At 41.6% G+C, this 57,671-nt stretch carries 50 protein-coding genes (2 of these 50 cut by a window edge); 29 read left to right on the forward strand and 21 right to left on the reverse strand.

All coding sequences use genetic code 11. From position 1 onward, the window contains the following. From CRO16_RS09820 to CRO16_RS16425, 3 genes are all read left to right on the forward strand, one after another. Positions 1-95, forward strand: partial view of a SusE domain-containing protein gene (locus CRO16_RS09820; protein WP_097056203.1) — the 3' portion only. It extends 1,045 nt beyond the left edge of the window; the window shows 95 of its 1,140 coding nt (coding positions 1,046-1,140); the start codon falls outside the window, past its left edge; its stop codon occupies positions 93-95. 116 nt (positions 96-211) lie between these two features. Further along, positions 212-1,654, forward strand: coding sequence for an alpha-amylase (locus CRO16_RS09825; protein WP_394341398.1), 1,443 nt, complete (start codon positions 212-214; stop codon positions 1,652-1,654). 205 nt (positions 1,655-1,859) lie between these two features. Then, entirely contained in the window at positions 1,860-1,964 is a 105-nt protein-coding gene (locus CRO16_RS16425) for a hypothetical protein (protein ID WP_317042526.1), read from the forward strand. A gap of 93 nt (positions 1,965-2,057) precedes the next feature. Here the strand turns inward: CRO16_RS16425 and CRO16_RS09835 are convergent, their stop codons facing one another. The 8 genes from CRO16_RS09835 to CRO16_RS09870 form a co-directional block, all read right to left on the reverse strand. Continuing rightward, positions 2,058-3,734, reverse strand: coding sequence for a sodium/sugar symporter (locus CRO16_RS09835; RefSeq protein WP_097056205.1), 1,677 nt, complete (start codon positions 3,732-3,734; stop codon positions 2,058-2,060). 117 nt (positions 3,735-3,851) lie between these two features. After that, on the reverse strand, positions 3,852-4,832 hold the full coding sequence (locus CRO16_RS09840) for an aldose epimerase family protein (RefSeq protein WP_245858984.1): 981 nt from the start codon (positions 4,830-4,832) through the stop codon (positions 3,852-3,854). Then, positions 4,829-6,661, reverse strand: coding sequence for a DUF885 domain-containing protein (locus tag CRO16_RS09845; protein WP_097056207.1), 1,833 nt, complete (start codon positions 6,659-6,661; stop codon positions 4,829-4,831). The genes CRO16_RS09840 and CRO16_RS09845 overlap by 4 nt, the downstream gene beginning before the upstream one ends. Before the next feature lie 118 nt (positions 6,662-6,779). Then, positions 6,780-8,648: a CocE/NonD family hydrolase gene (locus CRO16_RS09850; RefSeq protein WP_097056208.1), complete on the reverse strand. Its 1,869-nt coding sequence runs from the start codon at positions 8,646-8,648 to the stop codon at positions 6,780-6,782. A 64-nt stretch (positions 8,649-8,712) separates the two neighbouring features. Next, positions 8,713-10,719, reverse strand: coding sequence for a protein-disulfide reductase DsbD family protein (locus CRO16_RS09855; protein WP_097056209.1), 2,007 nt, complete (start codon positions 10,717-10,719; stop codon positions 8,713-8,715). After that, positions 10,716-12,026, reverse strand: a complete 1,311-nt coding sequence (tilS, locus tag CRO16_RS09860) for a tRNA lysidine(34) synthetase TilS (RefSeq protein WP_097056210.1) — start codon at positions 12,024-12,026, stop codon at positions 10,716-10,718. Before tilS ends, CRO16_RS09855 begins: the two co-directional genes overlap by 4 nt. 39 nt (positions 12,027-12,065) lie before the next feature. Then, entirely contained in the window at positions 12,066-13,373 is a 1,308-nt protein-coding gene (locus CRO16_RS09865) for an anthranilate synthase component I family protein (protein WP_097056211.1), read from the reverse strand. After that, positions 13,374-13,913, reverse strand: a complete 540-nt coding sequence (locus CRO16_RS09870; RefSeq protein WP_097056212.1) for an NADPH-dependent FMN reductase — start codon at positions 13,911-13,913, stop codon at positions 13,374-13,376. A 125-nt stretch (positions 13,914-14,038) separates the two neighbouring features. Between CRO16_RS09870 and CRO16_RS09875 the strand changes: the two genes are divergently transcribed. The 3 genes from CRO16_RS09875 (at position 14,039) to CRO16_RS09885 (ending at position 19,800) form a co-directional block, all read left to right on the forward strand. Further along, on the forward strand, positions 14,039-15,388 hold the full coding sequence (locus CRO16_RS09875) for a DEAD/DEAH box helicase (RefSeq protein ID WP_097056213.1): 1,350 nt from the start codon (positions 14,039-14,041) through the stop codon (positions 15,386-15,388). Between the two features lie 399 nt (positions 15,389-15,787). Then, positions 15,788-18,145, forward strand: a complete 2,358-nt coding sequence (locus tag CRO16_RS09880; protein WP_097056214.1) for an ATP-binding protein — start codon at positions 15,788-15,790, stop codon at positions 18,143-18,145. Positions 18,146-18,267: 122 nt separating this feature from the next. Next, complete coding sequence (locus tag CRO16_RS09885) at positions 18,268-19,800, forward strand: GH3 auxin-responsive promoter family protein (RefSeq protein ID WP_097056215.1); 1,533 nt, start codon at positions 18,268-18,270, stop codon at positions 19,798-19,800. On the opposite strand, the gene CRO16_RS09890 is transcribed toward CRO16_RS09885, so the two are convergent. Further along, a complete protein-coding gene (locus CRO16_RS09890) occupies positions 19,797-20,363 on the reverse strand; it encodes a TlpA family protein disulfide reductase (RefSeq protein ID WP_097056216.1) in 567 nt (188 codons plus the stop codon). The two genes, CRO16_RS09885 and CRO16_RS09890, sit on opposite strands and share 4 nt — an antisense overlap. 122 nt (positions 20,364-20,485) lie before the next feature. Between CRO16_RS09890 and CRO16_RS09895 the strand changes: the two genes are divergently transcribed. Then, on the forward strand, positions 20,486-22,681 hold the full coding sequence (locus CRO16_RS09895; RefSeq protein WP_097056217.1) for a M3 family metallopeptidase: 2,196 nt from the start codon (positions 20,486-20,488) through the stop codon (positions 22,679-22,681). 50 nt (positions 22,682-22,731) lie between these two features. Here CRO16_RS09895 and CRO16_RS09900 read toward each other — a convergent pair whose 3' ends face one another. From CRO16_RS09900 to CRO16_RS16180, 4 genes are all read right to left on the reverse strand, one after another. Next, the gene (locus tag CRO16_RS09900) at positions 22,732-24,165 is read right to left on the reverse strand and encodes a phytoene desaturase family protein (RefSeq protein WP_097056218.1); all 1,434 of its coding nucleotides are present in this window, start codon (positions 24,163-24,165) and stop codon (positions 22,732-22,734) included. Then, positions 24,166-25,035, reverse strand: a complete 870-nt coding sequence (locus CRO16_RS09905; protein WP_097056219.1) for an SDR family oxidoreductase — start codon at positions 25,033-25,035, stop codon at positions 24,166-24,168. A gap of 73 nt (positions 25,036-25,108) precedes the next feature. Then, positions 25,109-25,327, reverse strand: a complete 219-nt coding sequence (locus CRO16_RS09910; protein WP_097056220.1) for a hypothetical protein — start codon at positions 25,325-25,327, stop codon at positions 25,109-25,111. A gap of 193 nt (positions 25,328-25,520) precedes the next feature. Then, a complete protein-coding gene (locus CRO16_RS16180) occupies positions 25,521-25,664 on the reverse strand; it encodes a hypothetical protein (RefSeq protein ID WP_179670523.1) in 144 nt (47 codons plus the stop codon). Positions 25,665-25,937: 273 nt separating this feature from the next. Between CRO16_RS16180 and CRO16_RS09915 the strand changes: the two genes are divergently transcribed. Together CRO16_RS09915 and CRO16_RS09920 are read left to right on the forward strand one after the other, a co-directional pair. Further along, positions 25,938-27,302: an MATE family efflux transporter gene (locus CRO16_RS09915; protein WP_097056221.1), complete on the forward strand. Its 1,365-nt coding sequence runs from the start codon at positions 25,938-25,940 to the stop codon at positions 27,300-27,302. A gap of 103 nt (positions 27,303-27,405) precedes the next feature. Next, positions 27,406-27,690: a hypothetical protein gene (locus CRO16_RS09920; protein WP_097056454.1), complete on the forward strand. Its 285-nt coding sequence runs from the start codon at positions 27,406-27,408 to the stop codon at positions 27,688-27,690. Between the two features lie 326 nt (positions 27,691-28,016). Here CRO16_RS09920 and lpdA read toward each other — a convergent pair whose 3' ends face one another. Next, complete coding sequence (lpdA, locus tag CRO16_RS09925; RefSeq protein WP_097056222.1) at positions 28,017-29,423, reverse strand: dihydrolipoyl dehydrogenase; 1,407 nt, start codon at positions 29,421-29,423, stop codon at positions 28,017-28,019. A 198-nt stretch (positions 29,424-29,621) separates the two neighbouring features. Beyond that, positions 29,622-30,080, reverse strand: a complete 459-nt coding sequence (locus CRO16_RS09930) for an Lrp/AsnC family transcriptional regulator (protein ID WP_097056223.1) — start codon at positions 30,078-30,080, stop codon at positions 29,622-29,624. Between the two features lie 156 nt (positions 30,081-30,236). Here CRO16_RS09930 and CRO16_RS09935 point away from each other — a divergent pair, with 156 nt between their 5' ends. The 13 genes from CRO16_RS09935 (at position 30,237) to ribB (ending at position 42,902) form a co-directional block, all read left to right on the forward strand. After that, the gene (locus CRO16_RS09935) at positions 30,237-31,457 is read left to right on the forward strand and encodes an aminotransferase class I/II-fold pyridoxal phosphate-dependent enzyme (RefSeq protein WP_097056224.1); all 1,221 of its coding nucleotides are present in this window, start codon (positions 30,237-30,239) and stop codon (positions 31,455-31,457) included. 241 nt (positions 31,458-31,698) lie between these two features. Continuing rightward, positions 31,699-32,349, forward strand: a complete 651-nt coding sequence (deoC, locus tag CRO16_RS09940; RefSeq protein ID WP_097056455.1) for a deoxyribose-phosphate aldolase — start codon at positions 31,699-31,701, stop codon at positions 32,347-32,349. Next, positions 32,346-33,044, forward strand: coding sequence for a purine-nucleoside phosphorylase (gene deoD, locus CRO16_RS09945; protein WP_097056225.1), 699 nt, complete (start codon positions 32,346-32,348; stop codon positions 33,042-33,044). Before deoC ends, deoD begins: the two co-directional genes overlap by 4 nt. 201 nt (positions 33,045-33,245) lie before the next feature. Then, on the forward strand, positions 33,246-34,724 hold the full coding sequence (gene nhaC / locus CRO16_RS09950) for a Na+/H+ antiporter NhaC (RefSeq protein ID WP_097056226.1): 1,479 nt from the start codon (positions 33,246-33,248) through the stop codon (positions 34,722-34,724). Positions 34,725-34,870: 146 nt separating this feature from the next. Further along, positions 34,871-35,509 carry a peroxiredoxin gene (locus tag CRO16_RS09955; protein WP_097056227.1) on the forward strand — a complete coding sequence of 213 codons (639 nt, stop codon included), beginning with the start codon at positions 34,871-34,873 and terminating at the stop codon, positions 35,507-35,509. A gap of 15 nt (positions 35,510-35,524) precedes the next feature. Then, the gene (locus CRO16_RS09960; RefSeq protein WP_097056228.1) at positions 35,525-35,836 is read left to right on the forward strand and encodes a thioredoxin family protein; all 312 of its coding nucleotides are present in this window, start codon (positions 35,525-35,527) and stop codon (positions 35,834-35,836) included. Then, entirely contained in the window at positions 35,817-36,065 is a 249-nt protein-coding gene (locus CRO16_RS09965) for a DUF6952 family protein (protein ID WP_097056229.1), read from the forward strand. Before CRO16_RS09960 ends, CRO16_RS09965 begins: the two co-directional genes overlap by 20 nt. 132 nt (positions 36,066-36,197) lie before the next feature. Beyond that, entirely contained in the window at positions 36,198-36,698 is a 501-nt protein-coding gene (tpx, locus tag CRO16_RS09970; protein ID WP_097056230.1) for a thiol peroxidase, read from the forward strand. Continuing rightward, a complete protein-coding gene (locus tag CRO16_RS09975; RefSeq protein WP_097056231.1) occupies positions 36,698-37,066 on the forward strand; it encodes a diacylglycerol kinase family protein in 369 nt (122 codons plus the stop codon). The genes tpx and CRO16_RS09975 overlap by 1 nt, the downstream gene beginning before the upstream one ends. 184 nt (positions 37,067-37,250) lie before the next feature. Then, the gene (locus CRO16_RS09980; RefSeq protein ID WP_097056232.1) at positions 37,251-39,620 is read left to right on the forward strand and encodes a DNA translocase FtsK; all 2,370 of its coding nucleotides are present in this window, start codon (positions 37,251-37,253) and stop codon (positions 39,618-39,620) included. Between the two features lie 19 nt (positions 39,621-39,639). Continuing rightward, positions 39,640-40,284: a LolA family protein gene (locus tag CRO16_RS09985; protein WP_097056233.1), complete on the forward strand. Its 645-nt coding sequence runs from the start codon at positions 39,640-39,642 to the stop codon at positions 40,282-40,284. After that, positions 40,285-41,733: an LptF/LptG family permease gene (locus CRO16_RS09990; RefSeq protein WP_097056234.1), complete on the forward strand. Its 1,449-nt coding sequence runs from the start codon at positions 40,285-40,287 to the stop codon at positions 41,731-41,733. A gap of 32 nt (positions 41,734-41,765) precedes the next feature. Next, entirely contained in the window at positions 41,766-42,902 is a 1,137-nt protein-coding gene (gene ribB / locus CRO16_RS09995) for a 3,4-dihydroxy-2-butanone-4-phosphate synthase (RefSeq protein WP_097056235.1), read from the forward strand. Here the strand turns inward: ribB and CRO16_RS10000 are convergent. Further along, positions 42,899-43,528: an NAD(P)H-dependent oxidoreductase gene (locus tag CRO16_RS10000; protein ID WP_097056236.1), complete on the reverse strand. Its 630-nt coding sequence runs from the start codon at positions 43,526-43,528 to the stop codon at positions 42,899-42,901. The two genes, ribB and CRO16_RS10000, sit on opposite strands and share 4 nt — an antisense overlap. A gap of 438 nt (positions 43,529-43,966) precedes the next feature. On the opposite strand from CRO16_RS10000, the gene CRO16_RS10005 reads away from it, so the two are divergent. Beyond that, positions 43,967-45,010, forward strand: a complete 1,044-nt coding sequence (locus CRO16_RS10005) for a helix-turn-helix domain-containing protein (protein WP_097056237.1) — start codon at positions 43,967-43,969, stop codon at positions 45,008-45,010. A 7-nt stretch (positions 45,011-45,017) separates the two neighbouring features. On the opposite strand, the gene ligD is transcribed toward CRO16_RS10005, so the two are convergent. After that, entirely contained in the window at positions 45,018-47,441 is a 2,424-nt protein-coding gene (gene ligD, locus CRO16_RS10010) for a DNA ligase D (protein WP_097056238.1), read from the reverse strand. Next, the gene (gene ku / locus CRO16_RS10015; protein ID WP_097056239.1) at positions 47,442-48,221 is read right to left on the reverse strand and encodes a non-homologous end joining protein Ku; all 780 of its coding nucleotides are present in this window, start codon (positions 48,219-48,221) and stop codon (positions 47,442-47,444) included. A gap of 197 nt (positions 48,222-48,418) precedes the next feature. On the opposite strand from ku, the gene CRO16_RS10020 reads away from it, so the two are divergent. From CRO16_RS10020 to CRO16_RS10030, 3 genes are read left to right on the forward strand one after another with little or no spacing between them, the layout of a single operon-like run. Next, positions 48,419-49,276: an SDR family NAD(P)-dependent oxidoreductase gene (locus CRO16_RS10020; protein ID WP_218839730.1), complete on the forward strand. Its 858-nt coding sequence runs from the start codon at positions 48,419-48,421 to the stop codon at positions 49,274-49,276. 2 nt (positions 49,277-49,278) lie between these two features. Continuing rightward, entirely contained in the window at positions 49,279-49,938 is a 660-nt protein-coding gene (locus CRO16_RS10025; protein WP_097056241.1) for a flavodoxin family protein, read from the forward strand. A 20-nt stretch (positions 49,939-49,958) separates the two neighbouring features. Beyond that, entirely contained in the window at positions 49,959-50,315 is a 357-nt protein-coding gene (locus tag CRO16_RS10030) for a phage holin family protein (RefSeq protein ID WP_097056242.1), read from the forward strand. 556 nt (positions 50,316-50,871) lie between these two features. On the opposite strand, the gene namA is transcribed toward CRO16_RS10030, so the two are convergent. The 3 genes from namA to CRO16_RS10045 all read right to left on the reverse strand — a co-directional run bounded on the left by namA (position 50,872) and on the right by CRO16_RS10045 (position 54,967). Next, a complete protein-coding gene (namA, locus tag CRO16_RS10035) occupies positions 50,872-51,951 on the reverse strand; it encodes an NADPH dehydrogenase NamA (protein WP_097056456.1) in 1,080 nt (359 codons plus the stop codon). A gap of 87 nt (positions 51,952-52,038) precedes the next feature. Next, positions 52,039-53,298 (reverse strand): radical SAM/SPASM domain-containing protein, encoded by a 1,260-nt coding sequence (locus CRO16_RS10040; RefSeq protein ID WP_097056243.1) that lies wholly within the window; start codon positions 53,296-53,298, stop codon positions 52,039-52,041. Next, a complete protein-coding gene (locus CRO16_RS10045) occupies positions 53,288-54,967 on the reverse strand; it encodes a hypothetical protein (protein ID WP_097056244.1) in 1,680 nt (559 codons plus the stop codon). Before CRO16_RS10045 ends, CRO16_RS10040 begins: the two co-directional genes overlap by 11 nt. Before the next feature lie 226 nt (positions 54,968-55,193). Here CRO16_RS10045 and xseA point away from each other — a divergent pair, with 226 nt between their 5' ends. The 3 genes from xseA to CRO16_RS10060 form a co-directional block, all read left to right on the forward strand. Then, complete coding sequence (xseA, locus tag CRO16_RS10050; protein WP_097056245.1) at positions 55,194-56,441, forward strand: exodeoxyribonuclease VII large subunit; 1,248 nt, start codon at positions 55,194-55,196, stop codon at positions 56,439-56,441. Between the two features lie 2 nt (positions 56,442-56,443). Continuing rightward, the gene (gene xseB / locus CRO16_RS10055; RefSeq protein ID WP_097056246.1) at positions 56,444-56,644 is read left to right on the forward strand and encodes an exodeoxyribonuclease VII small subunit; all 201 of its coding nucleotides are present in this window, start codon (positions 56,444-56,446) and stop codon (positions 56,642-56,644) included. 94 nt (positions 56,645-56,738) lie between these two features. Then, a protein-coding gene (locus CRO16_RS10060) for a GAF domain-containing sensor histidine kinase (protein WP_218839731.1) crosses the window boundary here: on the forward strand, positions 56,739-57,671 show its 5' portion. Its footprint extends 255 nt past the window's final position; 933 of the gene's 1,188 nt are visible here — the first part of the coding sequence; its start codon is at positions 56,739-56,741; the stop codon falls past the right edge of the window.

Genomic DNA, 57,671 nt, shown 5'->3' on the forward strand with positions numbered 1-57,671 from the left:
GAGACAACATTGGTGTTCCCGAAAGTGGAAACTATACTGTAACTATGGATTTAAGCAATCCAAGAGATTATACTTATACGTTAGTTAAAAATTAAGTTTACTTAAAAGGCTGTCCCAAAGGTCTAAAGACGTCGTTTTTAATGATTTGGCGCTCATTTGACTTTTAAGACAGCCTTTTTTATTTCCTTTTGAAAACCTTTTAAACATGAAAATTAAACAATATATATACCCCTTCCTATTCGTCTTGCTCACTTTGGGAGCCTGTTCTTCAGACGACGAAGGAACAGACCCCGACCCAGGCACGGGCGGTGGAACAGTAGATCCGCCTCCTGCAGCAGCACAGCCCATAAACCTGACAGATTATGACAACGGAACAGGAGTAATGATGCAGGCCTTTTATTGGGATGTGGAACCAAGGCATGAATGGTGGGATGTCTTATCTGAACAGGTAGATGAATGGGCAGAAGCAGGAATTGATCGTATATGGTTACCCCCTGCAACTAAAGGTCAGTCTGGAGGGTATTCTATGGGATATGATGTTTCTGATTATTTTGATTTCGGAGATTATTTTCAACACGGAACTACTGAAACCCGGTTTGGTTCCAGAGCTGAATTAGAAGACCTAATCAGTGCTGCTCATTCCAATGGAATTGAAGTAATTGCAGATATTGTAATCAATCACAACTCAGGTGGAGGAGAACAATTCAACCCTTACAGAGGTTACAATACCTATACACTTTTTGACCAGGAACATGGAAATGCTTCAGGAATGTTCAACAGGAACTTTGAGTACTTTTACCCTAATAGTGTAAGCCAGTATGATCCGGGAAGCCTTTTTTATGCTGAAACAAATCTGGATCACCACCGTGAATATGTACAGGACTGGCTTTGGAAAAAAGAAAATTCAGTAGCAAAATACTATCAGAATGTGATGGGATTTGATGGCTGGAGGTTTGACTATGTTCTCGGTTTTGAACCCTGGGTAGTCAAAGACTGGCTAGACGAAGTTGGTGGTTTTTCAGTGGTGGAAATGTGGGATGGAAATGCGGGCAACCTTAGAAATTATGTTGAAGAGACAGGTAGCGGAGCTTTTGATTTCTCCACTTTCTACAAATTGGATGAAGCTTTTGACCGTTTTGATGATCTTACCTATCTTCAAAAAGACATGCTATGGAAAACCCATCCCACAAAAGCTGTAACCTTTACCGCCAATCATGATACCGAGAAGGATACCAATCAGGATAATTATATTGCGGCAGCCAATAAAATGAAGGCCTATGCTTTTATTTTAACTCATCCGGGTTATCCCACAATTTTTTATTCAGATTATGAGAACCCTTCGTTCCAGGAAGAGCTGAATCAACTTATCCTCATTAACAATACAATTGCTACCGGTGATTTTGAAGTATTGTATGTAGACGCTGATGAGTACGTAATGCAAAGAAAAGGAACAGCTACGAACCCCGGTTTAATTCTTTACATCAACATTTCAAATAACATTAAAGCAAGAGGTGACATCCAAACAAAATGGAATTCTACTCCTGTTATGGATTATAGCGGTAATATCAATTTTAGCACCTCTACCGCGGCTGATGGAAAAGTACAGCTTCGGGCTCCAGCAAATGGATATGCAATTTATTCGATAATGGAATAAGTACTTTTTAAAAGAGAATAAGGAAAGCCCGCTCAATTGATCGGGCTCTCTTTTTTCCTTCTGATTCTCCTTTACCCTATTTAAGAGTTAATAACCCTACACGATGCCGAATCTACCCGCAACCCACCGACAAAAAAAATGATGATCACTGGCATTTCCTGTCCTTTTAGCCGCCGCTGTTGCCTTCCAAAACCCTGAAAAATTTATGGTAGGTTACGAGCTTTTCGCCAGGCCTCAACGGGATATTACTGCAGAACAGGCTGCCGAAACTCTCAGGGAATTACCCGAGGTTCATTATACCCGGCTATAAGGTCTTGAAAATGTCATTTTTGATACCTGTAGAAAAGAAAAGACCGGGAAATTTACCGGTCTTTGATATTAAATATTATGGCTGATCCCTCCTCTACCAGAAAATTGCATAGAGCATGGTCACTATGAGAAGGATGATAAAGGCTCCGATATTAAATGCCGGCCCGGTGTTAAACAGCTTCTTAGTGATAATAATCGCCTTAGGATGATCTGCTCCCCTGGTCTCAATATAACTAATCACCACCATGATCAACATGGTCAGGATCCAGGTAATGAACATTTGATGCATAAATGGAAGTTCTAAAAAGAAAGAACCATCCATCCACCCATTGGTTCCTATCTTAAAGTACAAAGCAATAGGAATGGATGCCAGTACTCCCCAAATTGCTGCATTGTTGGTAGTTTTTTTCCAGAACAATCCCAGCATGAATACTGCAAGAATCCCCGGGCTAACCACCCCTGTATATTCCTGAATATATTGGAAAACCTGTCCAAGATTTCTCAATTGAGGAGCAAGAAAAACAGCAATGACTAGGGCTAAGGACGCCGAAATTCGTCCTACTTTTACCAATTTGTTTTCAGAAGCACCTTTTTCAATATAGGGTTTGTAAATATCCATGGTGAAAATAGTCGCCGTGGAGTTCAACATTGAAGCTATTGAAGAAACAATAGCTGCAGCCAGGGCAGCCAGGACAAGTCCTTTAAGTCCAATTGGCACGAACTCCTTGATCAACCATGGAAAGGCGTTATCGTTGATGATCCTTCCGCCTTCAGCTATAAAGGAAGGATCGGTAAACTCATCAGAAAAAGCGCCTCCGGGGCCGGTGTTCATCACATAAGCAATGATTCCGGGGACTACCACGATCAAAGGAATAAGCAGCTTTAAAAATCCGGCCAGGATTATCCCTTTTTGTGACTCCCTTAGGCTTTTTGCTGCCAGGGTCCTTTGAATGATATACTGGTTGAAGCCCCAGTAGTAGAGGTTCGCTACCCACATTCCGCCCAGAAGCACTGCCAATCCGGGAAGATCCCACCAGGCATCTTTTCCTCCCGGGGTTATAATTTCTCCTTTTTCGAGGATCATTGAAAATTTCTCGGGCACCTGCTCATAAACGGTAACCAGACCATCTATGACATTTCCGCTTTCAGAAACATGGGTAAGGCCGATGTAGGTGGTTATCAGTCCTCCGGCGATAAGCAGCACTACCTGCACCACATCGGTCCACGCAACCGCGGCGAGTCCGCCATAGAGGGAGTAGGCAGCCGCAAAAAGAGCCAGTCCTACAATTGCGTAAAGGAATACTGAACCGTCCCCTGTTCCCACAATAGTATCTATGGCCGTGGCACCCAGATACAGTACCGAGGTGAGGTTCACGAAAATGAAAAGCGCGATCCAGAAGATCGCGAGTATGGTCTTCAGGTTGGTTCCATAGCGCACCTCGATAAATTCAGGAATGGTGTAAAGCCCTTTTTCAATAAAAATGGGTAAAAAATATTTACCCACGATGATAAGTGTAATTGCTGCCATCCACTCGTAAGAGGCGATAGCCAAACCTATAGCAAAACCGGAACCCGACATTCCTATAAACTGCTCGGCAGAGATATTGGCAGCGATTAGGGAGGTTCCTATCGCCCACCACGGCAGAGATTTACTGGCAAGAAAATAGTCTTCGGATGATTTTCCCTTTCCGCGGGACACCCACAGCCCAATCCCAATGATCATCAATGCATAAGACGCAAAAATAATCTGGTCGAGTAAAGCAAATTCCATAGCATTCCAATTTTAGAAATTTAATTTCCATTGCATCCGGAAGCCTCCAGATAAATCTGAAAATTTTGTTAAATATAAAAGAATACCTGTAATGATGGTATGATCTATATTCTAAAGTTATGAACCGGTTTTAAACTTCCAGAGAGTACTATTAATATAGATTTGTCCGGGCTCCAGAATTGCGGAAGGAAAATCGGGTTGATGCGGAGCATCAGGAAATTTCTGGGTTTCCAGGCAAATAGCCGCACGTTCTGCACCTGTTTCGGTTGAATATTTCCAATCTCCGGGTAGATCCTCGGGCACATAAACCACCACAGCCGGTTGATTCGTGGTTATTTCCATGGAAATTCCCGATTGATCCCCTACCAGCACCACCTGTTTTTGGTCAGTTGTGAGACTAAAGACAGTATCTAACGGAACTTCTCCAATCGCAGCCGCTTTCCGGAAATCTAATTCTGTACCCGCAATGTTCAGCAGGCTTCCTGTGGGTAATTTCTGAGCATCGGTTTCCAGATACTTTTCTGCCCTGATCTGCAACTTATGATCATCAACATCACCTCCACCATTAAGATTGAAATAGGTGTGGTTGGTGAGGTTTACGATGGTCTTTTTGTCGGTTTTGGCGGTATATTCGATCTTTACCTCATCTGCTTCAGTAAGGGTGTATTTTACCTGCACCCGAAGTTCTCCGGGATATCCTTCCTCCAAATGCGGAGAAACATATTCCAGAATTACATAAGGATCTTCTGTTTCACTCATCTCCCCGACCTTCCAAAATTTATAGGAAAAGCCACATTCTCCGCCGTGGATATGCACTCCATCCTTTTCAAAAATGGCATATTTGACACCTTCTACTTCAAAACCACCTTTGGAAATACGGCCTGCGTACCGGCCAACAGAGGCTCCGAAGAATTTTCCGCGGGTATGGTAGATATCCGAAAGATAAGTTTCAGGCTTTTCAGGCCCAACAATAACATTGATGCCGTTGATCTTAAGACTAAAGATGGTGGCGCCAAAATTAAGGATTACAAGCTCTGTATTATTTTTATTGACCAGCTTTACAAGCTGCAAATTTTTGAAAGGATGAGTGTTTTTCAACTCTTTTTGGTTTGTATCCATTCCTCTACAAGATCCTCCAAAATGTTCAAAGGTACTGCCCCATTGGTGAGTACAACATCATGGAATTCCCTTAGATCAAAATCTTTTCCCAACTCCTCTTTTGCCAGTTCCCGCAACTCCAGGATCTTATTCATTCCAATTTTGTACGCGGTTGCCTGCCCCGGCATTACAATGTGCCTTTCCACCATTTTAATAGCGTCACTTTCGGCATTCGGGGAATTCTGGACATAGAAATTAATGGCCTCTTCTCGTGTCCATTTCTTATCATGTATCCCCGTATCCACAACTAGTCTTATCGATCTCCATAATTCCATCGCCAGCCTTCCAAAGTCCGAATATGGATCCTCATAGAACCCGATTTCTTTAGGCAACAATTCACTGTACAATCCCCACCCCTCAACATAGGCGGGATATGTTTCTATTTTACGGAACATAGGAAGATCTTCCAGCTCCTGAGCGATTGCAAGCTGCATATGATGACCCGGAATTCCTTCATGATAAGCAAGAGCTTCCATTTGATAAGTAGGCATGGCTTTCATGTCATAAAGGTTTGCATAATAGGTCCCGGGACGGGAGCCATCCAGGGCAGGTTGCTGATAAAATGCTTTACCGGCACTTTTTTCCCGGAACGGTTCTACTGCCTTTACGACAATATCGGCTTCCGGTTTTGTGAGGAAAAGATCATCAAGCCGCCCTTTCATAGTGTTGATCAAAGCTGTAGCTTCTGAAAGATACTTTTCCTTTCCTTCGGGAGTATTTTCGTAGTAGAATTGCTTATCCTCTCTCATGAATTTGAAAAAATCCTGCAGACTTCCTTGAAATCCCACCTCATCCATGATCTCCTCCATTTCCTTATGGATCCTGGCAATTTCATTAAGACCTATCTGGTGGATCTCTTCAGCAGAGAGATTGGTCGTAGTGGTTCTTTCTAAGGCAGTTTCATAGAACTGTTTTCCTTTTGGTAATTTCCATATCCCATCATCTGTTGTGGCGCGTTGCTGTTGATCTTCCAGCTTGGCGATAAGCTTTTCATAGGCAGGCTTGACAGAATTTATAAGGGCCTCCTGTACTTCAAGAATGAGTTGAGTTTTCTCCTTTCCGGAAATATCAAGAGCTTCAACTTTTTTCTGAAAATCCTCCAGGAGCGTACTCGCTTCAGCCGATTTTTCAAAAGGTTTGCCTGTTAACAGGTTTCTGGAAGCCTCAATGGTGTGATCAAAAACGAACTTAGGCGGCATGATCTGGTTCATTTCCCTAAGTTCGAGACCAGCTATAACATCCTCCATCACTTTTGGCATCTTATTAAGTCGTGCTATATAAGCCTTTGCATCACTTACAGAATCGATCTTGTGCATGTTAATAAGGAAAGCTGGAAGATTTGCATGTACCCCAAACATTTGGTTAACGGGATAATTATAGAACCTGTAATCATAATCTTCGATCTCTTCCTCCAATCTTTGTTTATAAAGCTGGTAACTTAAAGCTGCCTGTTCTTCCAGGGCATCGGCATTTATTGATTTATTGAGAAATTCAAGTCTTCGTTTCGCTTTTTTAAGATCTTCGGCATAACGCAGGTGTGAAAAATCATCCCAGGAATCATAATTTTTTTTGATCCCCAACCTTGTCTGCAGCATGGGCGAATCTTGAAGATCTACCTGAAATTCCTCTTCAAAAAAGCTATTTAATTGTGCTGTTTCCTCCGCTATTTCTTCGGAAGTGTACTCCTTTTCTTCTGAAGAATTCCTGCAGCTGCCAAGGCTCAGGCTAAGGAAGACGAATAAAATGATATATAAGGGGCCTTTTTTCATGAAACTAAAATTTTTATTCCTGAAGTTAACGTGTCCCAAAGTAAGAAAATTGCTGAAGATGGTTACTTTTGTAATTAAAAAGAGGTGTCAAAAATGCGATTTTTGACACCTCATATTTTTACTCCAGTACGGTAAAGATTATTTCTGAATCTTGGAAGACCTTGTGCTTGTGCGCCTGGAAATCCTCTTCTTCGGCTTCAAAGATGTTGTCCACGTACTTCTGCGGATTCCTGTCTATCAACGGAAACCACGTACTCTGCACCTGGACCTGTAATTTATGGCCTTTTTTGAAGGTGTGATGCACATCCTGAAGATCAAAATTCACTTCTGTCTTTTTATTGGGCTCAAAAGGTTCGGGTTCAGAAAAACTATTTCTAAAGCGGCCTCTTATCACTTCACTTCTTACCATCATATGGTAATTGCTCATGGAAAGATAATCCTGGGTTTCTTCATAATCTTCAGCATCAGGCGGATAAACATCAATGATCTTCACCACCCAATCGGCAGCGGTCCCGGTGGTAGCCACTTTCAGCTTTGCAAGGACCTCTCCGGCCAGGGTTAGATCTTCTTCAAGCACTTCCGTTTCATAGATCAAAACATCTGGTCGGCGGGCGGCAAAACGTTGATCATCGGTCATATATTTTCGCGGAGTAAAGACCATTTTAATGTCTTCAGAATAAGGTACCGGTTTATTAGGGTCACTGATGAACTCTTCGGCTCCATCGGCTAAGGTTGGGAGGTCGAGCGGGCTTTCCAAAAGCTGCTGATTATCTCCCAGGAAAAAGTTCTTCTTGCCGGCGTTCTTTGGTGGCCATTGCTCATAAGATTTCCACTCGTGGGTGCCGGTGTCAAACATATAAGCTTCGGGTAAGGCGACAGAACCATCGGCTTCTCCTTTTAAAAAGTGGTTAAAAAAGGTAGTTTCCACATCTTTCTGATAATTGGCAGAAATATCATCGCCAAAGTAGATGTTGCCAATAGCCTGTCTTTTTCTGTTTCGGGACCAATCCCCGTGGCTCCAGGGTCCCATTACCAGCATATTGAAATTATCACTGTTCTTTTCAAGGCTTTTGTAGATGTTGAAAGGTCCGTAAAGATCTTCGGCATCAAATAAACCTCCTACTACCATAACCGCCGGCTTAACATCTTTCATGTGCTGCACAAGTCCGCGTTTTTGCCAGAATTCATCATAATTTGGATGCTCCTTAAGCTGTTGCCAGAAGACATTGTCCTCTCCGTAATACTTGTCGAGGTTCTTAAGCGGCCCTGCATCAAGAAAGAACTGGTATTGATCTTTGGTGTTCAACTCTGGAAAGGAATACCAGGCAGTATCGCTGGGAGTGGTTTTTTCGTACCCAAACACTGCAGTGGCTCTCCAATAGCTTAAAAGATAGGCTCCATTGTGATGAAAATCGTCAAAAAAGAAATCTCCGATAGGAGCCTGAGGTGAAACCGCTTTTATTGCCGGGTGAGCATCTATAAGAGCATAAGCAGAATAATACCCGGGGTAGGAAATTCCCCAAACCCCGACACGGCCGTTATTATTTTTTACATTTTTGACCAGCCAGTCAACGGTATCATAAGTGTCACTTGCCTCATCCACCTGCTTTTTCTTTTTGTTGGGAATGTATGCCCGCATGTTGTCATAAACACCCTCACTCATCCATCTCCCACGTACATCCTGGTAAACAAAGATGTTCCCTTCTTCCATCAGATGTCTGTTAGGTCCTATAAGGGAACGGAATTGATCTTCTCCATACGGCCGGGCACTATATGGCGTACGGGTCATTAGGATAGGATATTTTTTTGAAGTGTCTTTTGGAGAATAGATCGTGGTGTGAAGTTTTATGCCGTCACGCATACTGATCTCCACTTCTCGTTTGTTATAGTGATCTTCTACTTTAAATTCGTTCGCCGTCTGGGCAAAGCCAATGCTGCTGACCAACAAGAACAGGACAGGCAGGAAAAAGTTTCTGGTAAATTTCATCTGAAGGGTTTTGAAGCTCCTAAGATAGAAATTCCTGACAAAATTTTTCTAAAACACTAATTTCCTATTTCTGAAACTCCTTCACCCCTTCTTCCAGCCATTTTCTGAATTCGTCAGAATTTGGAGTATAACCTACCGGCTTGTTCAGCATATTCATGTTGTGATCAAGAAGCACATAAAAGGGCTGAGAGTTATTCTGGAAGTTAAGCGTCTGGAAGGTAGCCCATTTATCACCAATGGTTTCAATTTCCTTCACACCTCCCGTAGGTTTCTGGTAGTTGAATTTTTGATCTTCTGGGAGTTTTTTGCGGTCATCTACATATAAGGAGATAAGCACAAACTCATTTTGCATAATTTCAAAAACATCGGGTTCACTCCAGACCTGTTCTTCCATTTTTCGGCAATTGACACAGGCCCATCCGGTAAAATCGAGCAGAATAGGTTTATTAGCAGCTTTTGCAGCGGCAACCCCTTCATCAAAATCTTTGTAAGCTTTCAGCCCCAAAGGTCCTTCGGTCTCTTTTTCATAGATGCTGTAAAATAATGGCGGAGGGAATCCACTAAGCAGCTTCAGGTTTGCATAAGACGTATTGGTTAGCCCCGGAATTAAGTAGACCACAAAAGCCAATGTTGCAATTCCAAGGAAGATCCTGCCTTTGCTGAGTTTTGTTTTAGGACCGTCATGTGGAAATCGTAGGATTCCGAAGAGATATAAAAGCATCGCAATACCCACAATGATCCATATTCCTATGAATATTTCCCTTTTTAGCAGCCCCCAATGCTCCACAAGGTCGGCATTGGAAAGGAATTTAAAGGCCAGGGCCAATTCAATAAAACCTAAAACAACTTTTACTGAATTAAGCCATCCTCCGCTCTTCGGAAGAGAATTGAGCCAGTTGGGAAAAAGTGCAAATAGCCCAAACGGAAGCGCAAGTGCCAAACCAAAGCCTCCCATTCCGAAGGAAAGTTGGGTTGCACCACCATCTGTGGTTAAAGAACTTCCCAGCAGTGAACCAAGGATAGGCCCGGTACAGGAGAAAGAAACAATAGCCAGGGTGAGCGCCATAAAGAAAACTCCCATAATTCCGCCGAAGCTTGAAGCTTTATCATCCATCTTGTTGCTCCAGGAACTGGGCAGGGTGATCTCGTAATACCCAAAGAATGAGAAGGCAAAAAATATAAAAATGATAAAGAATATGATATTCAGGGTCGTGTTGGTGGAAATATTGTTCAGGATCTCGGGATCGAGTGAGTCGAGCAAATGGAAAGGTACGCTCAACAACAGGTAGATCAGGAAGATAAAGACTCCATACATGATGGCATTGACTAATCCTTTTTTACGCGTGCGGGCACCTTTGGTAAAGAAAGATACGGTAAGCGGGATCATTGGGAAAACACAAGGGGTAAGCAAGGCGATCAATCCGCCGATAAATCCAAGGAAAAATATGGTAGTGTATCCATTACTCTCCTCTTCTTCCAGCTCAACCCCGCCAACTCCTTTGACACCAATATTCAAGTTTTCGGTCAAACGTTGATCTTTATCTGAAACTTCAAGATCTGTAAATCCTTCCACGACCGCCTTGTTTTCAATGGAAATATTGAAACGTTCGGTTTCGGGAGGGAGACATTTTTCGTCATCACAAACTGAAAAATAAACTTCGGCCGTGATCACAAGATCTGTTGGATCCAGTACCTTTATTTTCTGCCGGAATTCAGCTTCATCCTCAAAATAGGTAATATCGGCCTCAAAAACCGCATCGTACAATGGAGGAACATCGGGTTCTTCTGTAGGGCCTAAAAGTTCGAATTTTCCGGGAGCTTCAGTATAGGTAAAAGCCGTAGGAATGGGAGCGATCTCTATGTCTATCTCCTCCTGGGAATATAAGTGCCAGCCGGGTTCTAAAGTTGCCTTGAAGATGAGTGTATAAATGGAATCATTTTCCTGCTCTACTGCTGCCTCCCAATCAATGGGATCTTCTATGCCCTGGCCAAGACTGTTGGGATCCCAAACCTGTGCCTGAAGGGTAAAAACTGAAATAAAAAACAGAACAAAAAATACAAAATTCCTCATGGTTCGAAACTTATTCTTATAATCTTATTGGTGTCATTGTCAACTGCAAACCTGGCATCCAGTCTTCGCCCCATCACCCACATGATCTCTTCACCCGAACACAACAGCCAGCAATTCTCTTTTTGCGGCAAGGATAATTTCTCATCCTTAAAAAATTTGCTCAGCTTCTTTTTGCCTTGCATCCCAAAGGGATAAAAGTAGTCGCCCCTCTCCCATTTCCTTACAACCAGAGGGAAGTTTAGCCGGTTGGCATCCACAAAAATTGCATTATCTGACTGGCTTTCAGAAATCTCCCCTACTTCTTCAAACTGAAAAGTTCCTATAGGCAACATCACTACCTCTTCCCCTTCACTTATCTCATAACGCCTGTCTTCCCCCGAAATGGTAGTAAGTAACAATTCTTCCCGGTCTTTTATGAGCCTGTGGGTTTTCGAATACACCATCTTTCCCGGTTGGGCATCCAGTAACCCATGCACATCTTCCCATTCTGTAAACCCAAAGCTTTTAAAAAGGGCATACATCACTGCCTTAGTATTGGGCAGGGTTTTTATAAGTTTGATCCTGAATGAATAGCCAAATTCTTCTTCCTTTGCAATTTTAGGAAAGATCGCAGACATATAATCTTCTATGAGGTCTGAACTTTGCTGCAGGTAACCACGGGTTTTTCCGAAACTTTCCAGCAACTGCGGATTCAGCTCCATCAGCTTGGGGATCACCTCCAGGCGCACTTTATTCCTGAAATATTTTAAAGATTGATTGCTGCTGTCTTCCCGCCACTTTAGATGGTTTAAATGTGCAAAATCCTCGATCTGTTTTCTTGTGAATGGCAACAAAGGCCTGCGTATACAATCATTTTTATCGGGAATACCTGTAAGCCCGTCTAAACCGGTTCCCCTTATGAAATTGATCAGCACCGTCTCAAGGTTATCATTCGCATGATGTGCCGTAAAAATATAATCGAACTGAAGCGTTTCGCACAACTCATCAAACCAGTGGTATCTTAGATCCCTCGCAGCCATTTGAGTGGATAGCTTCTTTTCATCTGCATAAGCTTCGGTTTCAAATTCTTCTATAAAGATCTGAAGATCCAGTGCATCTGCCAGTTCTATCACAAAATTTTCATCCTCTTCGCTTTCTTCCCCCCTAAGCTGAAAATTACAATGTGCAAGGGAAATATCCAGCCCCGCTTTCTTACACAAATGCACAAGCACCACGCTGTCAACACCTCCGCTCACGGCGACTAGTATCTTAGCTTCGGCGACTTCGGGAAACTGCTCCTGTAAATGATTTTTGAAAGCTATAAACATAGCCGCAAATATACCAAATTTGAATGGGCTTTAGAGGCCTTAATGCTCCTCCAGGACCTGTTTTAGCGCAGCAGCTTTCACCAGGCATTCCTCATATTCTTTCTGCGGAATGGACCCGGCAGTGATGGCCCCGCCAACAGAGGCCGAAACATATCTCTTTTCAGCATTATAAAGGATACTGCGAATCACTACATTAAAATCAAAGTCTCCATGTGGATCAAAATATCCTACGGCGCCACTGTAAAGTCCGCGTTTTGTTTCTTCCAGTTCTTCAATGATCTTCATAGCCGAAACTTTGGGAGCACCAGTCATGCTACCCATTGGGAAGGTGGTCCTTAAAACTTCAACCGGCGGAATGTTTTCCTCCAGTTCCGCTTTTACCGTGGAAATCATTTGGTGTACCTGTTGAAAGCTGTAGACCTTACAGAGTTCGGCCACTTCAACACTGCCTTTTTTTGCCGTTTTTGAAAGGTCATTACGCACCAGATCGACGATCATCACATTTTCTGATCTTTCCTTTGGATCTTGTTCCAGATCTCTTGCCAGTTTCCGGTCTTTTTCGGGATCTGAATGTATCCTTCCTGCCGTTCCTTTTATGGGTTGTGAGATGATAGTTCTTCCCTGCTTCTGAAGATATCTTTCCGGCGTAGCAGAGAGCAGGTAGTGACCATAATTCCTTAGGAAAGTGGCAAATGGCGGATGTGAAATGTCATTTAAAGCTGAAAAAGTTTCAAAAGCATCAATTTCTGCATCTTCAGCAAAGAACTCCTGACAAAAATTGGCCTCATAGATATCCCCCCGCTGAATATGATGCAGCAATTTTTCCACTTTTTGAAGATATTCTTCCCTGGGAATGCGGGGCTGCAGTTTTACCGGACTCCTTTCCGCAGAAAAAAAATCTTTCTGAAAATCCCCTTTTTGGAGGAGCTCTTCGAGGTCTTCTTCCATCTCGTCATCCACCATTCCGAGGTAATGCAACTCCAATTCATTTCCTTTCAGAAAAAAGATCTTTTTAGGTTGAAAAAAGAAGAGTTCAGGGAATTTTAATCCATCGAAATTGCTTGATTGCAAATCTTCCACATCATTTTTAAGATCATAGGAGAGATAGCCAAAGATCCAGTCTGCAGTTGTTTCCTGGTACTCCTGAAGTTTACCGAAAGCGCCGTGGGCATCGGTTTGAATGGCCGTAAAAGCATCTACAGCTAATACTGCATCAAATTTGGAATAAGAATTATGATGTTCATTGCTGTCAAACCAAACCACTTCTTTAAAGCGGCGGGACCATTGCAGCAAGGCAACTTTTACAGGTAAAGCATGTTCTATTTTGATCTTTTTGGATACCCGCACCTACTCTTTTATTTCCTGGGAAAAGGCGGTAACAACCTCGGCTATACCAAGATCAAAAACCTCATTGACAATACTTCCTTTTTCTGAATCAAAATTTTCGTAAAACTGCGGCAGACTGAAACTTTCCACAATTTCCCCACCAAACCTTGGAAACTGATTTTTACAATACTCCAATGCCGATGCTCCACCCCGCTTACCGGGAGAAGTGCTCATCAACAGGATCTTCTTATTCTCCAGGAATTTCCTGTCCAGGCGCGAGAGCCAGTCAAGGATGTTCTTGAAGAATCCCCCTACATTGGCATTATATTCATTAACCGAAATGATCAATGCCCCGTGCTCCTGCAGCATCTTGTAAAGAACTTCTACATTTTCAGGAAAGCCTTCTTTTTCCTTTACAATACTATAAATGGGAAAATCATCCTCTTTTAATTTAAGAACCGTCACGGGATGGGCGCTGATCCTTTCGGTAACATTCAGGATCAACTGGTGATTTATGGAAGTGGGGCTGTTGGAAGCCGAAAAGGCAAGAATTTTTCTCATAGAGGGTATAATTGGATCCAAAAATACAAATTCACCGGTTATTGAAGCTAAATAAAAGCATCATCACTTTATTAAGAAGGAAATGACTTTTATAAGTTACCTTTGTCGTTTTAAAATTTTTCAGTTTGAATTTTCAGGATCTAAACCTCACCACTTCATTATTAAATGCCCTTGAAGATCTTAAGATCTCTACCCCCACTCCTATCCAGGAGCAGGCTTTACCGGTAATTCTCTCGGGCAGGGATATGGTGGGAATTGCACAAACAGGAACCGGAAAAACCCTGGCCTACCTGTTACCCCTGCTAAAGACCCTAAAATATTCTGAACAATTGAATCCCCGGATTCTTATTATGGTTCCTACCCGGGAGCTTGTAGTGCAGGTGGTTGAAGAGCTGGAAAAGATCACAAAGTACATCAACGTTCGTATTTTGGGGATTTACGGAGGCACCAACATTAATACTCAAAGACAACAGGTGACACAGGGAATGGATATTCTTGTTGCTACCCCGGGAAGGCTTTACGACCTTGCCATAAACCGAAATCTTCAACTTAAATCGGTTCAAAAACTGGTGATCGATGAAGTAGATGTGATGTTGGACCTGGGCTTCAGGTTTCAACTGAACAACATCCTGGAACTTCTCCCTCAAAACCGGCAAAACATCATGTTTTCGGCAACGATGACTACAGAAGTTGAAAAGGTGATCCAGGACTTCTTTAGAAATCCGGAAACTGTTTCTGTAGCCGCAAGCGGTACTCCGTTGGAAAACATCGAGCAACAGCTTTATGAGGTTCCCAATTTTTATACAAAAGTTAACCTCCTGAAGCATCTTTTGGAAGACAGGGAGAAATTTCACAAGGTGCTTATCTTCGCGGGTAATAAAAAGATTGCAGACAGGCTGTTTGAAAACCTTAGCCCTCTTTTTCCTGAAGAATGTACCGTGATCCATTCCAATAAAACTCAAAATTATCGTTTGAGAAGTATCAGACAATTTGGAGATGGATTTTGCCGTATTCTGGTAGCTACAGACGTTATGGCGCGTGGACTGGATATTGAGTTGGTGAGTCATGTGATCAATTTTGATACGCCCGCCTACCCCGAAAATTACATGCACCGTATTGGTCGTACCGGAAGGGCCGAAAAAGCAGGAAATTCTATCCTTTTGAGCACCCCTTCAGAACAAGAGGATCTGGAAAAGATAGAAGCCTTGATGGATATGAAAATTCCGGTTACTCCTCTTCCTGAAGAGGTGCCGGTTTCTACAGAACTCATTCCGGAAGAACAACCCGTAGCACCCGAAATTTATAACCCTCTTAAAAATTCTGATGAAGATCAACCCGGGCCTGCATTTCATGAAAAAAAGGAAAAGAATCAAAAGGTGAATCTTGGAGGTTCTTATCGCAGGGAGATCAAGAAGAAGTATAAAAAACCAAAGACACGAGGCGATAAGAACTTTAACCGACGCAAGAAAAAGTAACCCTAAATTGCTATTTTACAGGCATTTGTATTAAGAAAATATTTTCCAAATTAAAAGTTAATAACCATCTTCAGGTTTACCGGTAAAATTGAGCTGAAAAATCTCATTTTTTAGCTTCTCCTTTCAAAAATATGTGCTTGTTTAGTCTTTTTTGAAGCTTCGGGCACCATTAAAAACACTAATTATCAGGCAACTTCCTGTACTTTTTTAAATTTTTTAAATTTTTTTAGCTTACTAAAACTTAGCATTGGTGCGGCTTTTCAGAAATGGCAAATTAGAATTGCTAATTTTCTGTCCTGGTGTGCTTTGCAATTCCAAAAATTATATTAAATTTAACTTTCCCCCTGAAATTATGCTGGCTGAATAACGGGTATCAACCCTTTCAAAATTAATTTCGTGATGAAAAAAAGTACAACCATGCCGGAAGAATATCTTTTGGGGGCGGCACAAAGCCTGTTCAACGGGGGAAATGGTCAGGAAAACAGGGAATTTCTTCTTTTCATCACTTCTTTGGATGATCTTTCTTTAAAGGCTGTCAATTTTAAATCTCTTCAGTATTTTAAAAATCAATTTCCATTAGGAGACGGAAAAGATGATTTCTTCGATAACATTATTCATCCCGAAGATCACCCTCTAATGCTTCATCTCTTAGGAACTCCCGGGAATCCTTTTAGAGAGGAGGAAAAGGGAGTTATTTTACGGGTGCGGTCTCCTTTTGGTTACTGGAAAAACTTTCAGTTTAAGAGCCGCATCTATGCAGGTTTTGAAAATTCCGAAGAACAATTTTTACTCACCCTGGCGGTACCTGTAGATCCTGTGCGATACCCTGCCCGCAAAGGAGTGAATATTGAGACAGAAAAATCTCTCCAGGAAAGCCTTAATAAATATAAGATACTGGTTAATTCTCTTGATCAGGGATATGGGGTCCTGGAAATGATTTATGATCTCGATAAAAATCCAGTAGATTATCTATTTGTGGAGGTCAATCCGGCGTTTGAAGGCCATACCGGGTTATGTGAACCTCTGGGTAAAACGATGAAAGAATTTTACCAGCGACACGAGAGTCACTGGTTTGAGACCTTTGGAAAGGTAGCGGTAACAGGGGAACCTGTGCGCTTTGAAGATTACGCCGAAGCACATGAGAAGTGGTTTGATGTCTATACTTTTCCCATAGGGAATAAAAGAAGTAGAAAAGTAGCCTGCCTCTTCTCAGACATTACTGCCCGTAAAAATGCCGAAGAGAAGCTGCAAAAGCTCAATGAAAACCTTGAGCAAAAGGTAAGAAGCCGTACCCTGGAGCTGGAAGAACAGAATGAACTTCTTCAAATGGTGTTTGACACCGTCAAACAGGGGATATTTTTGATGAAACCTTTGTTCGGTGAAAATTATGATCTCGTAGATTTTACCTATGTAAGGGTAAATAAAGTGGTAAGCCGTTATTACAACCAAAAGCATATGTCCGGCAGAAGTTTCCTCAAACTGAATCCGCAGGCAGGAGAAAAAGGGGTATTCGAAACTTTTAAGCAGACTATGCTCACAGGTGAATCATCTGAATTTGAGGTGCAACTCGATCTTACCAGAAAGGATAGCTTTTTTAGGATCACCAGCAGGCGTCAAAAAGGCCTGCTCATTTGTTCTTTAGAAAATATTACCCGTGAAAAAAAGAAAACCCAGGAATTAAAAGAGAATATAAGATTTAAACAGCAGTTGATCCAAACCTCACCAGATTACATTGTGATTCTGAATCTTTACGATGAAAAGATTAGATACCTTAACCGGGACATGGAACTGGACCATCTTACGGTAAGCCAGGTGCAAGGAATGTCATTACGGGATATCCTGCCTTTGATCCATCCGCAAGATCGCCACAGGATCCTGGAATTTCATAATGAAATTACCAAAGCATCGAACAAAGATGTACAGGAAGTTGAATTCAGGCTTAAAGGAAAAGACAGAAGCTGGGAATTTTTTAGCGCCCGCGGAAAGGTCTTTATGAGGAACAAAAAAGGAAATGTTTACGAATATATTGTAATGCTCAGGAATGTCCAGGCAGAGAAACTTACTCAGCAGGCTCTTATTACCGCTGAAAAACTTTCAATAAAGGGAGAGATCGCCAGGACGCTCGCACACGAACTAAGAAATCCTCTTGCCAGCATAGGAATGAGTGTCGACATTATGGAGAAGCTAACACAGGGGCAACAAAAAAAGGACCTAAACAACTATCTTAAGATCATTCAACGTAGTACTACCACCTTGAATAACCTGGTAACAGACCTTTTATCGGTATCTAATTATTCTAAACCCGAACTGAAAAAATGTTGTTTGGCAAAAACAATAAATAAAGCCCTGGCACACGCAAAGGACCGAATATTTCTTACGGGCCTTACCGTGGTAATAAGGTACCGTGGCTCTTATTTTATTAATGCAGATGAAGAAAAACTGAAGATCGCGTTATTAAATATTATTGTGAATGCGACCGAGGCAATGATGCCCGATGAGGGAATACTCCAGATAAGCATCAATAAAAAGAAGAACAATTTTGTCTTACATATCACCGATAATGGTTGTGGTATGGAAAAAGAACAGCTTGAAAGGCTTTTTGAGTCCTTCTATACCCAGAAACCGGGCGGAATGGGAATAGGCTTAAGTTCGGTGAAAAATATTCTTGATGAACATGGTGCTACAATAGAAGTACAGAGTGTGCCTAAAGAGGGTACCACCTTCGTGATCACCTTTCCGCGTTATGAGGAGGTTTAAAAACGAAATTCTACAGAAGCCACTGTGAAAAAGCTATTATTGTGTATCTTCGGCCTCTAAAAAGTATTTAGTTCTTTTCGACTAAATATCGTTTTACAACACTAAAATGTGGACAGGAACATATGGGGATAATTGATTCCATAGGCAATCTGGTGATGAAAAGTCGCATGGATGACTTAGAAAATTCTGTAAATAATCCTCATGAAACGCAGCAAAAGGTTTTAAGTGAGCTTCTTACAACTACTAAGCACACCTACTACGGAAAAAATTACCATTTCAGGGATATTTCCAATTATCGTCAGTTCAAAGAGCAGGTACCTCTTAACAATTACGAAGATCTTTTTCCTTATATCGACCTCATTTTAAAAGGTGAACAAAACGTCCTTTGGCCTACCCCTATAAAATGGTTTGCGAAATCTTCAGGCACTACAGGAGCTACCAGCAAGATCATACCGGTTTCTACTGAAGGCCTGGAGCAATGCCATTATCAGGGAGGTCGGGACATGTTGGCTCTGTACATCAGGAATTATCCCGATGCCAAACTTTTTTCCGGTAAGAATCTTTCAATAGGCGGAAGCCAGGAATCCAAGCTGTCTGACAAAAACGGGTACTACACCGGAAACATTTCGGCCATTGTAATGAAAAATTTGCCTTTTTGGGCTCAATTTGGAAGAACTCCCGGCTTGGAAGTGACCATGATGAATAATTGGGAAGAAAAGATCAGGAAGATCTCAGAGATCACTTCACAGCAAAAGATCACTAGCCTTGCAGGTTCTCCAATGTGGATGTTGCTGCTTCTTCAATATATTATTAAAGAGCATAAGATCAATTACATCCAGGATGTGTGGCCAGATCTGGAGGTTTTCTTTCACGGTTCGGTTTCATTTGCACCGTACAGGCCGCTTTTTGAAGAACTGGATAGAAATAACAGTTTAAGATATCTGGAGATCTTTAATGCCACAGAAGGCTTTTTTGCGCTTCAGGATCAAAAAGATGATCCTTCCCTCCTGCTTATGCTCAATTACGGGATCTATTACGAATTCATCCCCGAGAAAGAATTTTTATTGGAAAACCCAAAGGTTATTCCATTAAGTGAGGTGGAAGTAGGTAAAAATTACTCCATGGTGATCAGCACCAATTCCGGACTGTGGCGATATAAAATTGGGGATACGATCAAGTTCACAACTGTAAGCCCCTATCGTTTTACCATTAGCGGGCGTACCAAGCATTGTATCAATGTGTTTGGGGAAGATCTTTTCGCAGAACATGCAGAAAAAGCAATTTCTGTAGCTTGTAGAGAAACAGGTGCTATCTTAAGGGATTTTACGGCCGCCCCTTACTTCTACGATCGTAGCAAAAAGGGATATCACGAGTGGCTTATAGAGTTTGTTCGTTCTCCTCAAAACAAAGCTGATTTTCTGGAGATCCTGGATCGCGAATTGGGGAAGTATAATGACGACTATGCCGCGAAACGCCGCAACAATGTTGCTATTGAGCCTCCTGTAGTGAGAGAAATGCCCGAAGGTTCATTTTACGAATGGCTTAAACGAAAGAATAAGCTTGGGGGACAACACAAGGTGCCAAGGCTTTCTAACAGCAGGGAATTTGTAGAAGAACTTCTTAGGATCAAAAGTTCACTGCAACCGGAACTCTAAAGCCTCTCCTCCAGTAATTTATCCAGAGTTTTTCTGAAACCGGAGTCATTCCAGTTGGCAGATCCTTTCTTATCCACCACAATTTTTCCATTTTTAGAGAGCAGGTAAGTGGTGGGTAAACTTGTTGATTGCATCTGTCCCGGAGGCATGCTCAATGGCTGATAAACCGGAAGCCGGTAATTCTTTTTTTCCAAAAATCTGTGTAATTTCTCTGCCTCTTCAGAAGAAACAAAATAAAAATCCACCTTGTTGCCATAGTCCTCGTACAATTTCTCAAAAGAAGGCATTTCGGCAATACAGGGTGGGCACCATGTTGCCCAGAGATTAATTATGGCAACTCTGCCAGTGGACTGACTAAAATTAACCGGCGTGCCGTCCAGCTTCCGTAAGTTCCAGTTGTAATTGTCCAATACTTCCCGGTCTTTCTCAGAAACTGTGGAAGGACTAAAGGCTATAAGCCTGTTTAAACCTACCTGAAGCGGTTTTCGTGTCTGCGGAATAAACAACAGCACTATAAAAGCGATCAAAAGGATGTTGGACCAGTTTTTCTTAAGGAACTCCATGAAAGAAAATTAAGAAGCAAATGTAAGATATAGAATACATACCTGCTAAAAATGCCTTTTTTGTAACCTTTAAATTTTTAAGTTTATTAGTATCTTAAGGCCTTAATCAAAAAGAAATAAAAATGACCCCTTCGAAAAAAATTGGTTTAGGTTTAATATCGGCCATGGTGATCGCAGGATGTGGTTCGGGAAGCACAAAAGCTCCTGTTCCCTCTGAAGAGCCGGCTTTAACAGTTGAACAAAATACTATGGAAGATAATATTCTACTTCAGGAATGGACCGGCCCCTATGGCGGAGTTCCTGCCTTTGACAAAATGAAGCTGGAGGACCTGCAACCCGCTATGGAGCAGGGAATGGCTCAGCACCTGCAGGAGATACTAATGATCGCCAGTAATCCCGCTCCTCCCACTTTTGAAAATACGATCCTGGCGATGCAAAAATCCGGAGAACCTCTTGACAGGGCTTTTACCTACTACAGCATTTGGAGCAGTAATATGTCCTCCCCGGAATTCAGAGAAGTTCAGCAGGTATTAGCACCTAAGATCTCCGAATATTCTTCAAAGATCTCACAGAACAAGCAACTTTTTGAAAGAATAAAAGCAGTATACGAACAATCTCAGAAAAACCCTTTACCACCTCAGCAACAAAGAGCAGTGCAGCTTATCTATGAAGATTTTGCAATGGAAGGAGCAGATCTTAATGAGGCCGATAAAAAGAGGTATGCCGAAATCAATCAGGAACTTTCCCGTCTCTATACCACCTTCTCTAATAATGTATTGGCAGAAGAAGAGAACTATGTGGTTTTTCTAACTAAAGATCAATTGAGCGGCCTTCCTGACTCTTTCGTTAAAGCTGCTGCAAAAGCTGCTGCAGACCGTGGAGAGGAAGGAAAATATGCTGTTTTGAATACCCGCTCTTCCATGGATCCTTTCCTTACTTATTCAGATAACAGGGAATTGAGAAAAGAAGTTTGGACCAACTATTATTCACGTGGTGACAACAATGATAAATTTGACAACAAGGACATCATCAAAGAAATTCTGAAGCTGCGTGATGAAAGAGTTGAGCTGTTAGGTTTTGAAAATTATGCACAATGGAGATTACAGAACCGTATGGCCAAAAATCCCGAAAACGCGATGGAACTTATGGAAGCCGTTTGGCCTGCCGCTTTAGCGAGAGTTGAGGAGGAAGTGGCCGATATGCAGGCATTAGCGAAAGCCGAAGGTAAGGATATCACCATTGCGCCCTGGGACTACAGGTATTATGCAGAAAAAGTAAGACAACAGAAATATGATCTTGAGTCCAATGAAGTAAAGCAGTACTTACAGCTTGATAAACTTACAGATGCATTATTCTACACTGCTTCTGAAGTTTTTAATTATAAATTCACTCCTGTGCCCGAAGGTACAGTACCTGTTTTTCATGAAGACGTAAAGGTGTGGGAAGTAACAGACAAAGATTCCGGAGAACATATTGGGCTCTGGTACCTGGATCCCTATGCCCGCACCGGTAAACGATCTGGAGCCTGGGCGTCGCAATATCGCAGCCATTCAGAAATGGAGGGAGACAAGGAAACTGTACTGGCTTCCAATAATTCCAACTTTGTAAAGCCTGCTCCGGGAGAACCGGCACTTATCTCCTGGGATGATGCCACCACCTTCTTTCATGAATTTGGGCATGCTTTGCACTTCTTTGCTTCAGAAGTAAAATATCCTGTCCTGAACGGCGGGGTAAGAGATTATACCGAATTCCAGTCCCAGTTACTCGAAAGATGGCTATCCACAGATGAGGTGATCAACCAGTTCCTTGTTCATCATGAAACCGGAGAACCGATTCCGCAGGAACTTGTGGAAAAGATCAAAAAAGCGGCAACTTTTAATCAGGGATTTGAAACTACAGAATTCCTTGCTTCGGCATTGATGGACATGAAGTTGCACACCACAGATCCTGAAGAGATCGATATGGCTACTTTTGAAAAGGAAACTCTTGAGGAGCTTAATATGCCTTCGGAAATTGTGATGAGACACCGCACTCCTCATTTTGGACATGTATTTTCCGGGGAAGGATACGCTACAGGGTACTATGGTTATTTGTGGGCAGATGTATTAACATCTGATGCTGCGGAAGCTTTTAGAGAAGCCCCGGGAGGATTTTATGATAAAAACGTGGCTGCAAAACTTGTAGAATATCTCTTTGCACCAAGAAATGCTATGGATCCTGCGGAAGCTTACAGGTTATTCCGAGGCAGAGATGCCACTATTGATGCGCTCATGAGAGATCGCGGATTCCCGGTTCCTTCGGAAAAGGAGAATCAGTAATATATCTTAAAGTCAAAGAAAAGCCGGAGTTAAACTCCGGCTTTTCTTTTTTACAACAGTTCCTGAAAATGATCTTTTAAGGCTTTTTGTGCGGCATGATAGCCACACATTCCGTGTACTCCGCCTCCCGGAGGTGTAGATGATGAACAAATATAAACCCGTGGATCTGGTGTGGCATAGGGAGAAAGTTTTGCAATTGGTCTCGTAAACAGCTGGGTAATATCCTGCTTTCCGCCGTTGATATCTCCCCCAATAAGGTTTGGATCAAAATGCTGAAGATCCACAGCGTTCATGGTAGAACGTCCTAAAATAGTCTCCTTAAAACCGGGGGCAGCTCTTTCAATCTGGTTTTCAATCACTTCTGTAAAATCAGCTGTACTACCATTGGGCACATGGATGTAGGCCCAGGCAGTATGTTTTCCGGTAGGTGCCCTGGAAGGATCAAAGGGAGTATGTTGCGCTACCAGCACATAGGGAGTACTGGTGATATTCTTTTGGTGGATCTCTTTTTCCGAATTCTCAATCTCCTTTTTAGTAAAACCTATATGTATTGTTGCAGCTTTCCTGCATTTTTCACTTGCGAAAGGTATGGGTTCGCTCAATGCCCAATCCATTTTAAATACTCCTGCACCATAGTTAAAAGCCTCCATTCTTCTTCTGTAAAGCGAATTAAAATTGAGCCCTCTTACTTTTAGTAATTGTTTGGGTGTGAGATCGAACATGTAGGCATATGCATTTGGCAGATCCCGAATATCTTCCACCCAGGTATTCATAAAAAGCTCTCCCCCCAGGGATTTATAATAATCCAGTAAGGCCTTTGTAAAATTACCCGCTCCTCCTTTTGGGAAAGGCCAGTTGAATTTATGGGCACTGGTAGTAAGGACCAGCCCAAAAGAGGCCGAGGCAATATTAGTTAGAGGCAAAGTGGAATGAGCAGCAGAACCATAAAAGAAGATCTTGCTCCGCTCATTCTTAAAATAATGGTTCACCAGCATTTGTGCCGAAGGCAAGGCCTTCAAACCGAATTTCATGAATTCTAAAGGATGTTCGGGAATTCCCAAAGGCCCCAGTAATTCTCCTCCTATTTTGTCCCAGTTTTCCAGGAGCGGAGAAAAAAGATCTAAATATGCCTGCCTGTCTTCACCCAATTGAGCTGCTGTAGTCTCAATATCCTTGTAACACCCATACGCCGTCCCATCCTCAAACGGATGCGCATAGGCAATTTCGGGATAGATCCATTCCAAACCAAAATCCTTTAGAGGAAGATTGCGGAAAAATGGGGAAGCTAATCCCAAAGGTAAAATAGCAGATCCTACATCATGTTTAAAACCCGGAAGGGTAAGTTCCTGGGTACGGGTAGCACCACCGGGAGTTGCAGCCTGTTCAAAAATTGCAGTTTTTAATCCTTTTTGCTGTAAGCGAATGGCGGCAGCAATTCCATTGCTGCCGCTTCCAATTACAATTGCATCATATTTTTGTGACATTTATGGCAAATCTTTTTCGAGATCGAGACCCTGGAGGTAATCTTCAAAAGTGATATCCCCATGTTGCTCCCCGATCATATCATTGGTTGTGACAAATTTGAAATATTTGAGTTTGGCCGTAAGATCATCATCTAACAGTTCGGGCAGGAACATTCCCCATTCTGCAAGCTTCTCGGGCACCTCAATTATTTTTCCGCCGATCCTTTTCTCTATCATTTCGGCCATTTCGCGACGTGTATGAATCAATGGTCCGCCTACTTCTTTAATATTCGGCCCTTCCCTTAGCACAGATACCACGACCTTAGCAAGATCTTTTTGATGAATACTATTGGTCCTGGTATGTCCATCCCCTACTATGGGAATTACTTTTCTTTTCGCCATGATCGCGAGGTCATTTAATCCCGAAAAGAAACCTACAGGTCTTATGATGGTGTAATCCAAACCCGAAGCTTCTAAAGCATCCTCAAACATTTTATGGGATTTGGCCACTTCATACTCCAACGCCTTTTCGGCTCCTTTGATAGAGACATATATAAATCTTTTTACGCCGTTTTTCACAGCATCATCAAGAACATTGCTGTTAGCATAAAAATCATTTTCCATAAATGATTTTCCGCGATTGGTAAAAAGGCTGACACTTTTGCCCAGGGTAGAAATTACTATTGAGACATCTTTGGTGATGTCTTTTATATTTTCATTTCCTTCGCTGGCATCTGCCTTCCAGATGTCATCGGTATATTCAGCAACTTTTTCTGCGCCGTCTTCAGAATGCACCAGGGCCCTGACTTCCAGATCCTGCTCCCGAAGCAGCTTAAGCACCTCCATTCCCAATGCGCCTGAAGCCCCTGCCAGTAAAACCTTTTCCTTCATACTTTTACATTTTTCCTGAATTTACTGGAAAAAACCTGAAGTACTTCTGCCCGGGGAGTTGATTAACAAAAAATTACAAGCCGGTCTGCGCATTTTGCTCCCGCTCCATTTCCTGCCTGCGGAATTTTATAAGAAATTCCTTAGCCTTGGAGACAGGTCGTACCTTGCGGTGGTGACAGGTAATCTTTTCGGCAGCTTTAGAAGTAATTAATTTGGAAAGAGTTATTTTTTCGGAATTGTCTAAAAGATCAAGTTGAGGTTTGATCATTGCGTAAATTTTCCTGGCATCCATGAGATTATATTTAAGCCTGAAGCTGATTTAACGTACTTAAATATAAGAAAATTATTTCAATGGAATGGCAGCAGCCTTAAGATGAGCACCTAAGACTGAGAGCTTCCTGCACTTAAACCTTTAAGTTCAAAAAAGCCAACGAAGAATTACCCCTAGGTAAAAAGGGTAATTTTGTAAGAATTTTTTCACCGGTTTATTTGACGATCTCCATGATCACCAAAACAATTGCCAGTAAAGCAATGATAAAGATCATACCCAGGACAATTGCAATAATTACTTTCTGGGCGGTGGAAAACTCTACAGTATAGTTATTCCAGATGTTTGTTAAAGCACTCATAATGATAGGGAGTTTTCGGTAGTTTTATAACCATATAATACATTAAACATTAAATCAGCATTAAATTACGAATTTTAGAAAGGTTTAGCAACATTGTCGAAAGTTAAAACGCTGAACTGCAATTTTTTCGGATGAACAGTATGCCCGATAATGGTCAGTCAGGAATTCTTACCTGTTCCTACCAAAAATTGAGCACAGCTGCTAAATCCTAATTGTATTGAATTATTAATTTTTTGGCTTTTTTTCCTCCAGGTCGTCCTATTTTTGTGGTTCATGAAACCCAACAGGAAATTTACAGAAGGTAGGATCTTTAATTCCCTTTTTAGCCTCGCCTTTCCCATTATTCTTGCCAATATACTACAGTCGGCCTACCAGCTGGTCGACACCTTTTGGTTGGGGCGTTTGGGCGCAAATGCTGTGGCAGCGGTGAGTATAAGCTTTCCGTTACTGTTCCTTGTACTTTCATTAGGATCGGGATTAACTTTAGCAGGTACGGTGTTAGTTTCTCAGGCTTATGGTGCTGAGGAACATAAACGGGTGGATTTTAATTCTTCCCAAACAATTTCTCTTATCTTCTTCATTTCCCTCATGCTTTCGGTATTGAGTTACTTTGCTGCAGGCCCGCTAATGAGACTAATTGGGGCAGGCCCGGAGATCTACAATGATTCGGTAAGTTATTTCCAGGTCTCATCACTTGGGTTTGTGTTTCTCTTTATGTTCTTTGCTTTCCAGTCTTTGATGCGGGGCATAGGAAACGTGATGCTTCCGGTATATATAGTTTTGGGAACTGTTTTTCTCAACCTCATCCTCGATCCTTTGTTTATCTATGGCTATGGTCCTGTGCCGGGGTTTGGTGTAGCAGGTGCTGCAGTGGCCAGTATCATCACCCAGGCAATTTCTGCAGCTATTGGCTTATGGATCCTATTCCGTGGAAAAAGTGGTATAAAGATCTATTTTTCGCAAATGAAGCCGCACTATTCCACATTAAAAAAAATAGTTAACCTTGGGATTCCTGCAAGCATAGAACAATCTACCAGAGCATTAGGAATGGCTTTTATGGTGCTTCTGGTAACAGGTTTTGGTAGTGAAGTCGTCGCCGCTTACGGTATTGGAGCCCGGATCCTTAGCTTCATAATTATTCCGGCACTTGGACTGGCTATTGCCACCACATCTTTGGTGGGGCAAAATATTGGAGCGATCAAGATCAAAAGAGCCGAACAGGTTGCAAATCTTAGCAGCAGGATTGCATTTTTCGGCCTCACCGGAATCGGGATCCTTATGTATTTCTTCGCGGTTCCTATTACTGCTTTTTTTATACCCAATGATCCGGATGTTATTCAGGATGCTGCGTATTTTATAAAGATCATGGCACCAAGTTTTGGATTACTGGGAGTGCAGCAGGTATTGAACGGGGTTTTCAACGGCGCCGGCTTTACCAAGGCTTCTATGCTTATTTCTATCCTGAATTTATGGATCATCCGTTTTCCGGTAGCCTTTATGCTTTCACATAAAACAGATCTAAGCTATGAAGGGATCTGGTGGGCATTCCCTATCTCCAATGCCATTGCGGCACTGGCAGCCTTCATCTACTTTAAACAGGGATATTGGAAACTGAGGTTGTTTAGGAGGAGACGATAATTGTGATTCACAATTGCTTAACAATAAACTTTTTTTGCTGTTAAAAATCTTTTTTCTGCTTGTAAAAAATGTGAATTTGGTGCAACATTTAAATTTCAGAATGATGGAAAAATCAGATTCTAAAACAACAAAAGATCACAACACGATCAAAAAATGGGCTGAAAAAAGAGATGGAAAACCTGCTGTGGTAGAGAGTACATCCAATAGTAGTAAAGGTGGCGGACTTTTAAGGATCAATTTTCCGGGTTATGCTGAAGACAACCTGAAAGATATTTCCTGGGAAGAATTTTTCAGGATCTTTGATGATAATAAACTTCAATTCCTTTATCAGGAGGAAACAAAAGACGGCGGAGAAAGCAGGTTCTTTAAATTTGTAGGCGACGAATAAATTCTTTAACCATTCTAAATATAAAAGGCTGCCCCTCGGGCAGCCTTTTCAGTTTTATCAGATAAGGATTAAGATCGGTTTTTCTTCTTGGCTGCCTTTGCAGCACGTTTCTCTTTAAGGCTCAGCACAGGTTCTTTCTTTGCTGAATTCTTGGAGGGAGATTTTTCTTTTGGCATGATTTCCAGTTTTTTAAATACCAGATAAAAGTAGTAAAAGGATTGACACGGAAATGAGGAGAAGACAAATTATTTTCTATAAGAGCAACAAAAAAAATACCTGCCAAAAAGGAGATTTTTGGCAGGTATTGCATTTGTGCTTTTCTAATTTTATATATGGATCGGCCGGTTATCAGTCGCTGCAAGGGCAGCTTCTTTAACTGCTTCGGCATAAGTTGGATGTGCGTGGCTCATCCTGGAAATATCTTCGGCTGAAGCACGGAATTCCATTGCGGTAACAGCTTCAGCAATAATATCGGCAGTTCTCGCACCAATCATATGCACCCCGAGTACTTCATCGGTGCTTTCATCTGATAGTATCTTCACAAAACCATCTGTATCGCCACTGGCTCTTGATCTACCAAGGGCACGCATTGGGAATTTCCCTTCCTTATACTTCACTCCTTCTTCCTTCAATTGCTCTTCTGTCTTTCCAACTGCAGCAACCTCTGGCCAGGTATAAACCACTCCCGGAATAAGATTATAATTGATGTGTGGCTTTTGTCCGGCGATCACTTCGGCTACCAGAGTTCCTTCTTCCGAAGCTTTGTGCGCAAGCATTGGACCTTTTATCACATCTCCAATGGCATAGATATTCTTCACATTGGTTTGGAGATTTTCGTTCACCTCTACTCTACCGCGGTCGTCTATCTTTACTCCGGCGGCATCTGCCTTTAAACCTTCAGTATAAGGTTTTCTACCAACAGAAACCAGGCAGTAATCTCCTTTGAACTCTACTTCCTTATCTTTCTTGTCTTTTGCCTTGATCACTACCTCGTCCCCGTTTCTTTCAACAGCATTCACCTGGTGAGAAACATAGAACTTCATTCCCTGTTTCTTCAAAGATTTAGTAAGCTCCTTGGAAAGGGCGGCATCCATAGTCGGGATGATCCTATCCATATATTCCACTACAGAAACTTCTGCTCCCAGTCGCATATAGACCTGGCCCAATTCAAGACCAATCACTCCACCACCAATGATCACAAGATGTTTTGGAACTTCTTTCATCTTAAGAGCTTCGGTAGAGGTGATCACCCGCTCTTTATCAAGTTTTATAAAAGGCAGGCTTGCAGGTTTGGAACCTGTAGCTATAATGATCTGTTTTGCTTCGATGGTTTCAGGTTCACCTTCAGACTTTGCGATTTCAATATGAGTTTCGTCTTTGAAAGAACCAATACCTTCAAAAACATCGATCTTATTCTTGTTCATGAGGAATTTTATACCGTCAACCGTTTGATTGACCACAGATTCCTTTCGCTCAATCATTTTCTGAAGGTTCAACTTCACTTCGCCGGTAAGCTCGATCCCGTGATCTTCAAAATGTTTAACAGCATCCTCGTAGTGGTGAGAAGAATCAAGTAATGCCTTACTCGGGATACATCCCACGTTTAAACAAGTGCCGCCAAGGCTGGAATATTTTTCTATAAGTGCAGTTTTCATTCCCAGCTGGGCGCAGCGAATTGCAGCTACATAACCTCCCGGCCCGGAACCTATTACAGCAACATCATATGTGCTCATAAGTATGTTTTTTTGTTGATTTTTTTAAAAGAGTAACAAAAGTACGACTATTAATAACAAATATAAAAAGTAGTGAGTATTGAGAAGCTGTAAGGTGCGGGTTACGAAATCACAAGTACAGGCACTAAATTCTAAGCACCAAATTCCAATTTTTCAGCGCCAGAACCTTAAACCTTAAATTTTAAACCTTGAACCCTTTTAAATATTTAAAGCCGTTGTATTTTTTACCGGACTTATAACAAAGGTACTTTGGGTGCTGCCAATATGGTCGAGAGCGGTAAGCTTGTTAAGCATAAATTCCCGGTAAGCTTCCATATCTTTTACCATGACCTTAAGGATATAGTCATATTCCCCGCTCACATGAAAGACTTCTAATACTTCGGTTAGTTTTGCTACCTGACTTTCAAACCGGGTTACATTGCCTTTGGTATGCTGAACGAGTTTGATCTGGCAAAAAGCAGTAAAGGAGCGCTCCACTTTTTCAGGTTTTACAAGGGCAACATATTTAGAGATCACTCCGTTCCTTTCCAATTTTCGTATCCGTTCATATACCGCGGTTACAGAGAGCTGAAGCTTTGAAGCCAGTTCCTTGTTCGTCTTTTTTGAGTTCACCTGTAAAAGGCTGAGTAATTGTTGATCTACGGGATCGAGCTGCATCTGTTAAATTTTCTATAAAAGCTGTTCAAAAGTACGTTTTTCAGAATAAATAAAGGCAAATATTGGCTCCTGTAGTTTTATTTTCTACAAAAGGAGCTTCTTATTGATTTTTATCCTGAAGCACCTTTACTTTGAGTAAACAAAACCATATTCTCTATGAAATTTAAACCAGCAGATAAGATCCAGGACCTCCAGTATTTTGGAGAGTTTGGAGGGGTAAACCCGAGTATATCCGATTCCTCCACCTACACCTTCCTTTCAGCAAAGACCATGTTTGACACCTTTGAAGGCAATGCAGAAGGTTGTTATTTATATTCGCGCCACTCCTCTCCTTCTAACCTGTACCTGGGAGAAGCCCTTGCAGCCATGGAAGGGACTGAAGCCGCCAATGTTGCCGCAAGCGGAATGGGCGCAATTACTCCGGTGTTGCTTCAGTTATGTCAGGCAGGCGATCATATCATTTCCAGCCGCACCATTTATGGTGGTACCTATGCTTTTTTGAAGAATTTCGCACCACGACTCAACATTAGCACCTCCTTTGTAGATATCACCAATCTTGAAAAAGTAGAAGCGGCAATTACTAAAAATACAAAAGTGCTCTACTGTGAAGCAGTTAGCAATCCATTACTTGAAGTAGCCGATCTTCCTGCACTCTCAAAAATTGCAAAAAAACACGGCCTTAAGTTAGTTGTAGATAACACATTCTCTCCTCTTGCTATTTCACCGGGAGCGATGGGCGCAGATGTCGTCATCCACAGTCTTACAAAATTTATCAACGGTTCCAGTGACACTGTGGGCGGAGTAACCTGCGGAACCCAGGAATTCATCAACGAACTGCGAAGCGTGAATGACGGTGCCAGTATGTTGCTTGGCCCCACAATGGACAGCCTTAGAGCTGCTTCCATCCTTAAGAACCTGCGCACCCTGCACATTCGTATCAAACAACACAGCCATAATGCAATGTACCTGGCCGAAAAATTTGAACAGGATGGACTGCGAACAGTTTATCCCGGGCTTAAAAGCCATCCGGGTCATGAATTGTATAAAAGCATGATGAATGAGGAATATGGATTTGGCGGAATGCTGGTTGTAGACGCAGGTTCCCTGGATAAAGCAAACGCTTTAATGGAATTGATGCAGGACAGGAACCTGGGATACCTTGCGGTGAGTTTAGGCTTTTACAAAACCCTTTTCAGCGCACCGGGAACTTCCACCTCTTCAGAAATTCCTGAAGAAGAACAAAAAGAAATGGGCTTGACAGACGGGATCATCAGAATGTCCATTGGCCTCGATAATGACATCGAACGCACCTACAACATGATGAAGGACTGCATGAAGGAAATAGGAATTCTTGAAGGTTCAAGGTCTAAGGTTTAAGGTTTAAGGTTTAAAGTTTAAGGTCTGAACTCATAACTCATAACTCATAACTCATAACTTAAAAAGAAAGGTTCCAAAAAGGACATTTTTGGAACCTTTCTTTTTTATTTTTCTTTAATAGCCGTTCCCGAATCTTTATATTTGCGAGGTTTTGCTCTTCAGAAAAAGATTCTGCTTTTATTGAGCAGAGTCATGAAATGAGCAATCCTTTTTATTCAATTTTACAAAAACATAATTCATGATTGAAATCAATAAATATATCGATCACACGATACTAAAAGCTACGGCCACCGAGGAGGATATCATTCAGCTTTGCAAGGAAGCTGTGGAATATGACTTCTTTTCGGTCTGCGTGAACAGCGGGTATGTATCCCTGGCTAAAAAAAATCTTTCAGGATCTAATGTGAAGGTTTGTACTGTAGTAGGTTTTCCGTTAGGCGCAATGTCTACCGCTGCAAAAGTCTTTGAAGCTACCAAAGCTCTGGAAGATGGTGCCGAAGAAGTTGACATGGTGATCAACATTGGAGAACTTAAATCAAAGAACTTCCAAAAGGTAGAAGAGGAAATAGCTGAAATCAAAAAAGCCATTGGAGATAAGGTACTAAAAGTGATCATCGAAACCTGTTATCTCACCCCCGAAGAAATAGTTGAAGCCAGTGAACTTGCAGTAAAGGCAAAGGCAGATTTTGTAAAGACCTCCACCGGATTTGGAAATGATGGCGCAAGATTGGAAAATATTGAGCTTATGAAAAATGCGGTGATTGGACAGGCAAAACTTAAGGCATCCGGCGGAATCAAAAATTTAGACACAGCCCTCTCATATATTGAAGCAGGTGTAGAAAGAATAGGCACCTCTTCGGGAGTATCAATTGTAAACGAATTAAATAAATGAGCATTCACATTGGCGCCAAAAAAGGCGATATAGCAGAAACAGTTTTATTACCGGGAGATCCTTTAAGGGCAAAATGGATAGCAGAGACCTATCTGGAAGATATCACATGTTACAATAAGGTGCGGAACATGTTTGGGTACACGGGTACCTACAAGGGCCGCAGAATTTCAGTTCAGGGTACAGGAATGGGAGTTCCTTCAATTTCCATTTATGCCCATGAGTTGATCAATGAGTTCAACGTAAAAAATCTTATTCGGGTAGGCAGCGCAGGATCTTATCAAAAACACATAAAGATCAGGGATATCGTAATTGCCATGGCGGCATCTTCAACTTCAGGTATTAATCAGGCGAGGTTCCAGGGAGCTGATTTTGCTCCTACTGCCAGTTTTAACCTTTTTCAACAGGCTATTGAAAAAGCAAAAGAAAAGGGGATTGAAGTCAAAGCGGGAAATGTGTTGACCAGCGATGAGTTCTACGCAGATGAATTCGAATCTTACCAGATGTGGTCAAAGTTTGGAGTGCTCTGTGTTGAAATGGAATCTTCAGGTCTTTACACCATTGCCGCGAAACATAAGGTAAATGCACTTTCTCTGTTGACCATTTCAGATTCTTTGGTGACGGGAGAAAAAACTACTACCGAAGAAAGGGAAAAGACCTTTGGGGGAATGGTAGAAATTGCTCTTGAATTAGGATAAATTCAGCCGACAAAAATTTTTTAAGCGGAAATTCTTCAGCAGGATTTCCGCTTTTTTTTGCTTCCGAAGCTGTAAAAGCTCGATACAGGGAAGTTTTTTATGTTTAAAAGAGGCATAAACCGGTTAACAATTGAACGGGTAACTTTTAACTTTTACTTAAATATCGTAACATTACAGCCTCATAAAATTATCCCCCCTTAAATGGAAGACGAAAAATTTATTGAAGACACCAAAATTGTAGAAAATCGGGAGTTGAATATTTGGGAAGCACTTTTTCCCGTTTTTGCCCTTATTGGGATGCTTGCCTATAACGTATTTGTCTATGGTGACGACTCTTTAAGCGGTTCAAACCAGTTTATTTTACTTCTTGGAGGCGCAGTTGCAGCAATAGTTGGACTTTTCAATAAAGTCTCCTTCGACACCATGATCGAGGAGGTCGCAAACAACATCAAATCCACAACCGGTGCTATTCTTATTCTTTTAATGGTAGGATCTCTTGCCGGCACCTGGCTCATTAGCGGGATCATTCCCACGATGATCTACTATGGATTACAGATCCTTAATCCAACCATCTTTTTGGCAGCGACTGTAATTATATGTTCGGTTATTTCAGTGGCAACCGGAAGCAGCTGGACCACATCGGCCACTGTTGGTATAGCTTTGATCGGAATAGCCGAAGCACTGGGAATTTCTGTTGGCATGACGGCAGGGGCAATTCTTTCCGGAGCCTATTTTGGAGATAAGATGTCTCCGTTGAGTGACACCACTAACCTTGCTCCCGCCATGGCAGGCACAGACCTTTTCACCCACATACGGTATATGACCTTGACCACAGTTCCTACAATAACTATAACGCTCCTGGTATTTATCATCTTAGGATTTACTATAGAACCATCGGGCACTGCAGATACGGCTGCCATTTTAAGCTCAATAGAATCTGCTTTTAATATTAGTGGGTGGTTATTTGTGGTACCTGCATTGGTGATACTTCTCATTGTTAAAAAAACTTCCCCATTGATCGCGCTCTTACTGGGAACCTTACTTGGTGCTGCAGCTGCTGTGATCTTTCAGCCAGATGTAGTCGCTGCTGTAGCGGGATATGACAACCTTTCTTTTGAAGCAGCCTACGTAGGGCTCATGAATTCTATTACGGTAGAAACTTCTATTACAACAGATAATGCGCAGTTGAATGACCTTTTCTCTTCAGGAGGAATGTCCGGGATGCTGGGAACCATCTGGTTGATCATTTGTGCCATGGTATTTGGAGGAATCATGGATGCCATAGGTGCCCTTGCTACAATCAGTAAAGCACTGCTGAATTTATTTCATACCACCTTCGGACTTTTTGCCAGTACCGTATTAAGTTGTATCACCTTGAATGCAACTGCTTCAGACCAATATCTGGCGATCGTAGTTCCCGGAAAAATGTTTGCAAAAGCCTACAGAGACAAAGGCCTGGCGCCGGAAAACCTGAGTAGGTCGTTAGAAGATTCCGGTACGGTGACTTCAGTATTGATTCCGTGGAATACTTGTGGAGCCTATCATAGCGGGGTGCTCGGGGTGCCTGTAGCATCTTATTTTGTTTATGCTATCTTTAATTACCTGAGTCCTTTTATGACGCTTTTATATGCGGCGTTCAATATTAAAATAAAGCAGTTGGCGGTCAAAACCACCGCTTAAATAAGTAAAGATTATAGATTAATCAAATAGTTATAGTCAAAACCTATTTGTTGATAAAAAATAAAGATTTACGGCCCTTCTCGGGCCGTTCTTTGTTTTTATCTTTGCATCAAATTCTAATAATAACTACAAAAACTTAAATAACTATGGCATTAGTAGGTAAAAAATTCCCGAATCTTCAAGTGAACGCAATGAACGACATGGGAGACACATTCAAAATCAACGTTTTTGAGGAAGCTAAGAATAATGCAAAAAAAGTTTTGCTTTTTTGGTATCCTAAAGACTTCACTTTTGTTTGTCCTACAGAACTACATGCTTTCCAGGAAGCATTATCTGAATTTGAAAAAAGAAATGTAATGGTGATAGGAGCTTCATGTGATACTCCCGAGGTTCATTTTGCATGGCTAAATACTCCAAAAGACGAGGGAGGAATTGAAGGTGTAACATACCCGATACTTGCAGATTCTAACAGAAACCTGGCAAATCAGCTTGGGATCCTTGATATCACCAATGAGAACTATAATGAAGAAACAGGAATTTACACTGTGGAAGGTGACAACGTAACTTACCGCGCCACTTACCTTATTGATGAGGAAGGAACAGTTTTCCATGAAGGGATCAACCATATGCCTCTTGGAAGAAATGTGAAGGAATTTATTCGTTTGATCGATGCTTACTCTCACGTACAAGAAAAAGGTGAGGTATGTCCTGCAAACTGGGAAGAAGGTAAAGAAGCTATGAACGCTAATCGTCAGGGAGTTGCTTCTTACCTAAGTTCTAATTAAAAAAAGGATTTGGAAATGGAAGAATTAAAGAATGATAACCTGGCCGAAATGGTCGCAGAAAATGAAACAGTAGTTGTCCAGTATATGGCCGGCTGGTGTGGAAACTGCAGAGTCATGAAGCCAAAGTTTAAAAAACTTGCTGCCGAAAACCAGAACGCAACGTTTTTACTGGTGGATGCTGAAAAGTATCCTGAGTCAAGAAAACTGGCAAAGGTTGATAATTTACCGACTTTTGCAACTTTTAAGAACGGGCAACTGGTGAATCAGGTACAAACGAACAAATTTGAACTTTTAAAAGACTTAGTCAATGAAGTTACCAGTAATTAGACACCTGCAAAAGAACAATGATCAGGAAAAGCTAGAGAATACTCTTGAGGTGCTCGAATCTTTCTGTGACCATCGCTCTGTGACCGATGAGGAAATGGATGTGATAGGAGAATTGATCAGTAATATTTGTGGTGCTCTGGAGGTTCAAAAAATGATCGGTGAGGGAATGGCCGAAAAGGATGCTGCAAATTCCTTTATGCAAAAAGTGCTGAGTTCTATAGATAAATAGAACCTGTATTATATCCATAAAAAAGGCTGCTTTCATAAATTGAAAGCAGCTTTTTTGTTTTATGACAATTTTAGTAAAATACAAACCCTAAAATTTTAATTTTAGTAGCTCAAACCACCAAGAAAGCAGGATATGTCACAAATAACGCAAAATGGGAAATCTGTCACTACATATGGCCACTTACCCGAAAAAGGAGAAAGAGCTCCACACTTTGAACTTTTAAAATCTGATCTAAGCATTGCCACCCTTCAGGATTTTAAAGGTAAAAGAGTGATCATGAATGTCTTTCCAAGTATAGACACCCACGTTTGTGCTACTTCAGTAAGAAATTTCAACGAAAAAGTAGCCGAACTTGATAATGTAGTGGTACTTAATATTTCCAGAGATCTTCCTTTTGCACAGGAACGCTTTAAGAAAGAGAACGGAATAGGAAATGTCACCAATCTTTCAGATTTCAGGGAGCGGAACTTTGGAAAGGATTACGGACTTGAAATGATCGATGGTCCCTGGGAAGGGCTTTTATCACGGGTGGTTATCGTTCTTGATGAAAATGGAAAGATCCTGCATACCGAACAAGTAAAGGAAATTGATCAGGAACCTGATTATCTGGAAGCACTTAAACCTCTTCTCTAATGTATGATTTTATCACCGGCCGAATTAAAGGAGGTGGTTATGCAATTAAAGGGGCGTGGCTGCTGTTAAAGTATGAGCCCAGCATTCAGGTGCAATTCGTTCTTGCCATCCTCGTTACTATCGCCGGCTTTTACTTTGAAATCACAGCGACCGAATGGATCCTGCAATTGTTGGCCATTGGCCTGGTGATGGCAACCGAAGGCGTAAATACGGCAATTGAAAACATTGCCGACTTTGTTCATGCCGATTACCATGTGAAAATAGGAAGGATTAAAGATGTCGCTGCAGGAGCAGTCTTTTTTGCGGCCATAATCGCCTTTATTATAGGGCTCATCATTTATCTGCCTTATGTATTTTATACCTTTTAAAGGTTTAAGTTCAAAGTCCAAGGTTTAAAGTTCAAGGTTACTCCAGTTTAACGATCCCAAATCCACTATTCCCTAATTAACCAATCCCGAATTCCCCTCTTTAATTAACTTGAAATAGATTTTTCCTTTTCTTTATATTAGCTGGTGCGAATTTGTATTTTTGCCCCAAACCCTCAGTTCCATTATGGCTAAAAGAAAAGCTGTCAAAAAACCCTCTTCCAAACCATCATTTTCGAAGTCATCCCTGGCGCTTTCACCTAAAAGTAAAGTGATCCTGGGAAGTTTTTTGATCTTTTTTGGACTTGCCCTTTTAATCGCTTTTGCTTCCTTCCTGTTTAACTGGCAGGCAGATCAAAGCACACTCACACAACTGGAAAACCGGGAAGTTGAGACCCAAAATCTCCTTAGCAAATTTGGAGCAGCAATAAGTAATTTCTTCATTTTTGACGGATTTGGAGTAGCTGCATTTGCCATTGCTTTTCTCACCATCATAACCGGTTTCTATTTCTTTTTAAGTCTAAAGAAAAAACCTCTTTTCCAATTCTGGTTCTGGGGTCTCCTCGTGATGACCTGGCTATCTGTCTTTTTCGGATTTTTTGCTGAACAAAATGCTCTGCTGGGAGGTACAGTAGGCTTCGAGATGAACGATTATTTGCAGGATTATCTTGGCTTCACCGGCACTATTCTTCTTCTCGCCTTCCTGCTGATTGTTTACATGGTTTCCCGATTCAGGCTTACCCCGGAGAAGGTGATCAATGCCTTTAGAAAAACTAAGGATGATATATCTGAAGATTTTAAGTCCTCATCTTCCTCTTCTGTTTCTGAAGAGACACCGGTAAGAACAAATGCTGAAGAAAAGAAAAAGGAAGAAATAACTTCAAAACCTGTTGCCCCAGCGCCTGAAATACCAAAAACACCCCAGCCGGTAACCGAAAAAGTGGTGATCCAGTCTCAGGAAGACCCCGATGATGTAGCTATGGAAGTGGAGACTGCACAGGAAGAAGAGGTGGAAGATAATCTCAGCAAAAAACTGGTCGAAGATTACGGGGAATTCGACCCTACGCTGGAGCTGAAGAATTACCAGTTCCCTACCCTCGAACTGCTAAAGGATCATAATGCGAACGGTGGCGGAATTACTATCAATCAGGAAGAGCTGGAAGAAAACAAAAACCGCATTGTTGACACCCTCAAAAATTATAAAATAGACATTGCCCAGATCAAGGCTACAGTTGGTCCCACTGTTACTCTATATGAGATCATTCCTGAAGCCGGGATTAGGATTTCCAAAATAAAGAGTCTTGAAGATGATATAGCTTTGTCACTTTCGGCACTTGGGATCAGGATCATTGCTCCTATTCCGGGCAAAGGAACAATCGGGATCGAAGTTCCCAATAAGAATGCTACCATGGTTTCCATGAGGAGTGTGATCGCCTCTCCAAAGTTCCAGAATGCAGAAATGGAATTACCTATGGCCCTTGGGAAGACCATTTCCAATGAGACTTTTGTGGTAGACCTCGCTAAAATGCCCCACCTGCTAATGGCGGGAGCTACAGGACAGGGTAAATCTGTAGGTTTAAATGCTATCCTTACTTCGCTGCTGTACAGCAAACATCCGGCTGAGGTGAAATTCATTCTTGTGGATCCCAAAAAGGTAGAATTGACACTCTTTAATAAGATTGAAAGACACTACCTCGCGAAATTGCCCGATACCGAAGAAGCTATTATTACAGATAACACCAAGGTGATCAACACCCTTAACTCTTTGTGTATTGAAATGGACAACCGTTACGAGCTGCTTAAGGATGCAATGGTTCGTAATATCAAAGAATACAACACAAAATTTAAGGCACGAAAACTCAACCCCGAAAACGGTCATAAATTCCTGCCTTACATAGTTCTTGTGGTAGATGAATTTGCAGATCTTATCATGACGGCTGGAAAAGAAGTAGAAACTCCTATTGCACGTTTGGCACAGCTGGCCAGGGCAATCGGGATACATTTGATCATTGCCACCCAAAGACCGTCGGTAAATGTAATTACGGGGATCATTAAAGCAAACTTCCCCGCCAGGATCGCTTTTAGGGTAACTTCCAAGATCGATTCGAGAACCATTCTGGACAGCCAGGGGGCAGATCAGCTTATAGGAAAGGGAGATATGCTCTTCACCCAGGGAAATACGCTTCTGCGGTTACAATGTGCCTTTGTGGATACCCCCGAAGTAGATAAAATTACCGAATTCATAGGCTCTCAAAAGGCTTATTCAGATGCTTACCACCTTCCGGAATACAGCGGGGAAGAAAGTGGCACATCTCTTGATATTGATGTTGGCGACCGGGATAATCTTTTCCGCGAAGCCGCCGAAGTCATTGTAATTGCGCAGCAAGGTTCGGCATCCTTACTTCAGCGAAAACTGAAACTGGGATATAACAGGGCAGGAAGAATTATCGATCAATTGGAAGCAGCCGGAGTTGTTGGTCCTTTTGAAGGCAGTAAAGCACGGCAGGTGTTGGTACAGGACATTGAAGGTTTAAACCAGCTATTGAACGACGAATAAAAAATTTAACCACAGAATAATGAAAAAGATAATTCTATTAGCGATTACATTCTTAACAATAACGGCAGGTTTTGCTCAATCTAAAGGAAAGGCTACTACCCTTCTCGATGAAGTTTCATCAAAAGTTGAATCCTATGACAATATCATCATTGAATTTAAATATGCTTTAGAAAACACTGCCGAAAATGTAAAACATGAAACCCGTGGGGATGTTAGTCTGCAGGGTGAAAAATATCTCCTGAATATTATGGGAACTACCAGGTTATTTGATGGAGACAAATTATACACCATCATTCCTGAAGACGAGGAGATCAATATTTCCAAACATGATCCCAGGGAAGACAACGATATTACTCCTTCAAAAATGTTGACCTTCTACAATGACGGCTACAAATCTGAATGGGGTCCTACAGAAGATCTTAAAGGCAGAAAGATCCAATATATCAAGCTTACTCCCATAGATTCTGATGCCGAGATCAAAGAGATTAAATTGGGTATTGATAAGCAAACAAAACATATCTATAATCTTATCCAAACTCAGGATAACGGTACAAAGATCACTATTACTGTAAATAGTTTTAAGACAAATCAGCCTATTCCCGCCTCCCTTTTTCAATTCAAGGAAAGCAGGTACAAGGATTACTACATTAACAGACTGGACTAATTGAAAATTTTAGACAGGTACATACTTACCAGCTACCTCAAAACATTTTTTACTGTTTTTGTAATACTTATGTTCATATTCGTATTACAAACCATATGGCTATACATTGGGGAGCTGGCAGGTAAGGACCTGGATCTTGATATAATTTTTAAATTCCTACTCTATTTTAGTCCCAAGCTTATACCGTTAGTTTTACCGCTAACGATCCTGCTAACCTCCATAATGACCTTTGGAAGTTTTGCTGAGAATTATGAGTTTGCCGCTATGAAGTCTGCAGGAATTTCGTTGCAACGGGCTATGAGGTCATTAACTTTTTTTATCCTCCTTGTTAGTGCAACAGCCTTTTTATTTGCCAATAATGTCATTCCGGCTTCGGAATATAAATCCATCAACCTTAGAAAGAATATTGCCCAGCTCAAACCGGCTATGGTAATCTCTGAAGGGGTTTTCAATGACCTGGGGCAGATAAATATTAAGGTCGAAGATAAGTCGGGTGATAATGGACAGTATCTACATAATGTGATCATTCACAAGAAGAATGAACGTCGTCCCGGTAATTACACGGTGATCAAAGCTACTGAAGGGGAATTGGCAGGTAGTTCAGGTTCAAACGTGCTTAGTCTTATCCTTAAAGACGGAAACTACTATGATGAGATCATGACAGCTTCCCCCAGAGCCCGCACTAAAAAACCCTTTGCCAAGAGCTCATTTGATGAATATGTGATCAATATGGATCTTTCGGGCTTTAATGATGTAGACCTGGATGAGGAGAATTACAGCAATTCCCATAATATGTTGAAGATCTCTGAACTCAACCAAACCATTGATTCTTTCTCAACCTCCTATAATGAAGAAATTGAAGCCCTCTCCCGCAATATGTATAACCGTACCGGGCTGGAAAACTTGAAAAGGGAAATAAAACCGCAGGATACTGTTTTCGATCTTCAGGAAGGTATTCTTCCCATCTATGAAACCCATCAGGCAGCCCAAATTGTAAATCTTGCTCTGGGAAATGTCAACGGAACGCTTTCTTCAATTACCACCAAACAAGCCGAGCTAATACAGGCAGCTAAAAGATTAAACAAGTTTGAGATTGCCTTACATGAGAAATATGTCCTGGCTTTTGCCTGTATCATCCTCTTTTTCGTAGGAGCACCTTTGGGAGCTATTATTAGAAAAGGTGGTATGGGATTGCCAATGGTGATCGCTATTATGATCTTCCTGGCCTATCACTTTATTGGGATCTTTGCAAAAAATAGCGCCGAGGAAGGGCAAATAAGTCCATTTTTAGGTACCTGGCTTTCTACCTTGATCATGCTCCCTCTTGGGATCTTACTTACATACAGGGCAACCACAGACCAGGGGTTATTCAGCTTCAGCATTCTTTTTGAACCAATTAGAAAGGTCCTTAAAAAAGCCCAGATCATGGGTCGATCCGAAAAGGATTAATATCTTTGCCAGGAATAAATTTCAGCACTGTTATGGCCCAGGAAACCTCCTTCAAATTGCATACGATTAAAGAAGCTATTGACGACATTAGAGCCGGAAAGGTGATCATAGTTGTTGACGATGAAGATCGTGAAAACGAAGGAGATTTTGTAGCCGCTGCCGCGACCGTTACTCCCGAGATGATCAATTTTATGGCCATGCACGGCCGCGGACTCATCTGCACTCCTCTTACTGAAAAACGTTGTAAGGGGCTTCAGCTGGAAATGATGGTGGGGAATAATACAGATCCTATGGAAACGGCCTTCACCATTTCTGTAGATCTAAAAGGAAAAGGAGTTACTACGGGAATTTCAGCTTCAGACAGGGCAAAGACAATTAAAGCTCTAATTGATCCCGAAACCAGGCCCTATGACCTTAGCCGTCCGGGACACGTTTTTCCGCTAAAAGCCAAGGAGGGTGGAGTTCTAAGAAGAACCGGGCATACCGAAGCCGCTATAGATTTTGCGCGTCTTGCAGGATTTGAACCTGCCGGGGTGATCGTGGAGATCATGAATGAGGATGGCACTATGGCCCGTCTCCCTCAGCTGATAAAAGTGGCAGAAAAATTCGATCTAAAGATCGTTTCCATCGAAGACCTGGTTGCTTACAGAATGCAACACGATTCCCTTATCGTAAAAAAGGAAGATTTTGACATTGAAACCCGGTTTGGTAACTTCAGGCTAAGGGCTTATCAACAAACCACCAATAATCAGGTGCATATCGCCCTGACCAAAGGCGCCTGGAAATCTTCAGATCCGGTCCTTGTACGTATGAATTCGACCCTTGTCAATAATGACATTTTAGGCACCCTTACCAATAATGCAGAGAAGAAACTGGATTATATGTTCAAGGCTATTAATGAAGAAGGAAAGGGAGCCATTGTATTTATTAACCAGGAAAGTCAATCCCTTAATTTGCTGAAAAGACTTGGAGAATTAAAAGATCTTCAGAAAGCAGGCGAAATGAAAGCTCCTCCCCTTGTAATGGACAGCAAAGATTTTGGGATAGGTGCCCAGATCCTTCATGACCTGGAGATCCATAAAATTAGATTGCTCTCCAATACCAAACAAACTAAACGTGTTGGAATGATAGGTTACGGCCTGGAGATCACCGAATACGTCAATTATTAATATTCAATAATCGTTTCGTCCAGAGGCCTTCTCACCTTTTTTAATTCGGCAAAGAAATCATCTGATGCTCGATAACCAACGGGTAAGGCAAGAACGGCTTCAAGATTATGATTCCCCAGGTCAAGTATTTTTCCATACTCTTCGGGATTAAACCCTTCCATAGGGCAGGAATCAATTTCTTCCACAGCGCAGACTGTAAGTAACGTTCCCAGCACCAGGTAGGCCTGATGTGTGGCCCATACCTTCACCTCATCCACCGGTTTCTGTTCAAAATCCCCAATAAGAGATTCCCTGAAAGGGTGTAATATTTCATCGGGGGTTTGGCGTGTATCTCTTACTGTTTTAAAATAGTTTTCTATGAACTCCTTTCCCACATTTTTTTCAATGCATATCACCAGCACATGGGAAGCGGTTCCCACCTGTTTTTGATTATAGGAAGCAGCCATTAATCTTTGCTGCAAAGGTTTATTCCGCACCACTAAAAGCTTTAGAGGCTGTAGGCCATAAGAGGTTGCAGTAAGATTAAAAGCTCTTTTGAGGATCTCTATCTTTTCTGAAGAAAGAATTTTTTCAGGATCAAATTTCTTTGCCGCATATCGCCATTTTAAGGCGTTTATACTTTCCATCGGGAATATTTTTCACAAAGATAAGGCTCCCGGGGGGAGGCTGCAAGTTGGAATTAAGAGTACGGGAGAAAGGCAGGAAGGAATTTAATAAGTGTTCCTTTTCCTGTTTCTTTTTTCGCGGTAAATGCTGGATATTTTACGAATGAGGAACCCGCTCACCAGCACCACCACCACAATCTCCAGGCCCAAAATCAAATAATATACAGTCATAGCAATTTATGAAACTAAATGAAATGTAAAATTAGCTTAAATAAACGTTAAGGCTTACCGTTTTTAGCACAAGTAGTAAAAGATATAACATTATATTTCATCAATTAAACAACAGCTTTGATTAAGTTTAGGTGGAAAATTAACGTTTTTCAACTAACTATTAGCCGATATGGGGTATTACCCGGCAAACCCTTAATAAATTTATAATTTAGGTCCTAAAATTCAATAATGGAGATTTTTGTAAAGGCACTTCCCGTAGATGAGATTCTTGAAAACTTTTCAAAAGAATTTAAAATTCCCCTCAAAAAAGACTGTGGAGAACTTACTGTTGATCTTCCCGAACAACTTGGGCAAGGTTACATTAGGGGTGCCAGCTTCGAATCCGGAATAGGAATTATCCAGTATCATGTAACCTTTTTTAAAGACATGGAAATTCATTTTACCATGAACAAGACACATCCCTTAAAATTTATTTTTTGTTCTGAGGGAAGGGTCAATCATGCCTTTGAGGAGAATATGGACATGCATACTATTGATACTTACCAGAACGTCATTGTAGCCAGTAGCGGCCATAACGGTCATATTTTATACTTCAAAGCAAATGAGACGGTACATGTAATTAGCCTGGAAATAATCAGGGAAGAATTCAACCAACGGGAAAATTTTGGCTACAAGGACCTCGAACCCAAACTCAAGCAGTTATTTCAGGACGAGAAGGCAAGGGAGCTTTTCTTCTATCAGGGAAACTACAGTATCCAGGAAGCAGATATTGTCGAAAGTATAACCCATGGGGAACATTCGGGATTTCTACGGAATATATTTCTTGAAGGAAAAGCATATGAGATGCTTTCAAAACAGATTGCCCAATACAACGATGATCAAAATGGAGGGAAATCTGCTATTCTACGAAGAAGTGACGTAGAAAAGGTAAAAAGAGCTGTAGAATTAATCGAAGAAGATCTCACTAAAAATTATTCTGTAGATCATCTCGCAAAAGAAGTGGGAACCAACGTGAATAAGCTTCAGGAAGGTTTTAAATACATGTTCAATCTCACCGTGAACAAATATGTACAACAGGTGAAACTGGAGGCTGCCAGGGAATTATTAACGCATTCTGAACAAAACATTTCCCAAATTGTGGCCTTGATCGGCCTTAATAACCGAAGCTACTTTTCCAAGGTCTTCAAGGAAAAATATGGAGTAAGCCCAAAATACTTTCTGCATCAAAAATCTGAGCCGGACGACGATGAAGAATTTGACGGAGATAAATAATTGAATTTTAAGAAGACAAAGCTTCAAGGGCATCTTCGATCACTATTCCTTTTTCAAGTACGGGTTTAAAAAGATCGGGCTTTTGCTCTATACGTGCAGGCATCGTTTTAATATTGAATTCCCGCATGTCAAGGCCAGGCTTTACTTCCTTCCATTCTAAAGGTGCAGAAACCGTTGCTCCGGGTTTCGGTCTTGCACAATATGGCGCCGCAAGGGTTTGACCTTTGCGGTTTTGTAGAAAATCAAGATATATTTTTCCTTTCCTTTTTTTTACATTCCTTTCCATCGAAGTGATCTCCGGCAGTTGTTCCATAATAAAATAACATAGGATCTTGGTAAAATCTCTGGCCTCTTCATAACTGTATTTCCCGCCTAGCGGAATGTAAATATGCATACCACTTGAGCCTGATGTTTTTATGTAACCTTTTATTTTGGCTTTATCCAACACTTCCTTCGCCACCAGTGCCACTTCAATAACCTGCTCAAAAGTGGTCTTTTCTGAAGGGTCTATATCTATTACTGTAAAATCAGGATTTTCCAGGTTTCCTTTGCGGGAGCTCCAGGGATTGAGTTCTATACATCCCAGGTTAGCCAGATAAATAAGACTGGCCTCATTCTGGCACATCAGATATTCGATGTCCTTTCCTCCCGATTTTGAATGAACCTTTATGGTTTCCAGCCAATGCGGAAAAATCCCCGCAGTATCCTTCTGGTAGAATCCCTCTTCGTTGATCCCATTCGGGTGCCGGTGCAGGTTCTGTGGACGGTCCACAAGAAACGGGAGTATAGTTTCAGAGATCTGCAGGTAATATTCGATAAGATCATATTTCCGAAGGCCTGACTCGGGCCAGTAAACTTTGTCCAGATTACTTATAGGAACCTGAATCTCACCTATTTCCAGAAATTCTCCTTCCTTTTTTGCAGCAGGCTTTTGTTTTGGAACTTTGACCATTTTCTCCTTAGTGATCTCCTGCGGCACCTTATCCATTCGCAATCCTTTGAACGACGGATGCCGCAGATGTCCGGATTTGGTCCATTCAGAAAATTTAACCTCGCAGATAAGCTCCGGATGAAGCCAGGTAGCAGTTCTTCCTTTCAGGTTGATCTTCTTCTTAAAAGGTTTATCATCGGTAATGAGAGGTTTGAATTTTTTCATGAGATCCCGCTTATCCTTATCAGAAAATCCCGTCCCACAGTTGCCAATGTACACCAGTTCTTCATTTTTGTGCATCCCCAGGATAAGCGAACCAAAAGGCCCCGCAGTTTCAGAATCTGTAAAACCACAGATCAAGGCTTCCTGACTCTCAAAAGCTTTTATTTTTAACCACTTATCGCTTCGTGTGCCGGGGGAATATTTCGAATCGGCTTTTTTGGCGATCACCCCCTCCATACCCATCTCAACTGCCTGCTCAAAAAAGGCTTTTCCCATGCTTTCTACATGGTCGCAGTAATATACCTGCGGAATATCCTCGATCACCTGCGGAAGTAGACTCTTTCGTTCAGTGAGAGGCTGATCCATAATATTGTGCCCATTTAGATACAGTAGGTCAAAAACATAGTAACGCAATTCGCCTGAAGGATCATTCTGGTAATTCTGAAGCTTCTGAAATTCCGGCTTTCCCTCTTTGTCCAAAGCCACTATTTCCCCGTCCAGGATCACATCGTGAGGAATGTTCTTTAACTGCTCATAGATCTCCTTGAATTTTGCTTTAAAGGAAATTCCGTTGCGGGAATAAAGGTCCACTTTCCCCTGCTGAATATTGGCTATTGCCCGGTATCCATCCCACTTCAATTCATAGATCCAATTGGCTTTGTTGAAAATTTCAGGAGCCTTGGTAGCAAGCATGGGTTTTATGAGTTCTGTGACCTTTAGCTGTTTCACTTTTTCTGAAGCTGCATGTTCACTTAATTTTTCGGCATCATAGTCAAGATCTGTAGAGAATTCATCGCTTTTTTTGATGAGCAGCCATTGATTGTCTTTTTCCCCGCCCCTCCTGGTGTGGACCAGGGCAAAAGTGCCTTTGATTTTGGTACCAAAAAAGGTGATTTTAAGGTCTCCCTTTTTTAGCATTTTTAGAAGGTCAGCTTCCTTACCTCCTCCTGCGGCTTCATAGATGCCTTCATCCCAGATACTCATCTCCCCTGCCCCATAATTACCTTTGGGAATTGTGCCGTGGAAAGTGAGATACTTAATTGGATGATCTTCGGTCATGATGGCCAAACGCTTGTCTGCGGGATTCATGGAAGGTCCTTTGGGAACGGCCCAGCTTTTCAGCACTCCCTCCATCTCCAGGCGCAGGTCGTAATGCAGCCTGCTGGCCCTATGGCGTTGTATAACAAACCTTAGGCGGCCTTTATTCTTTTCGTAAACCGCTTCGGGTTCGGGGGTATCAGAAAAATTCCGTTTTTTACTGTACTCGTCAAGTGCCATTTATGAAGCTTTCTTCTTCTTTTTCTTCTTATCTAAACTTGCCTTCAGCTGTGCCATAAGATCTGTTGCCGGCGTAGGTTTGGATTCGAACTTTTCCACCTTTGTTTTCTTTCCGGAGCTCTTTGCCTTAATGATCTTGAGCAATTGATCATTATAAACATCTTTAAAATCTTCAAATTTGAATTCTTCGGTATACTGCTCGATCAGGGATTTTGCCATGTCCACCTCCTTTTTGGAAACCTTGATATCGGGTAATTTTAATTCCGAAGGATCCCTAATTTCATCGGCGAACCTTATCACGTGCAATACAAGTGCATCTTTGTACACGCCAATAAGGCTAAGATTTTCCTTAGCCCTCATTACAAAGGTCGCCACTCCAAGTTTACCGGTATCTTTTAAGGCATCTCTCAACAGGTTATAAGACTTTTCCCCATCTTTTTGAGGTTCCAGGAAATATGGTTTTTTAAAAAGCACATCAGAAACTTCGCTTTCTTCAATAAAAGCTTCAATATCAACAGTTTTTGACTTCTTCATATTCGCTTTATCGAAATCCTCTTTTTCGAGAATAATATAAGAATCATCCTGCCGGTAACCTTTTACAATATCCTTCCACTCCACTTCTTCGCCAGTCACTTCATTCACCCGTTTATATCTTATCCTGGCGTGATCATTTTTATCAAGCATATCCAGGTCCAGCTTTCGCTCTTCACTGCCCGAATACATTTTGATGGGGATACTCACCAGTCCAAAACTTATCGTACCGTTCCAGATAGATCTCATAATTCATTTTTTTATTTGCTTCTCTACAAGATACCCGATTTTTTCACGCTTTCCTGAAGGATTAGCATTGTCTTAACGACAACAGCAGAATTACGGCAATGATTTCGCTAAACCTTTCTTAATCATTTTGCAAACCCTCAAAAACCAGTTAAATTAGAAAAGTCCCTATTGTTGAAGAAATTTTAAACCGAATGAAGATGAAAAGACTGGAAAACAAAGTAGCTATTGTAACAGGAGGAGCCACAGGAATTGGAGAGGCTATTTCAAAGAAATTTGCCGCCGAAGGTGCGAAGGTTTTTCTCGTAGGAATGCCTCAGGACCCTGTAAAACAGGTAATAGAGGATATTAAAAAAAGTAAAGGAAAAGCCATTGGTTTTTCTGCCGATATTTCTTCTGAAGAAAATGCCAAAGAAGCTGTGGAGACCGCAGTAAAATATTTTGGGCACCTGGATATCCTTATCAATAATGCCGGAGTCTATCCTGAAGTGAACACTATAGATGAATTTTCTGTAGAAGCATTTGATAATCTCCTGAAGAATAATCTCAGAACCACATTTTTGATGACCAAATATGCCATTCCGCATTTAAAAAAGAGCCGGGGCTGTATAGTTGCAGCAGGTTCTGAAGCCGGAAGCATAGGAATCCCAAATGTTACTCCATACGGAGGCACCAAAGGCTTCATTCATTCCTTTATAAAAGGGGTTGCCGCCGAGCAGGCTAAAAATGGAATAAGAGCAAATATTGTAGCTCCCGGACCAATAGACACTGCCTGGACTCATAAAGAAACCAGCGACATCAATAAGAAAATTGAAAAGCAGATGATGAGCGCCACCCCATTAGGCAGACGTGGTACTCCCGAAGAGATCGCCAATGTCTACCTGTTCCTTGCTTCTGAAGAGGCATCTTATGTCACCGGGGCTATTTATGCCGCCGATGGAGGAATTACAATAGGAAAAGGGCCGGTTGGGGATGAAGTCCCTTCAAAACTCAAAAAAGAACCAAAAGGAACATTAAACCTGAAGCATCAAATGGATGGTGCCACAAACCTAAGATAAACATGAAGTTAAAAGCACTTTTTCTCAACTGTACATTAAAAAAATCCCCTGAAACCTCCAATACTGAAGCCTTTATTGATCAGGCTAAAATGATGTTTAAGGAACTGGATGTGGAAACCGAGAGCATAAGGGTTGTCGACAAAAATATCAAGTTCGGAAATTCTTCCAATGAAGGTGAGGATGACGGCTGGCCCGGGATCCTGAAAAAAGTAAAAGCCAGTGATATAGTAATTATTGCCACCCCTATCTGGCGTGGCGATCGCAGTTCTGTAGCCAAGATTGTGGGAGAAAGATTTGATGGCATCTGGGAAGAGGCGAATAAGGAAACCGGGCAGTATCCCACCTTTAACAAGGTTGGGGGAGTTATGGTAGATGGAAATGAAGACGGCGCCAAAAAAGCTATTTCAAGCATCTGTTTTGATCTTTCTGAACACGGCTTTACAGTTCCCGTCAATGCTTTTAGCTATTACGTAGGTAAGGCAGGACCTGGACCGGCTTATATAGAAGCTAAAGGAGACAGGCATTTCTTCACCAACAGAACTTTATATCTCATGGTCCATAACATGGTACACATGGCTAAAGTCCTAAAGGAAAATCCATATCCAACCAATGTGAATGAGCTTAAGAAAAAAGCTGAGAAAATAAGTGACACAGAAGACTAACCTATAAAAAACCAATCATTATGCTTAACTGGCTACTCCACATTATAATTGACGCTGCGGTGCTTTTAATTGCAGCAAAAATGTTACCCAAGGTAGAACTAAAAGGCTGGAAAACGGCGATTTTAGTTGCCTTCCTTATTGGGATCCTCAGCTTTCTATTAAGCTGGATCCTTACTGCAGTGCTCAATATTGCGACGCTGGGAATTTTCTATTTCCTGGGTCTCGGCTTTATTACCAGGATCATTGCTTATGCGATCATCATCGAAATTGCAGATAAACTGAGCAGCGATTTTAAAACTCACGGATTCATGCCGTCATTATGGCTGGCCATCATCATTGCCATTGTTGGATCCCTGGTGGACTGGATCCTGCTATAAGTTCAGGTTTTAAAAATGATAAATCCCGGCAGAATTTTTCCTGTCGGGATTTTTTTGTTTTAAAATTATTTGGCCACGAATTCACGAATGATTTTTTTGTGGTGCCGACCTGTCGCCTCTTTTAAACCCAGGCCCCGATGGGGCTGTTGGGTTTTTGATCATTTATTCCCCGGGTTGAAACCCGGGGCTACCGATCTATCGCACCTACGGGGCTTTTGGATTTTTGATCATTTACACCCCGGGTTAAAACCCGGGGCTACTGTCGCCCAGATGGGGCTGTTGGATTTTTGATCATTTATTCCCCGGGTTGAAACCCGGGGCTACCGATCTATCGCCCCTACGGGGCTTTTGGATTTGGATCATTTAAACCCCGGTTGAAAACCCGGGGCTACCGATCTACTGCCCCTACGGGGCTTTTGGATTTGGATCATTTACACTATCTGCCACCACTGCGCGGTTTGCAACGCGCAATACGAAAATCAATTTTCAATTAGAACCATTTTCTGTCCTCTGACCTCTGCCCTCCTACTGATCACTGATCACTGATCACTGAATACTACTTCCTCTTCGCTCTCTGATATTGGTTTGGCCAATCCATATCAAAATCCAGATGTTTTGCTGCTTTCATTGGAAAATAGGGGTTTCTAAGCATTTCGCGACCTATAAAGATCATATCTGCCTGCTCGTTTTGAAGCACTTCCTCTGCTTCTTCGGGAGTGGTAATAAGCCCTACAGCTGCGGTCATTATTCCGGCTTCAGCTTTAATTTTTTCTGAAAAGGGCACCTGGTATTTTTTCTTTACCGGGATGATCACATCTGAAACGAGTCCGCCCGAAGAGCAATCCACAAGATCCACACCTCTTTCTTTTAATATTTTTGCCAGCTTAACCGATTCTTCTTCATTCCATCCCCCCTGCGCCCAGTCTGTCGCTGAAATCCGGATAAAAAGAGGAAGTTCCTGCGGCCATTCCTCCCTGATTGCATCCACCACTTCAAGCACTAAACGACTTCGGTTCTCAAAGCTGCCTCCGTACTCATCAGTCCTTCGGTTACTAAGCGGGGACAGGAATTCGTGCAAAAGATAGCCATGGGCTGCATGGATCTCTACAACTTTAAAGCCCGCTAAAAATGCCCTCTTTGCCGCCTCATTAAAATCCAGGATCACTTTTTCAATTCCGGCGGAATCTAATTTAAGCGGATCGGGATGGTCTTCAAAAAATGGAATTGCAGAAGGTGCTACAGGTTTCCAGCCTCCCTCCTCTTTGGGTACCAATAACCCGCCTTTCCAGGGGCTGGAGGTGGAGGCTTTTCTTCCGGCGTGGGCCAGTTGGATTCCGGGGACACTGCCGTTGGCTTCCAAAAATGTGGTGATTTGTTTCAGTTTTTCAATGTGTTCATCTTTCCATATTCCAAGATCATCGGGAGAGATACGGCCTTCAGGAGAAACAGCGGTAGCTTCAGAAACAACAAGTCCGGCGCCACCAACGGCACGGGAACCCAGGTGCACCAGGTGCCAGTCATTGGCAAAACCATCTTCACTGCTGTACATGCACATGGGAGAAACCCCGATTCGGTTTTTAAATTCAACAGATCTTATTTTCAAAGGCTGAAAAAGCCTTGGGGAATTACTAATCATTTTTTGGTTTTCAAATTCTCCCAAAAATAGGGAATCTTTAAAGGCTTTTAGAAGAGCTTCAATAGGAAACCCGAATTTATAAATCGATTAAAATGATCTATTTTCAGGAAAAGGGGAAAAAGTAGCATAATCGCTACATGCATTATTTCTGAGATTATTTAAGGCCAAATCCAAATCCTGTTCCTTAAGGTTTCCTGATTTCTTTCTGCAAAATGGACAGGGATTAATATCTCCGTCTGTGTCCACGTAAAAACCTTTATATCCCCCACTAAAGCAACCACTCCTACGATGATAGAATCCGTGGTAAGTAACAATGGGATAAGAAAGATAGTTATTGGAGAAATTCATTTCTAAATACACCTTCTCAATAATTGCTATTTGTTCCGGCTGCAGTAAGACATCCTTTCCACGGTAATGACCTACTGCTTTTGGTTCCAGGAACTGAACAAAAGCAACACCCATCTTCCTGGCCATCTGCATATAACGCAGAAGATTTTCTTTGGTGGCAAATTCTCTGGTAATACAAAGGGACAAGGTCACCACAAAATCCTGCTCCAGGGCATTTTTAACTGCCGTTTCTGCCCAATAGAAAGCATTTTTAAACCCCCGGAATTTATTACGTACTGCAGGATCAAAATGATCCAGGCTCACTATAATTCCGGTGAGACCTGCTTCTTTTAATCTCCTTGCATTTTCAGCAGTGAATTTGAATCCCGAGGTGTCAATCCAAAAGGAAGTAAACCTTTTTTCTGCATGATTGAGTATCTCAAGGATACGATCAACTTTTAGCATTGGTTCCCCTCCAGAAAATTGTATCTCACTTACTCCTTGTTTCTGAAGTTTTTCAACCATTCCAATAAAGTCAGCAGTAGAAAGGCTCTCCTTCTTATTGAGGCTCTCCCACTCAAAGCAATGATCACATTGAAGGGAGCACTTTTTTGTAATAGCAATAATGACATTGTTAAACCTGTTGATTTTCTGCTTTACAGGCTTATAGTCGTTCAACTGAGACTGCATGAACTTCCGGAAAATATCTCCGTTCCAACCGGGATTATACAAACTGAGGTAATATTGCCGGTTTGCATAGGCAATTTTTTTAAGCCTTGTGTCTCCAAAGAAATTCTTACGCAACCTTACCAAATATTGAAGTCCCCGGAAAACATCGCGGGTATTCCCATAACTTTCCCACGCCAGTTTTATGAGGCTTAGCACCATGCGGCTATGGATATACCTTTTTCGCCATCCGCTAAGTATAAGGTTGGAAGGCACCGGTGCAGGGGAAGCCTCAATGGGGTGAACAGGCACACGTTTCAGCGGCCTGGCGGTTATAAGGTTTTCAGTTTCCATAGGTGAGCGCGAGATCTAACATTTCTTCCTGAATGAACCTGTCATATTGTTCCTTCGAAAACTGAGAAAATCTTCCTTTCTTTTTGAAAGATCTCAATTCTGCCACGTCAGGCATGCCTGAGTATTTCCTGATATAAGTGTAATATCCCCTGTTTTTAAGGAACAATGTGGTTTTGGATTCATCTTTTGAAGAGTAAGTATAGGTAACAGTAACCGCGTTCCCCACCTCTGTCTGTATGAGGTATTTACCGTCGTTTTTAGAAAGCAGCGAGGTTACATTGTTCCCTTTTTCATCAACAGCATAGGAAGGTTCTACTACAATTGGTTCCAGATCTATATTTTTGGAAAAATCAATTCCTGCACGATCTATTTCCCAGAACATAAACCCGGTTTCAAATTTTAAGACCACGTTCTCACCCTGAACGTATTCTAAATTGAACGGCACCACAATATCCCGGTATGCAAGAGGACCCACAGAATTTATTCGCTTTACCAGCTGCCATCCTTCTTTTGTTTTTAAATAAATAGAAAGCGGGATATGCTGGTCTATTGCCCATTGCCTGGATTCTTCCCCCGGGGTTGTTAGTTGCTGCTTCTGGAAAGTTGAATAATAAGAGCCGAATTTTTCATTGAACTTTCCAAAAGCGTAATCCAGCCAGAAAGAATTCTTAGCAGTAAGAAAAAGCTTTGCCTGCCCGGCTCCAGCAGGTCTGGTAAATTCCATGGTCATACTGCGGGAACCATCTGTTGATTGAGAATCAGAATCAAACATATAAACTTTATTATCCTGCCGTTGTACATGGGTGAGTGATTCTTTAAGGTCTTCGGAAAATGCCTTTTTTGGCTCCTGAATAGCTGACAAACTATGAGGTCTGCCCTCATCATCCAACACGACTTTTACATCTTCAGGATGATTTACAACAATTAGCTGTGCAAGATCTGTATGCTGCACTTCGTGTAATTCATTTGTTATCCTGATTATATAATCCTCACCCACCGGTTTAAATCCGGGTAAAGGAATGTAATCATCCCTTTGTAGATTAGGAGTGATCGCACCGGGATAAAGCTCTCCCGTAAAAACGAATTCCTCACCATCTTTTATGTAAATAAAGGGACAGGAACTTTTTGTGAGTGCAATCACTGCAATTCCCACTGCTAAAACTCCCACGGTAGTACCTACTACGTTTATTACAGATCTTCCTGTATTGGGATTATTGACCGAAACCGAATCCAGGATCGAAAAAGGAATCGCCACCTCCTCTCCTACTCGTAGATCAAGATTTTTGGAAGTATAGAAATGTACTTCATTCAGAGGATTTTTTTCCGTTCTCTTATAACGATAGGTTTTTTTATGCACCGGAGTTTTGTTGACATGCTGTGGATCAAGCTGCGTGAGCTCCCCGGAGAGTAATTTTCTATCCTCATCCAGCCTTACCTTGTTAAGATGCATCCTCTGGTTTCCCGAATGAATGATCACATATCGCTCTTCTGGAGAAAGTTTCTGAAGCTCCTGGGAAGAGGGAGGATTATTCAGATCGGATTTTTTCACCTTATAATAAGAACATCCTGAAATTCCCGAAAAGATCACTAATACAAGAAAAGCAGCAGCAAATAAATTTTTAGATTTTAAGTGGCGTCTTGCCAGGCGGAGAAAGGAAGTTGCTTTCATAGCAAAGAAGGTTTGGTTAGAGTTTCATATGCTCATACCATTTTGATTACCAGAAAAGTATGAAGCCATTTAGGGAGGTTCTAATAAATTTACGAAAAATTGATATGCGCAGTCAAACAATTTTAGAGCACAATTTGCAGCCAGCCAACCTTTGAAAAATTCTATTTTTGAAGCTTTTATTTTTGATGCTGATAATTTGCAATATCTTAGCTTTTAAGATCCATATATGTCGGCCAAGCAAATCTTTCCTTTATCCAAACTTACCCAAGCCATTGAAAATGTGATCAACACGCATTGCAGCAAAGTAGTGTGGGTGAAGGCAGAGATCGTTAAGCTAAATCATTATCAACATACCGGCCATTGCTACCCTGACCTTGTGGAAAAAAGGGACGGAAAAATTGTAGCAGAGCTGCGCGGGAATATCTGGAGATCGAATTTTGAAATGATCAATGAAAAATTCCGGAATGTTCTTAACGAGGAGCTGCGGGATGATATGACTGTTGTAGTGCAGGCTACCATTACCTTTCATTCAGTGTATGGCCTGGCTTTAAATATTCTTGATATTGATCCGGAATACACCCTTGGGGAACTGGCCAAACAACGGGTGGAGGCAATAAAAAAACTGACTGCAGAAGGCCTTTTTGACGCCAATAAACAGCGTTTCCTTCCACAACTTCCAAAAACTATTGCTATAATTTCTGTGAGCAGCAGTAAAGGATACCAGGATTTTATGAATGTTATTGAGAACAATCCCTGGAAGTATCAGTTCCATTGCAAATTGTTCCCGGCCATCCTGCAGGGAGAAAGAGCCGTTACAACCATAAAGGGCCAGCTTAAAAAGATAAGGGAACATAAAAAGCTGTTTGATGCAGTGGCTATTATTCGCGGCGGCGGTGGGGAAATTGGCCTGAGTTGCTATGACAATTATAATTTAGCAAAGGAAATTGCTGCTTTTCCGCTTCCCGTATTAACCGGCATTGGGCATTCCACGAACGAGACCGTTAGTGAGCTGGTGAGCTTCAAAAGTTTTATTACTCCCACGAAAATTGCGGAGTTTCTCTTACAGGAGTTCCATAATTTTTCCTTGCCCCTCAAAGATAATATCCTGAAAATCACTACGGCAGTAAATCTGCTTTTTGAAAGGCAGCAAACGCAGATCTCCCGCGTCTCAAGCTCTTTCGGATTTCTGTCTGAAAGGATACTGGAGCGGGACAGGAACAGGTTGAATAACTTTAAAAGAAACCTTACTTCAAGTACTAAGCTGCTACTGAAACAGGAGACTTCGGAATTAAAAAATATAGAAACCACTGTGGAATTACTCTCTCCAAAGAACATTTTAAAAAGGGGCTACAGCATCACCAGGAAAGACGGTAAAGTGGTGAAGGACGCGGAAGTACTGGTTGAAGGGGATCTAATAGAAACAGAGTTCTTCTCGGGGAAAGCTTCCGGAAGAATAGAAAAAATAAAGACCTAAGGATGGGAACAAAGATATCTTATACAGAAGCATTCACAGAATTACAACAGATCGTTTTAGAAATGGAAAATTCTGAAATCGGTATTGATGAATTAGACGCCAGGGTAAAGAGGGCATCCCTATTGCTTAAAATTTGCCGGGAAAAACTTTTTAAAACAGAACAGAATGTGATGGAAACGCTTAAAACCTTAGAAACTGAATAATTATTCCCGAAGCTTAATTGTGAAGCTTTTAGATATTCTTAATATTTAGTAAATTGCCTTTTTTTATTTCAATAATCCTTTATTCATCCACGTATTGAAAAAAGACTTCTCCGGCGATGTCGATGCCGTTAATCAAATATCGATTATACCACAGATTCTTGATGTGGTTTGCCGCACCACTCAAATGGGTTTTGCTGCCATAGCCAGAGTAACCGAGGATCGTTGGATCACCTGTTCTGCTCTCGACCATATTAATTTTGGATTAAAACCGGGGGATGAACTTGAGGTAGAAACTACGCTTTGCCACGAAGTACGTCAAAGCCGGGAAGCAATTTTTATTGATAACGTTTCTGAAGACAATAAATATCAAGACCATCATACTCCAAGGATCTATGGTCTGCAAAGCTATGCCTCCTATCCAATTTTTAGGAAAAATGGGGAATTCTTCGGCACTTTATGTGCTATAGACACTAAACCGTATAGGGTAAACACTCCTGAAATTGTGGGGATGTTTAAACTTTTTACAGACCTTATTGCTTTTCACCTTGAAATAGTGGAAGGAATGCATTTACAGCAGGAAAAGCTTCGGGAGGAAAAGGAAATGGCAGAATTAAGAGATCAGTTTATAGCTATCCTGGGGCATGACCTAAAAAACCCGATCGCCACCATGAGGATGAGTTCAGATATTTTACTGAAAATGTCGAAGGAAGATCTTACCCAACGCCATGCGGCTCTTATAAAATCGACTTCTTACCGTATGCAGGGTTTAATTGAGAATATCCTGGATTTTGCACGGGGGAAATTGGGAGAGGGCCTAATTCTGGAAAAAGAGATAGCTAACGGAAGCCTGGAAGACCTTTTGATCCAGGTGGTCAATGAGATCCAGAACAATTCTCCCGAAAGAACGATTGATCTTGAAATCGCTCTTGACCATGAGGTATACTGTGACAAGAACAGGATAGCACAGCTGCTTTCCAACCTTCTTAGCAATGCAAATCATCATGGAGATCCTAAAGCTCCTGTAAAT

The sequence above is a fragment of the Salinimicrobium sediminis genome (assembly GCF_900215295.1).
GTDB classification, from domain to species: domain Bacteria; phylum Bacteroidota; class Bacteroidia; order Flavobacteriales; family Flavobacteriaceae; genus Salinimicrobium; species Salinimicrobium sediminis.

What these genes read in the sequence shown, in the direction of transcription:
- CRO16_RS09960 (WP_097056228.1), top strand. Translation starts at nt 35,525, where the DNA reads ATGGAAGAATTAAAGAATGATAACCTGGCCGAAATGGTCGCAGAAAAT.
- CRO16_RS16425 (WP_317042526.1), top strand. Translation starts at nt 1,860, where the DNA reads ATGGTAGGTTACGAGCTTTTCGCCAGGCCTCAACGGGATATTACTGCA.
- CRO16_RS09890 (WP_097056216.1), bottom strand. Translation starts at nt 20,363, where the DNA reads ATGGAGTTCCTTAAGAAAAACTGGTCCAACATCCTTTTGATCGCTTTT.
- CRO16_RS10040 (WP_097056243.1), bottom strand. Translation starts at nt 53,298, where the DNA reads ATGGAAACTGAAAACCTTATAACCGCCAGGCCGCTGAAACGTGTGCCT.
- CRO16_RS09850 (WP_097056208.1), bottom strand. Translation starts at nt 8,648, where the DNA reads ATGAAATTTACCAGAAACTTTTTCCTGCCTGTCCTGTTCTTGTTGGTC.
- CRO16_RS10005 (WP_097056237.1), top strand. Translation starts at nt 43,967, where the DNA reads ATGGAGATTTTTGTAAAGGCACTTCCCGTAGATGAGATTCTTGAAAAC.
- CRO16_RS09880 (WP_097056214.1), top strand. Translation starts at nt 15,788, where the DNA reads ATGAAAAAAAGTACAACCATGCCGGAAGAATATCTTTTGGGGGCGGCA.
- CRO16_RS09905 (WP_097056219.1), bottom strand. Translation starts at nt 25,035, where the DNA reads ATGAAGGAAAAGGTTTTACTGGCAGGGGCTTCAGGCGCATTGGGAATG.
- CRO16_RS09895 (WP_097056217.1), top strand. Translation starts at nt 20,486, where the DNA reads ATGACCCCTTCGAAAAAAATTGGTTTAGGTTTAATATCGGCCATGGTG.
- xseA (WP_097056245.1), top strand. Translation starts at nt 55,194, where the DNA reads ATGTCGGCCAAGCAAATCTTTCCTTTATCCAAACTTACCCAAGCCATT.
- CRO16_RS09845 (WP_097056207.1), bottom strand. Translation starts at nt 6,661, where the DNA reads ATGAAAAAAGGCCCCTTATATATCATTTTATTCGTCTTCCTTAGCCTG.
- CRO16_RS10025 (WP_097056241.1), top strand. Translation starts at nt 49,279, where the DNA reads ATGAAGTTAAAAGCACTTTTTCTCAACTGTACATTAAAAAAATCCCCT.
- CRO16_RS09935 (WP_097056224.1), top strand. Translation starts at nt 30,237, where the DNA reads ATGAAATTTAAACCAGCAGATAAGATCCAGGACCTCCAGTATTTTGGA.
- nhaC (WP_097056226.1), top strand. Translation starts at nt 33,246, where the DNA reads ATGGAAGACGAAAAATTTATTGAAGACACCAAAATTGTAGAAAATCGG.
- CRO16_RS09855 (WP_097056209.1), bottom strand. Translation starts at nt 10,719, where the DNA reads ATGAGGAATTTTGTATTTTTTGTTCTGTTTTTTATTTCAGTTTTTACC.
- CRO16_RS09955 (WP_097056227.1), top strand. Translation starts at nt 34,871, where the DNA reads ATGGCATTAGTAGGTAAAAAATTCCCGAATCTTCAAGTGAACGCAATG.
- CRO16_RS10020 (WP_218839730.1), top strand. Translation starts at nt 48,419, where the DNA reads ATGAAAAGACTGGAAAACAAAGTAGCTATTGTAACAGGAGGAGCCACA.
- CRO16_RS09835 (WP_097056205.1), bottom strand. Translation starts at nt 3,734, where the DNA reads ATGGAATTTGCTTTACTCGACCAGATTATTTTTGCGTCTTATGCATTG.
- ribB (WP_097056235.1), top strand. Translation starts at nt 41,766, where the DNA reads ATGGCCCAGGAAACCTCCTTCAAATTGCATACGATTAAAGAAGCTATT.
- CRO16_RS09980 (WP_097056232.1), top strand. Translation starts at nt 37,251, where the DNA reads ATGGCTAAAAGAAAAGCTGTCAAAAAACCCTCTTCCAAACCATCATTT.
- ku (WP_097056239.1), bottom strand. Translation starts at nt 48,221, where the DNA reads ATGAGATCTATCTGGAACGGTACGATAAGTTTTGGACTGGTGAGTATC.
- tilS (WP_097056210.1), bottom strand. Translation starts at nt 12,026, where the DNA reads ATGTTTATAGCTTTCAAAAATCATTTACAGGAGCAGTTTCCCGAAGTC.
- namA (WP_097056456.1), bottom strand. Translation starts at nt 51,951, where the DNA reads ATGATTAGTAATTCCCCAAGGCTTTTTCAGCCTTTGAAAATAAGATCT.
- CRO16_RS09920 (WP_097056454.1), top strand. Translation starts at nt 27,406, where the DNA reads ATGGAAAAATCAGATTCTAAAACAACAAAAGATCACAACACGATCAAA.
- ligD (WP_097056238.1), bottom strand. Translation starts at nt 47,441, where the DNA reads ATGGCACTTGACGAGTACAGTAAAAAACGGAATTTTTCTGATACCCCC.
- CRO16_RS10045 (WP_097056244.1), bottom strand. Translation starts at nt 54,967, where the DNA reads ATGAAAGCAACTTCCTTTCTCCGCCTGGCAAGACGCCACTTAAAATCT.
- CRO16_RS09910 (WP_097056220.1), bottom strand. Translation starts at nt 25,327, where the DNA reads ATGGATGCCAGGAAAATTTACGCAATGATCAAACCTCAACTTGATCTT.
- CRO16_RS09915 (WP_097056221.1), top strand. Translation starts at nt 25,938, where the DNA reads ATGAAACCCAACAGGAAATTTACAGAAGGTAGGATCTTTAATTCCCTT.
- CRO16_RS16180 (WP_179670523.1), bottom strand. Translation starts at nt 25,664, where the DNA reads ATGAGTGCTTTAACAAACATCTGGAATAACTATACTGTAGAGTTTTCC.
- CRO16_RS09885 (WP_097056215.1), top strand. Translation starts at nt 18,268, where the DNA reads ATGGGGATAATTGATTCCATAGGCAATCTGGTGATGAAAAGTCGCATG.
- CRO16_RS09900 (WP_097056218.1), bottom strand. Translation starts at nt 24,165, where the DNA reads ATGTCACAAAAATATGATGCAATTGTAATTGGAAGCGGCAGCAATGGA.
- CRO16_RS09975 (WP_097056231.1), top strand. Translation starts at nt 36,698, where the DNA reads ATGTATGATTTTATCACCGGCCGAATTAAAGGAGGTGGTTATGCAATT.
- CRO16_RS09930 (WP_097056223.1), bottom strand. Translation starts at nt 30,080, where the DNA reads ATGCAGCTCGATCCCGTAGATCAACAATTACTCAGCCTTTTACAGGTG.
- xseB (WP_097056246.1), top strand. Translation starts at nt 56,444, where the DNA reads ATGGGAACAAAGATATCTTATACAGAAGCATTCACAGAATTACAACAG.
- deoD (WP_097056225.1), top strand. Translation starts at nt 32,346, where the DNA reads ATGAGCATTCACATTGGCGCCAAAAAAGGCGATATAGCAGAAACAGTT.
- CRO16_RS09870 (WP_097056212.1), bottom strand. Translation starts at nt 13,913, where the DNA reads ATGAGAAAAATTCTTGCCTTTTCGGCTTCCAACAGCCCCACTTCCATA.
- CRO16_RS10030 (WP_097056242.1), top strand. Translation starts at nt 49,959, where the DNA reads ATGCTTAACTGGCTACTCCACATTATAATTGACGCTGCGGTGCTTTTA.
- CRO16_RS09965 (WP_097056229.1), top strand. Translation starts at nt 35,817, where the DNA reads ATGAAGTTACCAGTAATTAGACACCTGCAAAAGAACAATGATCAGGAA.
- CRO16_RS09985 (WP_097056233.1), top strand. Translation starts at nt 39,640, where the DNA reads ATGAAAAAGATAATTCTATTAGCGATTACATTCTTAACAATAACGGCA.
- CRO16_RS10000 (WP_097056236.1), bottom strand. Translation starts at nt 43,528, where the DNA reads ATGGAAAGTATAAACGCCTTAAAATGGCGATATGCGGCAAAGAAATTT.
- lpdA (WP_097056222.1), bottom strand. Translation starts at nt 29,423, where the DNA reads ATGAGCACATATGATGTTGCTGTAATAGGTTCCGGGCCGGGAGGTTAT.
- tpx (WP_097056230.1), top strand. Translation starts at nt 36,198, where the DNA reads ATGTCACAAATAACGCAAAATGGGAAATCTGTCACTACATATGGCCAC.